This window comes from Microbacterium sp. LWH13-1.2, assembly GCF_038397735.1.
In the GTDB taxonomy this organism is placed as follows: Bacteria; Actinomycetota; Actinomycetes; order Actinomycetales; family Microbacteriaceae; genus Microbacterium.
Map to the genome: position 1 here is coordinate 2,197,795 of NZ_CP151635.1, position 55,252 is coordinate 2,253,046.

The following is a 55,252-nucleotide window of genomic DNA, read 5'->3' on the forward strand; positions in this document are numbered from 1 at the left end:
GTGCAGGAATCCTTCGCGTCGGCGGAGACCTGGCGCATCACCGAGCGCGTCGAGCGTCTCAACGCGCTCGGATTCGACATCGACGAGATGTCGATGTCGACGACTGCCGACGGCACGGTCGTCGAGATCCAGCCGAAGGTCGTGGATGCCGGGCACCACCAGCGCCGGCTCATCCGCCTGACCGGACTCGATGTCGAGGAGAACCAGGCGCGACGCCTGCTCAACGACCTCGATGAGTTCCGCGCCCGATCGACCAAGCAGTGGGCCGACGAGGAGATGTACGCGCACGAGTGGCTGACCCGCGTGTTCGAGCCCGTCGTGCGCGCGATCCCGTGGGAGTTGCGCGCCAAGCTCGAACCCGCCGAGGTGTTCCACCAGGTGCTCGAGCACCGCTGGTACCTGTCGCAGGCGCAGGGACGCTCCGTGCCTCTTGCGGAAGTGCTGACGAGCTACATCAACGAGGTGCTACGGCACCGCCGCGACGAGGCGACCATCATGGGTCCTCCCACCGAGACCATGAGCCTGCCGGTGATCACCGGATCGAATCCCGTCACCGATGACGACGACGAGATCGACTGGCGCGACCTGGTCTGAGCGTGCTCTGCGCGGTTCAGTACCCGACGGTGAAACGCCCGCGACGGTGTGCGCCGCGCTCGACCTCATCGACCACCGCGATCGCGAAGTCGGCGCCCGAGATGAACGACTTGCCGTCGGCATCCCGCACGAGCACGTCGCCGCCGTCGCGGTAGTGACCGGTGCGCTCCCCCTCGGCCCAGGGTCCGAAGACCTCGGCAGGGTGGATGAAGAACCAGTCGAGCGACTCGTCGGTCGACTCGAGCAGCGCGAGAGAGTCGATGCCGACCTGCGCCTCGTGCTTGTACTCCTCGGGGAAGTCGAGGTCGAAGAGCCGAGGGCCGCCGGGGGCGACGAGGCTGCCGCCGGCTCCGCCGACCACGCCGATGCGGGTCTTCGTGCCGCTCAACTTCTCGACGAGGCCGCCGAGCGCGTCGAGCACCGAGTCCTCCATGTCGCCACGGGGAGACAGCGCCGACACGACAGCGTCCGCACCGTCGAAGACGTCGCCCAGGCTCGCGAGGTCGAGCACGGAACCCTGCACGTTCCGTGCGCCCTCCACGGGGTTCGACGGCTCCGAGCGCGAGACCGAGACGACCTCGTGGCCGCGGCTCACCGCCTCCGAGACGATGTGGCGTCCGGCGTAGCCGGTTCCTCCGAGGACGACGATGCGAGCCATGTGCTTCTCCCCTACTTCTTCGCGTTGCGGATCGACGAGACCTGGTAGAGCGCGACGGACGTCGCGATGCCGGCGTTGAGCGACTCGGTCACGGCCGAGATCGGGATCGAGACGATCTGGTCGCACGTCTCGGCGACCAGACGCGACAGGCCCTTGCCCTCGGAGCCCGTGACGATCACGACGGGGCGATCGGCGAGCTGGAGTTCGGGCAGCAGCACGTCGCCGTCGCCGTCGAGGCCGAGCACGAAGACGCCCTGTTTCTTGAACTCCTTGAGCTGCGTGGTCAGGTTCGTCGCGAGAGCGACGGGCACGCGCGCGGCGGCACCGGCGCTGGTCTTCCACGCCGCCGAGTTCACACCCGCCGAACGGCGCTGCGGCAGGATGATGCCGTGGCCGCCGAACGCGCCGGTCGAACGGATGATCGCGCCGAGGTTGCGGGGATCCGTGATGCCGTCGAGGGCGACGAACAGCGGAACCTCGCCCTTGTCGATGACGGCTTCGAGCAGGTCCTGCGGGTGCGCGTACTCGTACGGCGGCACCTTGACGGCGACGCCCTGGTGCACGCCGTCGAAGCCGGCCATGCGGTCGAGCTCCTGACGTGTCACCTCGAGAACCGGGATGCCGCGGTTCGTGGCGATCGACAGCATCTCCTTGACGCGGTCGTCCATCTCGACGCGCTGCGCGATGTAGAACGCCGACGCAGGGATCTTCGCGCGCAGGGCCTCGAGCACCGAGTTGCGGCCGGTGACGACCTCGACCTCGGTGGTGTTGTCCTTCGAGCGTGCCGAGCGGTTCGGGTTGCCGCCGGACGTCTGACGCTGCCCCGGCTTGCCCTTTCCGCCCGATGCCGCGTAGCGCTCGGCCGCGGCCTTGCGCTTGCCGGCGGGGTGCCAGGCGCGATCTTCCGCCTTCGGCGTCGGTCCGCGGCCTTCGAGCGAGCTGCGGCCCTTGCCGCCGGAGCCCTTGGTGGGACCCTTCTTGCCCTTGCCTGCCGAGGGATTGCCCTGCTTAGCCATCGATACTCCAATGAGTTCCGGCCGGAGAGTCCTCCAGCGTGATTCCTGCCGCGGCGATCGCATCACGGATGCGATCGGCCGCCGCCCAGTCCTTGTCAGCGCGCGCCTGCGCACGCTGGGTGATCATCGTCTGCACGAGCGCGTCGAGGGCGGATGCCGTGGCATCTCCGCCCTGCACGCCGCCGACGAGGTCGAATCCGAGCACGTCGAGCATCGCGAGCACCTCGTGCCTCGCCGTCGCCGCTGCGTCGGTGTCGCCGGCATCGAGCGCCGCATTCCCTGCGCGCACGGTGTCGTGCACGACGCCGAGGGCCTGCGGGATGCCGAGGTCGTCATCCATCGCCGCGCCGAAGGCATCGGGCAGCGGGGTCGGCTCCGCCCACCCGAACGTCTTCGGGAGAGTGCGCTCCGCGCGCTCCACGAAAGTCCGGATGCGGCCGAGCGCGGCCTCCGCCTCGGCCCACGACGACTCCGTCAGGTCGAGGCTCGAGCGGTAGTGCGCGGCGGCCAGTGCATAGCGGACCACGAGCGGATCGTGCTCTTCCAGCACATCGCTCGCGAGCGTGAAGTTGCCGAGGGACTTCGACATCTTCTGCCCGCCCACGGTCACGAGGCCGTTGTGCACCCAGTACCGCGCGAAGCCGTCGCCGGCCGCAGTCGACTGGGCGAGCTCGTTCTCGTGATGCGGGAAGCGCAGGTCGAGGCCGCCGCCGTGGATGTCGAACTCCGCGCCGAGGTACCGCTTCGACATCGCCGAGCACTCGATGTGCCAGCCGGGGCGCCCTGAACCCCACGGCGACTGCCATGTGGCATCCGCCTGCTCGTCGCGCTTCGCGCCCTTCCACAGCGCGAAGTCCTGGGGGTTGCGCTTGCCTCGGGGGTCGGCATCCTCCGCCGCCTCCATGGCATCGACCGACTGGTTCGTGAGCGACCCGTACTCCGCCCAGGAGCGCACGTCGAAGTAGACGTCGCCAGAGCCATCGGGTGCCGGGTACGCGTGACCGCGTTCGATGAGGGTCGCGATGATCTCCTGCATCTGCGGAACGGAGGCGGTCGCGCGGGGCTCGTAGGTCGGCGGAAGGATGCCGACTCCGGCGTATGCCGCTGTGAACTCCTGCTCCATGCGGTACGCCAGCGCCCACCAGGGCTCGACGTCGGTCGCGTTCGCGAGCACCTTGTCGTCGATGTCGGTGACGTTGCGCACGAAGGTGACGCGCCCGTATCGGTGCGTCAGCCAGCGGCGCAGGAGGTCGAAGCTCAGAGCCGCGCGGACGTGCCCGATGTGGGGGCCCGACTGCACCGTGGGTCCGCAGACGTACATCGTGATGTTCTCGGAGTCGAGAGGCACGAAGTCGCGCAGCTGCTGTGCGCGGGTGTCGTAGAGGCGGAGAGTCACCGCACAAGCTTACCGGGCCGCCGATTCCGAAGACTGGGTGCGGTTTCGGGCGCGCTCCGAGTCGGACTCGCGTGGTTCAGTCGACGGGGAAGACCTGCCCGGTCTGCACCCCGAGCACGCTCTTCGCGTATGCCTGTCCGACTCGATGCGACGACACGGGCACGAAACCGGGGAAGGACGAGTGATACGAGGGCGCGTCCGCCAGCACGGAGGGGCTCACGGCGTTGATGCGGATGCCGCGAGGCAGCTCGGTGGCGGCGGCGAGCACGAACGACTCGACGGCGCCGTTGACGAGCGACGCGGCGGCACCGGTGGCGATGGGCTCGCGCGCGAGGATGCCGGAGGTGAGGGTGATCGAGCCGCCGTCGCGCACGTACGGCGTGCCGATGCGCACGACGTCGAGCTGTGACAGCACCTTGCCGCGGAACGCCGACTCGTAGTCTCCGCGGCCGAGCTCGCCGAGCGGGCGGAACGGCACCTCGCCGACCGCGACGATCACGGCGTCGACCTGCCCGACGGAGGCGAAGAGGCGCTCGACGGACGCTGAGTCGGTGACGTCGACCGACGGTTCGCTGCTGCGCGACGCCGCGACGACCTCGTGTCCCGTCAGGGCGTCGACGGCCGTGCGACCCACCTGTCCGGTGGCTCCGATGATCAGGACCTTCATGATGCCTCCTCCTCTTCGTCGCGCGAAGACCGCACGACGCTCTCCGACAACGAGCGTGGATGCCGGCGCATTCCCGTGCTCGCGATGCACCGCGTCAGCGCGGGTACACCATCGCGACCGCGGTGACGGCGATCCCCTCACCGCGTCCGGGGAACCCGAGTCCGTCCGTGGTCGTCGCAGTGACCGTCACGGGCGCCCCGCCCAGCGCCGCCGACAGCGCACGCTCGGCCTCCGCTCGGCGGGCGCTGAACCGAGGACGATTGCCCTGGAACTGCGCAGAGACGTTCCCGATCGCGAATCCCGCCTCCTCCAGCAGCTCTCTGGTGCGCGCGAGGAAGACCGCGGCGTGCGCGCCGGCGTACTCAGCGTGGGCTGTTCCGAAGTGCTCGCCGATATCGCCGAGGCCCGCGGCACCCAGCAGGGCATCCACGATCGCGTGCGCTACGGCGTCGCCGTCGGAGTGCCCGGACAGCGCCGGCTCCCCCGGCCACTCGAGGCCCGCCAGCCACAGATCGCCGTCGCCGCCGAAGGCGTGCACGTCCGTCCCGAGCCCGACTCGAGGTCCGCTCCACGAGACCGGGGCAGCGGCGGGAGCCTCTGCCGGAGCCGCGGCGGCTGCGGTGAGCAGGTGACGCGCCCGCTCGAGGTCGGCTGCGGTGGTGATCTTGAATCCGCGCGCAGACCCTGGGATCTGACGGACATCGTGTCCCGCGGCCGCGTAGAGTGCGGCATCGTCGGTGTACTCGACACCGGACGAGAGCGCGGCCTCGTATGCGGCCTCGAGCAGCGCGCGCGGGAAGCCCTGCGGCGTCTGCGCCGCGGCGAGCTCCGAGCGGTCGATCGGTCCGACGACAGCGTCGCCGTCGACGCGCTTCAACGTATCGACGACAGGAAGCGTCGGGAGGATGCCGATCTCACCGTCGATGGCCGTGGCGACCGCGTCGATCACCTCGGGAGGAGTCAGCGCGCGCGCCGCGTCGTGCACCAGCACGCGCGTGACATCTCCCCAGAGCGCATCGAGGCCGGCCGCCACCGATCGCTGGCGGGTGTCACCACCGGTGACGACTCGGGCCAGATCGATCCGGTCACCCGCTGCGGCGCGCAGCTCCGTCTCGGCGTCGCCCTCGAATCCCGAGGGTGCGACGACGATCACCTGGGCGGGGGCTGCGGCGAAGACGGCGTCGAGTGCGTGGCGGAGGATCGAATGGCTGTCGATGCCAACGAACGCCTTGGGCGCGCCGGCATCCAGTCGCGTACCGGAGCCGGCGGCGACGACGATGATCGCGGTGTCAGGAACGGGAAGCATGCTCACCCGGTTCACGTTACCGGCGCGCACGAAAAAAGGCGGATGCCGAAGCATCCGCCTTGTCTCGATCAGCTCAGGACGCGAGGACTTCGTCGAGCAGCGCGCTCGCCTTGTCTTCGTCGGTCTTCTCTGCGAGAGCCAGCTCGGAGATGAGGATCTGACGTGCCTTCGCCAGCATCCGCTTCTCACCGGCCGACAGACCGCGGTCCTGATCACGACGCCACAGGTCGCGCACGACCTCGCTCACCTTGATCACGTCGCCGGAGGCGAGCTTCTCGAGGTTCGCCTTGTAACGGCGCGACCAGTTCGTGGGCTCTTCGGTGAACGGAGCGCGGAGCACCTCGAACACATGGTCGAGCCCCTCACGGCCGATCACGTCGCGGACCCCGACAAGATCGACGTTCTCCGCGGGCACCTCGATGATGAGGTCTCCCTGCGTGACGTTGAGCTTCAGGTATTTCTTCGCCTCACCCTTGATGACGCGCTCCTTGACCTCGATGATGGTCGCAGCGCCATGGTGCGGATAGACGACAGTTTCGCCAACCTCAAAAAGCATAAAAACTTGTCCTTTCGGCAACCTCAAGGATACCACAGCAGACATGCGCTAAGGTTCGCGCCCCCACGTCCTCGGGCGCACCCTCGCTTGCGCATAGAATGGGATGCGGATATCCCGTCGGACCTCAGGAGGACCCGTGAAATCGCGCCTTGTCGCGTCTGCCGCCATCAGCGCCCTCGTTCTTCTCGGCGCGACGGGCTGCACGTTCATCACGCCACAGTCGACCAAGATCGAGTACTCGGGCTCGGACGGCGTCAACGTCTCCGACTCCGACGGACCGATCGACGTGCGCAACGCCTTCGTCGTCGCGAACGAAGACGGCTCGGTGGGCAACTTCATCGGCGCGGTCGTCAACCCGACCACCGAGAAGGCCACGCTCACGATGACCGTCGCGGGCCTCGACCCGTTCACCGTCACGGTTCCCGCGGGCAAGACCGTCAGCTTCGGCGCCGATGAGGAGCCGCTGCGCATCGACGGCCTCGACACGAAGCCCGGCGCCACGATCGAGATCCACTTCCAGTCCGGAGACGGCGCAGGCACCAAGACCGAGGTCCCCGTGCTCGACGGCTCTCTGCCGTACTACGCCGATCTCGTGCCCGCCGCGGAAGAGCCCACGCCGACGCCGGTCCCGACCGATACGGCGGCACCGGCTCCGCAGGAGTGATCCGCACCACGATGTGACAGAAGAGGCCGGCACCCCGAGGGGTTCCGGCCTCTTCTGCAGTCCGGGCGACGCGTGCGGGCTCAGCCCTCGAAGCGGTAGCCCAGTCCGCGAACGGTGACGAGCATGACGGGCTCCCCCGGGTTCTCCTCGATGCGGGAGCGGATGCGCTTGATGTGCACGTCGAGCGTCTTGGTGTCGCCGAAGTAGTCGCTGCCCCAGACGCGGTCGATGAGCTGCCCACGGGTGAGCACGCGACCGGAGTTGCGCATCAGCACCTCGAGGAGCTCGAATTCCTTCAGCGGCATGTTGATCTGCTGGCCGGCGACCGACACGGTGTGCCGGTCGATGTCGAGCGAGACGCGTCCGCCGTCGAGCACCCGCTCGTCGAGCTCGTTCTCGGCCTGCACCACGCGGCGCAGCACCGCCCGCATGCGGGCGAGCAGCTCACGCGACGAATAGGGCTTGGTGACGTAGTCGTCGGCGCCGAGCTCGAGCCCGACGACGATGTCCACCTCCGAGTCCTTGGCCGTGACCATGATGATCGGCACGGCTGAGGTGGAGCGGATCTGCCGGCACACCTCGGTGCCCGGCATCCCCGGCAGCATGAGATCGAGGAGCACGACGTCGGCGCCGCGCTCACGGAATGCGGTCAGAGCGCCGGGGCCGTCCTCGGCGATCTCGACCTCGTACCCCTCGCGTCGCAGCAGATACGCAAGAGGGTCGGCGAGATCGGGCTCGTCTTCGACGAGAAGGATGCGGGTCATGCGTTCTCTCCGTTTCGGACGCGAGTCGCGGCCTTCGCCGCCTTGCGCTCGCGCTTCTTCTTGTTCTTCTTGTCCGTGTCGATCCTCGGGGGAGCATCGATCCTCGGGAGCCTGATGGTGAAAGTCGATCCGCGTCCGGGGCGCGACCAGAGCCGCACCTCGCCGCCGTGCCTCTGCGTCGCGTGCTTGACGATCGAGAGACCGAGGCCCGTGCCGCCCGTGCGACGCGATCGAGCCTCATCTGCGCGGTAGAAGCGCTCGAAGATGCGCTCGCGGTCGCCCTCCGCTATCCCGATGCCCTGATCGGAGACGGCGATCTCGACGACGCCTTCGTCTGCCTTCACACCGATGCCGACCCGGGAGCCCTTCGGCGAATACGCGATCGCGTTGGCGATGAGGTTGCCGAACGCCTCGATCAGGATCTGCGAGTCGCCACGCACCCACACTCCCCTGTCGCCGCCGCGCGCGATCTCGACTCCCGCCGAGTCCGCCTGCACGACGTGCGCCTCGAGCGCTGTGGCGAGCACTTCGTCGATCGCGACGGGTCGCACATCAGACAGCGCGTCCTCGGCCTGCAGCCTCGACAGGCTCATGATGCGACCGGTGAGCTGACCGAGACGCGCGGCCTCCGCCGAGATCCTGGTGGCGAAGTGACGCACCTGCGCGGGGTCGTCCGCCGCCGACTCGATGGCCTCGGCGAGCAGCGTGACCGCACCGACCGGCGTCTTCAGCTCATGGCTGGTGTTCGCCACGAAGTCGCGGCGCATCTGGTCCAGGCGCTCCTGCTCGGTCACGTCGCGGATGATCAGCAGTGTCATCCGCGGGCTGATCACGCTCGCGCGGGCCGAGACCAGACGCGGGTCGAGGCTGAGGCCACCGCGCGTCAGTCGCATGGACTCGGAGGCCGAGCCGCCCTCGTTCCGACCGCCGCGCACCAGCTGACGCAGCTCGGGGTTCTCGAGCGGAGCGCCGACCTCGATTCCGAAGCGCGTCGCCGCTTTCGACACCGCGAGCACGAGTCCGGACGAATCGACCACACAGGCCGCGTCGTCCATGCTGCCGAGCACCGCGGTGACCCCCTCCGGCACCGAGAGCGATGTCTCCTCGGCGACCCTCGCCCGTGCGCGGTACGCCCATGCCACGAGGAGGGAGAGGCCGACGCCGATCACGAGGCCGACGGCCAACGCGAGCAGCGCGATCTGCGGCAAGGTCATACCCCCAGCGTAGAGTGCGTTCACCCGCGTATCGGCGGGTTCACCCGCGCCGGCGGCAAGGCGAGAAGTACTATTCACGTGCTGGGCACCGTTCGTTAACCTTCGGAGCAGACAATCGCTTTCGGGCCTGTGCGGGAGCGCTGAGCTCTCCTCTCGCGCGAACGGCCCGGCCGTCTCGCGTTGACACCACAGCCGAGACCCGAACGAAAGGTTGCGCCGACATGCGCGAAGTCTTCCATCAGTCCCTCGAGGACCTGCAGTCCCAGCTCGTGGAGATCGCCGACCTCGTCACGGTCTCCATCGACAAGGCGACCCGCTCGTTCGCGACCAGCGATGTCGAGCTCGCCGAAGAGGTCATCGCCGACGACGCCAAGATCGACGCGCTGGCCGTGGCCCTCGATGAGCAGGCCATCGAGATCCTCGCCCGTCAGCAGCCGGTCGCGCGCGACCTGCGTGTCGTCGTCACGGCTCTGCGCGTCAGCGCCTCGCTCGAGCGCATGGGCGACATGTCCGAGCACATCGCCCAGCTCGCGCGCCTGCGCTTCCCCGAGCGCGCGATCCCGAAGGGCCTCAAGGGCACCTTCACGAAGATGGGCGAGCTGGACGTCGAGATCTCGCGCACGCTGTCCGAGCTGCTGCGGACGCAGGACCTGAAGCTGGCGGACACCATCCGCAACACCGATGACGACATCGACGAGCTGCACGCCAGCGTCTTCGAGAAAGTCCTCAGCGACAACTGGAAGGGTGAGGCCACCGCAACCGTCGATGCCACGCTCGCCAGTCGCTACCACGAGCGCTTCGCCGACCACGCGGTCGCCGTCGCGAAGAAGGTCATCTACCTGGCGACCGGCGACTGGCGCATCGAAGAAGAGGACATCGCGCTCGCGATCGAGCAGCAGCAGGAGCTCGGCCACGCCTGAGGCACACGAGACCCACGAAAGGGGGCGGATGCTGACAGCATCCGCCCCCTTTCGTCTGCGGTGTTACTTCTTTCCCTGCGCGGCGACCGCTGCGGCACCGGCGGCGGCGGCCTCGGGGTCGAGGTAGCGGCCGGGGCCCGTGGGGACGTTGTTCTCATCGAGCTCGTACACCAGCGGGATGCCGGTGGGGATGTTCAGCTCGGCGATGTCGTCGTCGCTGATGCCCTCGAGGTGCTTCACGAGACCGCGGAGCGAGTTGCCGTGGGCGGTGACGAGGACGGTCTTGCCGGCTTCGAGGTCGGGGACGATCGCGTCGTTCCAGTACGGCAGCAGGCGGTCGATCACGAGCTTCAGCGACTCGGTGCGCGGCACCTCTCCGTCGATGTCGGCGTAGCGGACGTCGCCCACCTGGCTGAACTCGCTCTCGTCGTCGAGCAGGGGCGGCGGCACGTCGAACGAGCGACGCCACAGCTGGAACTGCTCGGGGCCGAACTCCTCGAGGGTCTGCGCCTTGTCCTTACCCTGCAGGGCGCCGTAGTGACGCTCGTTCAGACGCCACGAACGCGTCACAGGGATCCACAGGCGGTCTGCGGCATCGAGGGCGATGTTGGCGGTCTGGATGGCGCGGCTCAGCAACGAGGTGTGCAGCACGTCCGGCAGGATGCCGGCCTCGGCCAGCAGCTCGCCGCCTCGGCGGGCCTCGTTCTTACCCTGCTCGTTCAGGCGGACGTCCACCCAGCCGGTGAAGAGGTTCAGTTCGTTCCACTCGCTCCGGCCGTGACGGAGAAGGATCAGGGTGCGGTTCGCAGTCATGCGCCCCAGTTTATCGGCGCAGGGCGACGCGTCCACGCCCCGGCCCTGCGAGGATTGACGCATGGCGTCATCTCCTCTCGGTCGGCCGACCCGCGGCACCACCGGGACGAACAGGTTGCGACGCAACGACAGATGGATCGCGGCGAGTGCGGCCTTCCGGCGCGCCGCTGATCCGCTGGTCATCGACCTCGGCTACGGGGCGAGCGGGGTGACCGCGTTCGAGCTGGCGACCCGTCTGCAGCGCGTGCGGGCGGATGCCGAGGTGCATGGCCTCGAGATCGACCCTGTCAGGGTCGCGACGGCGACTCGGCAGCTCGGTGAGGTGCAGGCGGGGAACACCTCCTTCTCCCCCGACCTGCGGGTGTCCTTCGCTCGCGGCGGGTTCGAGGTGCCGCTGCCTGCCGGACGTCGCCCCGCGGTGATCCGCGCGATGAACGTGCTCCGCCAGTACGACGAGGCCGATGTGCCGGGAGCCTGGCGCACGATGGCCGGGCGCCTCGACGCGGACGGTCTGCTCGTCGAAGGCACCTGCGACGAGATCGGTCGGGTGTCGAGCTGGATCGACGTCGACCCGGCAGGCGCACCGCAGCGATTGACGATCTCGCTGCGACTGGCCGATCTCGAGCATCCGAGCATCGTCGCCGAACGGCTGCCGAAGGCGCTGATCCATCGCAACGTCCCCGGCGAACGGGTGCACGCGCTGCTCGTCGACCTCGACCGAGAATGGGACAGAGCCGCACCACTGTCGACGTTCGGGGCGACCCAGCGATTCCTCGCGGCCGTCGGAGCATTGCGCGAGCAGGGCTGGCCGGTGCTCGGGGGCAGAAGCCGATGGCGCCTGGGCGAGCTCACCCTCCCGTGGGAGGCTGTCGCACCGCGTGCGTGATTCGCGCGCTCAGCTCGCCTGGCGGGGATCCGGTGCGCTCGGGCGTCGTGACAATCGCGTGAGGCGCGGGATGTCGGCCGTGGCACCGGCATCCGCCGGCACGATGACCTGCTGGGTCGCGGCGATGTCGGCACCCTCTGCGCGGACGACGAGATCGCCGACCGGAGTGCGGCGAGACAGGATCGCGAGCGCGATGGGTCCGTCCTCATGGTGGCGGGCGACCGACGTGATGTGACCGACCTCGTCGTCGCCGGCGAGCACCGCATCACCGACGGCGGGCAGCACGGCCTCGCTCCCGTCGAGGTGGAGTGCCGCGAGGCGACGGGGCGGATGCCCGAGGTTGTGGACCTTCGCGACCGTCTCCTGCCCGCGGTAGCAGCCCTTGTTCAGATGCACGGCGGTGCGGATCCAATCGGACTCATGCGGCAGCGAGCGCTCGTCGGCCTCGGCCGACCACCGCGGCCGCCAGGCTGCGACACGCAGCGCCTCGGCGGCGAGCAGGCCGGCGACTTCGTCGGCCGCGAGGGTCGCGGCGAGCGCATCTGCGGCCTCTTCCGTGGCGATCGCCACACGCCAGTCGAGCTCGGCACCGGGGTGCTCGGCAGTCTCGGCATACTGGTGACCTCCCGCGCTCACGCGCTGCCACGGGTCGACCCAGACGAGAGGAGCGCCGGCAGGAGCGGATGCCGCGGCGAGTGCGCGATCGGCGGCCGTGCCTCCGTCGACGAAGCCGAGGAGCACGAGGTCGGGGCGCACGTCGACCGTGGCCTGCGTGCGGAACTTCATCCGCGTCAGCCATGTCGCGAGCGCCTCGGCGTCGCCCGCGTCCGCGATCAACCACGTGGACGATCCGTCGTCCAGCACGCCGGCCGCGTGCTCGACGCGGCCCTGCGGGTCGAGCACGAGCAGCTCGGTGCTCTCCCCCGGAGCGAGTCGACCCACGGACTGCGAGGTGATCGAATCCAGCCAGCTCAGCCGTTCGGGCCCTGCGACCTCGATGACCGTACGGTCGTCGAGGGGCACGATCGCCCCGCCTGCGGCGAGGCGGCGCTGCTCGCGGAATGCATCGCCGAAGTGGGCGATTCCGTCGTCACCGAGCACAGCGCCGGGGATGTCGGCGAAAGCGGTCATGTCAGACCTTGGCCAATCGCGCAGATGCGTGCGCCCGCATGGAAGTGCCGAGGGCCGCGATGTCCCAGGCCCAGAGCAGGTGGTTGTCGACGAGTCCGTACATGCGCGTCGCCGCGCCGTACTCCTTGGCCCCCGCACCGCGGACGATCGCGTCGGAGGCGATGTCGATACGCGGACCGCTGATCTCGCCGAGGTAGAGCTCGAGTGTGCCGTCGGCGTGGGCGATGGAGACCTCGATGGGGAATCCGCCCGATGCCGCACGCAGTTCTTCGACGTCGTCGACTCCGCGCGTCACGGGCTCGGCGAGAGGCGGCAGCAGGCCGGGGCCGGGATCGGCGTCGGTCGCCGGACGACTGAGCCGCCAGAAGCCGGTCTCGGCGACGAGCGGGATCGAGACGGCCTGGTCGTCGCCGGTGAACGTCGCGGTGGCCGAGTAGTTCAGGAACGGACCGCCGTCGTGGCTGAAGCTCACGCGATGCGTGAACTCACCCTGGAGGCGTTCGTCGCCGACCGGATAGTCGATGACGCCGGTTCCCTCCCAGACTCCGACGAGCCACGAGAGCGGCGCGAGGTCGGCGGGAAGGTCTGTGGGCAGCTCGAGCACGGTGCGCTCAGCGCTGGCCGCGGAAGAGGTTGCGCAGCACGACGACCGAGACGAACACGATCGCGAGGCTCGCAAGGCCCAGGAGGCCGATGAAGAAGAGTTCGAGCGCCAGGAGGTCCATACCGTCCACATTACCCTCCGTGCGCGCGGGTGTCGCCTCTCGAGATCAGGTGACGAGGGCCGCCAGGCCGAATCCGACCGAGATCACACCCATCAGCAGCAGAGCGCCGATCGTGCTTCCGCTCACGCGGAAGATGAATCCCTGGGTGCGTCCGTACCAGAGCTGCACGGCGAAAGAGAGCAGCACGATCGCCCCGAAGGCCACGAGCAGCCAGGGCACGCGCCACTCCTCGGGCACGAAGATCCCCACCGCGATGGAGGCGACGAAGGCGACGGCCCAGACGACGAGCACACCGACGAAAGCGTTACGCGGTGCGAGGGCAGGTTCCGACATGAGTCCATTGTGACTCACCGACGACGATTGTCACCCATCAGCGCCCGGTATCATTGCCGCACGGCGTACCCCGCCGTCCGGAAGGAGTGCGTGTGGCCCAGGTCCTGGTGTTGACCAATGCTCCGGTCTCGGAGCAGGTCCTGCCCGCGCTCGAGCTTCTCAGCCATCGTGTGCGTCAGATCCCGGCCGAGCCCGCCCAACTCGTGAGCGCCCCCGACTACGACATCGTGATCGTCGACGGCCGTCTCGACCTCGTCGGAGCGAAGTCGCTGTGCCGCCTGCTGCGCGCTACAGGACAGGATGCTCCGCTCCTCCTCGTCGTCACCGAGGGCGGCATGAGCGCGCTCTCCGGCGAGTGGGGGATCGACGACGTTCTTCTCTCCACCGCGGGGCCGGCCGAGACCGATGCCCGTGTGCGCCTCGCGCTCGCCCGCCGTGACGAGGTCGCAGAGCCCTCGCGTGTGCAGGCCTCCGGGGTCACGATCGACGAGCAGTCGTATTCGGCGAAGCTGCGCGGCCGTCCGCTGGATCTCACGTACAAGGAGTTCCAGCTGCTGCACTTCCTCGCCACCCACCCCTCCCGGGTGTTCACCCGCGAGCAGCTGCTCAGCGAGGTGTGGGGATACGACTACTTCGGAGGCACGCGGACGGTCGACGTGCATGTCCGTCGCCTGCGCGCGAAGCTCGGCGACCAGGAGCAGATCATCGGCACCGTGCGCAACGTCGGCTACCGATTCAACGTGTACGACGACGAGACGGTGGCGGCGACGCGCTGACGGATGCGACGCCCGTTCACGCGCGCGTCACCTCACGGTGCTTAGATGTACCCCATGATCGATCCCGCTCTCGCCGACGCTGGTCTCGGTGACGCTGAAGATGACGACTTCGATGCCATCGAGTCCCCGGATGCGCTCCTCCCCGACCATCGCTACCTCGACCGCGAGCTGAGCTGGCTCGCGTTCAACCAGCGCGTGCTCGAGCTCGCCGAGGACCCGTCGCTGCCGGAGCTCGAAAGGGCGAACTTCCTCGCGATCTTCGCGAGCAACCTCGACGAGTTCTTCATGGTGCGCGTCGCCGGCCTGAAGCGGCGCATCGTGACGGGGCTCGCGGTCCCCACGAACATCGGCCGCTCCCCCGCCGACGCCCTCGCGGACATCGCTCGCGAGGCGCACGCGCTGCAGCTGCGCCACGCCGAGGCCTGGACATCGCTCGTGCGTCCGGCGCTCGCGGAGTCGGGCATCGAGATCACCGAGTGGTCCGCGCTCACGGATGACGAGCGCGCCAAGCTCTCCGAGTACTTCGGCGCCCAGGTGTTCCCGGTGCTGATGCCGCTCGCGGTCGACCCCGCGCATCCGTTCCCGTACATCTCCGGCCTGTCGCTCAATCTGGCCATCCGCATCCGCAACGCGCGCACCGGCCGCCAGGAGTTCGCCCGCCTCAAGGTGCCGCCCATGCTGCCGCGATTCGTCGAGGTGCCCGGTACCGGCGAGATCAAGCGGTTCCTCACGCTCGAGGAGCTCATCGCGAACCACCTCGGAGATCTCTTCCCCGGCATGGAGGTGCTCGACCACCACGCGTTCCGCCTCACCCGCAACGAGGACGTCGAGATCGAGGAGGACGAGAGCGAGAATCTCATCCAGGCCCTCGAGGCCGAGCTGCTGCGCCGCCGCTTCGGTCCACCCATCCGACTCGAGATCACCGACGACATGGACGAGGTCACGATGGACCTCCTCGTGCGCGAGCTCGAGATCACCGACCAGGAGATCTACCGGCTCCCCGGGCCGCTCGATCTGCGCGGCCTGTTCGACCTGTCGCGCATCGACCGCCCCGATCTGCGCTACCCCCCGCATCTTCCGACCACGGCAGTCGCCTTCCAGCCGACAGGGAGCAACACGCGGGCCGACATCTTCAAGGCGATCCGCAAGTCGGACGTGCTCGTCCATCACCCGTACGAATCGTTCACCACCAGCGTCGTCTCCTTCCTCGAGCAGGCCGCGCGCGATCCGCACGTGCTCGCCATCAAGCAGACCCTCTATCGCACCTCGGGTGACAGCCCGATCGTCGAGGCGCTGATCAACGCCGCCGAGTCCGGCAAGCAGGTGCTGGCGCTGGTCGAGGTCAAGGCCCGATTCGACGAGGCGAACAACATCGTCTGGGCACGCAAGCTCGAGAAGGCCGGCGTGCACGTCGTCTACGGCCTCGTCGGGCTCAAGACGCACTGCAAGCTCGCACTCGTCATCCGAGAGGAAGACGGGGTGCTCCGCCACTACTCTCACATCGGCACGGGCAACTACAACCCGAAGACCAGTCGCATCTACGAGGACTTCGGACTGTTCACGACCGACGCGCAGGTCGGGAAGGACCTCACCCGTCTGTTCAACGAGCTCAGCGGATACGCGATCGAGAAGAAGTTCAAGCGGCTCCTCGTCGCGCCACTGCACCTGCGCAAGGGCCTGGTGCGCCAGATCGACCACGAGCGTCGCAATGCCGAAGACGGCAAGCCCGCGAGCATCCGCATCAAGGTGAACTCGATGGTCGATGAAGAGATCATCGACGCGCTGTACCGCGCGAGCGCGGCCGGTGTGAAGGTCGATGTATGGGTGCGAGGCATCTGCAGCCTCCGTACCGACCTCGAGGGGATCAGCGACAACATCACCGTCCGCAGCATCCTCGGCCGGTACCTGGAGCACTCCCGCATCTTCGCATTCCACAACGACGGCGACGCACAGGTGTACATCGGCAGCGCCGACATGATGCACCGCAACCTGGATCGCCGCGTCGAGGCGCTCGTGCGCGTGACGGACCCCGGCCATATGAAGGACCTGCTCGACTTCTTCGATCTCGCCATGGACCCCGGAACCACCTCGTGGCACCTGGGCGTGGACGGCGTCTGGACGCGGCATTCCGAGAACGCCGACGGCAAGCCGCTCGTCGATCTGCAGGACAAGACGATGGGGCTGATCCAGCGACGCCGTCGAGCACGGGCGGTCCGATGAGCTCCCAGTCGAGCGCCCAGGCGACGGGTTCGAAGTGGACGGACAAAGCCGTCTACGCGGCGGGCGCCGTCGTCTGGCGACTCATCGACGGCAAACTGCGGATCCTGCTGATCCACCGCACCAAGTACAAGGACATCACGCTCCCGAAGGGCAAGGTCGACCCCGGCGAGATGCTCGCAGAGACCGCGGTACGCGAGGTCCACGAGGAGACCGGCATCCGCGTCACGCTCGGCGTGCCGGTCGGCGTGAGTCGCTACCACTTGCCTTCGAGCAAGCAGAAGGTCGTGCACTACTGGGCGGCAGAGGCGACCGTCGACGCGATCCGCGCCTCGACCTTCGTTCCGAACAAGGAGATCGCGGCCCTGGAGTGGGTCAGTGTCAAGAAGGCGCGCTCCCGGTTGAGCTACCCGGTCGACCTCGAGATCCTCGACTTCTTCGCGAACCTCGTCGATGACGGCGTGCTGCGGACATTCCCGATCATCGCGCTGCGTCACGCCAAAGCGCTCTCCCGCTCGGACTGGGACGGCGCGGATGCCGCACGTCCGCTCACCGATCGCGGGCGCGAGCAGGCGAAGTCGATCGTCGGTCCTCTGCGCGCCTTCGGTGTACGCAAGATCATCACGAGCGACGCTGTGCGCTGCGTGCAGACGGTCAAGCCGCTCGCGAAGGCTCTGGGTCGCAAGGTCGTCACGACCGAGAAGATCAGTCAGGATGCCTGGGAGGACGGCCACGACGACCTGCGTTCGGTGATCGGTCGCCGAGTGCGGGCGGTCAAGCCGGCCGTCATCTGCAGCCACGGCCCTGTGCTGCCGGGCCTCCTCACCGAGATCGCACTCGCGACCGGCACGATCCGCGGCTCGTACGTCAACAGCGCGGCCGATCTCGAGCCGGCCGCCTTCTCGGTCGTGCACGTCTCGGCATCCAATCCCGGGTCCGGGATCATCGCGATCGAGACGCACATCCCCAAGATCTGAGTGCTCGTCGAGCGGCCTCGGGACACGAGTGCGCGCCTGGGACGCACCCCAGAGAGACGCGCGCCGTTCACCTTCCGTTCACCTGCGCGGGAGAGTCTCGTTAACCGCCGCACATAGCGTCACTGTGTGCCCTGCACCGGGCCCCACCCATCCAAGATCGAAGGATCCACAGTGAAGATCTCCCGAATCGCACGTATCGGCGCCATCGGCGCCGTGGCCGCTCTCGCACTCGCCGGCTGTGCCGCGAACGAAGGCGGCAACGGCGGCTCCACCGACGCGCCGAGCGAGTCCACCCTCTCCGGCACCATCGAGGCCACCGGCGCCTCCTCGCAGGAGGCCGCGCAGCAGTCCTGGGTCGCCGCGTTCCAGACGGCCAACCCCGACACCACGGTGAACTACACCGCGACGGGTTCGGGAACCGGCCGCGAGAACTTCATCGCCGGTTCGTCCAACTTCATCGGATCCGACCGCGCGTTCAACGCCGACGAGATCGCCGCGGGCGGCTTCGGCTCCTGCACCTCCGACGAGATCGTCGAGATCCCCGTCTACATCTCGCCCGTGGCCGTCGCCTTCAACCTCGAGGGCATCGACACGCTGAACCTCGACGGCGAGACCATCGCCAAGATCTTCGCCGGCACCATCACCAACTGGAACGACGCCGCCATCGCGTCGCAGAACGAGGGCGTCGAGCTCCCCGACCAGGCGATCGTCCCCGTGCACCGCGCAGACGCGTCGGGCACGCAGGAGACCTTCACCAAGTACCTCAGCGCCGTCGCCCCCGACGTCTGGACCTACGAGGCCAGCGACGAGTGGCCGCTGTCGACCGGCGAGGCCGGAGACGGCACCTCGGGCGTCGTGGACGCCATCACGAACGGCGTCGGCTACATCGGCTTCGCCGACGCGTCGCGCACCGCGGACCTCGGTCAGGTCGCTGTCGAGGTCGAGGGCGAGTACGTCGCGTACTCCGCCGAGGCCGCCGCAGCGCTCGTCGAGGCGTCGCCGCTCGAGGAGGGTCGCTCCGACCACGACCTCGCGTTCGCCGTCGACCCGGCCGCAGCACCCGCCGGCTCCTACCCGATCGCGCTCGTCTCGTACCTCATCGGCTGCGTCGACTACGACGACGCCGAGACCGCGGGCCTCGTGAAGGCGTACTTCGAGTACGTCGCATCGGCCGAGGGTCAGGATGCCGCAGCCGAGGCCGCCGGCAGCGCGCCGATCTCGGACAGCCTGCGCGACCAGATCAACACGGCGATCGACGCGATCGTCACGGAGTGACCGACGGCTCAGCCCACAGCTGAGCCCCGGTCCGACGCCCCCGGGTGTCGGTCGTAGGACAAGACCGACACCCGGGGGCACACCCATGAAAACCCCGAAAGTCCCTCAGAGCCTGGAGTCGCTCCGATGACCACAACCTCAACGGGTCCCGATACCGCCCGTTCCACCGGGACGCGCCCGAAGCTGCGCCGACGGGGTGACCTCGTCTTCTCGGGCACCGCTCTGGCGGCGGGAATCATCATCCTCGTCACGCTCGCAGCGGTCGCCGTCTTCCTCATCGTGCAGGCGATCCCCGCTCTGTCGGCAGACACCTCGAACAACCACATCCTCGAAGGTCAGTCGTTCCTCTCCTGGGTCTGGCCCTTCGTCTTCGGCACGCTGTGGTCGAGCCTCATCGCGCTCGTCATCGCCGCACCGATCGCGATCGGGATCGCGCTCTTCATCTCGCACTACGCCCCGCGCCGCCTGGCCGGATTCCTCGGCTACATCATCGATCTGCTGGCGGCTGTGCCGTCGGTCGTCTTCGGCCTCTGGGGCGCCCTCACCTTCGCCCCGATGCTCGTGCCGTTCTACAAGTGGCTCAACACGAACCTCGGCTGGATCCCGATCTTCAGCGGAACGCCCTCGGGCACCGGAAAGACGATCCTCACGGCATCCCTCGTCCTCGCGGTGATGATCCTCCCGATCATGACCGCGATCTGCCGCGAGGTCTTCCTCCAGACTCCGAAGCTGCACGAGGAGGCCGCGCTCGCGCTCGGCGCGACGCGCTGGGAGATGGTGCGCATGGCCGTGCTCCCCTTCGCACGCAGCGGAATGGTCTCAGGCGCCATGCTCGGTCTCGGCCGTGCGCTCGGCGAGACCATGGCCGTGACGCTCGTGCTCTCGCCTCTCGGCATCATCACGTTCAACCTGATCAACCCGGAGAACCCCACGACGATCCCCGCGATCATCGCACTGCGGTTCCCCGAGGCCCACGACGAGGGTGTCAACACGCTCATCGCGGCAGGCCTGATCCTCTTCATCGTCACCTTCGCGGTCAACTTCGTGGCCCGCTGGATCGTCTCGCGCCGCGCCGAGTTCTCGGGAGCCAACTGACATGACCGCCACACTCACGCCCTCGCCGTCACCCTCGTCCGTCGTCGCTCCGGTGCACACCACCTCAGCAGGCCACCTGCCCAAGTGGGCCCCGTGGGCGCTGCTGCTCGTCGCATTCGTCATCTCCGCGACGATCTTCGCCTTCATGAACGCCGGCGGCGACCCGGCCGACTTCAACATCGCGCTCACGCTCGTCGTCGGACTCGTGTTCTACATGGCGCTCATCTTCGTCATCTCCACTGTCGTCGAGAGCCGCCGTCACGCGATCGATCGGCTCATGACCGCGCTCGTGTCCGGCGCATTCGTGGTGGCCCTCCTCCCCCTGATCTCGCTGCTCTACACGGTGGTGGTCAACGGCCTCATGCGGTTCGACGGCGAGTTCTTCAGCTTCTCGATGCGCAACATCGTGGGCGAGGGCGGCGGCGCGGTCCATGCGATCTGGGGCACCCTCCTGATCACCCTCGGGGCCACGATCATCTCGGTGCCGATCGGCCTGATGACCTCGATCTACCTCGTCGAGTACGGCGAGGGCCGCAAGCTCGCGCGGGGCATCACGTTCCTCGTCGACGTCATGACCGGCATCCCCTCGATCGTCGCCGGTCTGTTCATCTACTCCGTGTTCGCGCTGATCGTCGGACCCGGAACCCGCATGGGCATCATGGGCTCCCTGGCGCTCTCGGTGCTGATGATCCCGGTCGTCGTGCGCGGATCCGAGGAACTGCTGCGCATCGTCCCGAATGAGCTCCGCGAAGCGGCCTACGCACTCGGCGTGCCGAAGTGGCTCACGATCCTCAAGGTCGTGCTGCCCACCGCTATCGCCGGCATCCTGACCAGCATCATGCTGGCCATCTCGCGCGTCATCGGTGAGACCGCGCCTCTGCTGCTCACCGTCGGAGTCGTCCAGGGCATGAACCTGAACATGTTCAGCGGGCAGATGGCGACCCTGCCCGTGTTCTCGTACATGCAGGCGAAGTACCCCGGCATCCCGGTCGATGCCTACCTCGACAGGGCCTGGGCGGCCGCCCTCACCCTGATCGTCATCGTGATGGTGCTGAACCTGGTGGCACGCATCATCGCCAAGGTCTTCGCCCCCAAGATCAACGGCCGCTGAGCCGTCATACCCGACTGAACCAAAGGATCCCTCTCGTGTCCAAGAGCATCGAAGTCAACGACCTCAACGTCTACTACAGCGACTTCCTCGCCGTCGAAGGCGTCAGCATCGACATCAAGCCCAACACCGTCACCGCGTTCATCGGCCCGTCCGGCTGCGGCAAGTCCACGTTCCTTCGCACCCTCAACCGCATGCACGAGGTCATCCCCGGCGCGCGCGTCGAGGGCGAGGTGCTCATCGACGGCAAGAACCTCTACGGCGCCGGCGTCGACCCCGTGCTCGTGCGCCGCCAGGTCGGCATGGTGTTCCAGCGTCCGAACCCGTTCCCCACGATGTCGATCAAGGAGAACGTGCTCGCGGGCGTCAAGCTCAACAACACGCGCATGGCGAAGAGCGATCAGGACGCCCTGGTCGAGAAGTCGCTGCGCGGCGCCAACCTCTGGAACGAGGTCAAGGACCGCCTCGACCGCCCCGGCTCCGGCCTCTCGGGCGGACAGCAGCAGCGTCTGTGCATCGCCCGCGCGATCGCCGTCTCGCCCGACGTGATCCTGATGGACGAGCCCTGCTCGGCCCTCGACCCGATCTCTACCTTCGCGATCGAGGAGCTCATCGCCGAGATCAAGACCCAGTACACGGTCGTCATCGTGACGCACAACATGCAGCAGGCCAGCCGCGTCTCCGACAAGACGGCGTTCTTCAACATCGCCGGCACCGGCAAGCCGGGCAAGCTCATCGAGTACGACGACACCCGCACGATGTTCACCACCCCGTCCGTGCAGGCCACCGAGGACTACGTCTCGGGTCGCTTCGGATAAGCATCCGCTCATCGTCTCCTGAGGGCCCGCTGCTTCGGCATCGGGCCCTCCGTCGTCCGGCCGGTGGAGCAGCTCGGCGACGCTCAGTCGCGAGGAGAGAGCAGGTATCGGTTCAGCTCGGCCGTGAGAGCGTGATCGACCGGCAGCTCGACGGCGTCGACAGCGGTGATCGGAGCGGCGAGCCTGACGCTCGAGACCAGCCAGGCGGCATCCGCACGAGGAAGATCGGATGCCGGGATCTGCCCGTACTCGACCTCGAGACCGCGGCCGGCGAGGTATTCGTAGACACTGAGCTGGGTCGTGCCGTGCAGGATGCCACCGTTCGGCGCCGGCGTGACGAATCGGTCGCCGAGGCGCAGGATCAGCGAGGCGGTCGGCGCCTCGAGCACGAAGCCGTCGCGGGAGAGGAAGATCGCGTCGTCGGCGCCTCGCCGGTGTGCTTCGCGCAGCGCGGCCATGTTCACCGCGTATGAAAGGGTCTTGGCTCCCAGCAGCAGCCACGGCGCGTTCTCGGCGACATCGAGATCGTATCCCCGGTCGAGCGTGACGACGCGGATCCCCCGTTCCCGCACCTCCGAGAAGTCGGATGCCGGTGCAGCGGTGACCCACGCGGTCGGGGTGGGCCCGTGCTCGACGCCTCTGCTGAGGATGAGCTTGATGACGTACTCGCCCTGCTCGCAGTGGCCGGCCGCCTGCTCGATGGCCCGTCGCCACTGGGCCTGGTTCGGCAGCGGCAGGTCGCAGAGCTGCGCAGAATGCGCGAGCCGCTCGAGATGAGGGAGGACCTCCTGCGCGTGCCCGTCGACGACGCCGATCGATTCGAAGACGCCGTCACCGCGCTGGGTGCTCAGCTCCCCCACGCTCAGGGCGGGTGCTGCCGCATCGACCAGCGTGAAGGTGTCGGCGAAGTCGGAGCGGTCCGCATCCGCAGCAGCCGGGTCGATCATTAGAGCAAAGCGCCGGGTCATGCTTCGAGCCTAGACTCCCGGGAATAGCCGCAGCGCGATCTTGTTACAATGGAATGGCCGGGCCGCATAACCCCGGGCTCCAAAATTTGCCGCTATGAGCGGCCTTCCGCCGAGAGGCGTTCTTGCGGCCCGGTCTTTTCATGTCTGCGAACGGATCCGCACGGCCGGTCCGGCTCAGGCGAGCGCATCCGTTCGCCACAGCACCGCCGACGCAGACAGGTCCTGTGCGTAGCTGCTGAGCCGCAGTGCCCTGGTCGTGAGTTCGCTGGCACGCGAAGGCTCGGTCGGCTCGTAGTCGTCGGCGGTGTGCGTGGCACCCGATGCCTGTACACGGCAGAAGGCCGCGGCCCGGTCGAGGGCGACCGCGAAGTCGCCACGGAACGCGCCACGGAGAATCGTGTCGATGAGGGCGACGAGCTCGTCGGGATTGGCCGGTACCGGGGCGCCGGCGACCACCGAGTCGACGGAGCTCAACTCGACCCGACCGCGCTCGTAGAGCAGAGCCGCCGTCTGCGGATCGCTGTGGATGGCGAGCTGCAGCAGATAGAGGCGCCACAGCGCGCCCGGCAGTGTCCGCGCGGGCGCCTTGGACCACAACTCGGCGATCTCGTCGATGCCGTGCTCCGCGGTGAAGGCGACGAGACGGTCCGCGCTCACACCGCTCTCATCCGCGCGCACCCGTGCGAGCAGGGCGGATGCGGTCGCGTGTGCGACTCGCGTCTCTTCCGCAGGGTCGTGAGTGCCGACGATGTTGTCGAAAGCACTGGTGGGTCGGCGTACAGGACGCGAGAACTGCTCGGGCATCAGTCCAGGGTACGCGTGATCGACGACGTCAGGCGGTGGGGATGACGACCACCGGGTCGGTCGTCGGCAGCCCGGACGGCGAACCCCCGGCCTGCTCCACGGTGACGGCGATCACGTCGCCGGCATGCATCTCGCCGTCGAGCACCGCGGTCGCCGCTCCGTCATCGACAGCGAACACGCCGGCCGGGATCGGAGTCTCGCCTCGGACGTACCAGAGCTCGTACGTCTCACCCGCGGACAGCGCGGGTACGCCGTCCGTGACGAGCACGGACTTTCCGAGCGACGCCGACCAGTGCGCGGTGGCTGTGCCCCCGCTCTCGAGCTGAACACTGGCCTGCTGGGCGTCGCCGGAAGCCTGGATGTCCTGCAGCGCGATCACGCTCGCGGGACGATTCAGGTATTCGTTGACGGCCACAGCACCGACGCCGACACCGACGAGCAGTGCGAGGCACGCGGCGAGTGCGAAGAGGATTCGCAGGCGGTGCGCCGGAGCCTTCGGGCTCGCCTCGCCGCCGATCGAGGAGGGCTGCGTGGAAACGACAGGAGCGACATCCGGTGCTGACTTCGCATCCGGCGCCGACTCGGGCAGAACATCCGGCGCCGACTCGGGTAGAGCGTCCGGCGCCGAGCCCGTCACGATCACATCGCCGCTCTGCGGCGTCACCGCTATGCGTGCGAGGAGCGCTGCGCGGATGTCGGGTGAGGGAACGGTCGGAGCGACACCGGTGGAGAGGAGCGCCGCACTGTCGGCATCCTCATCGGCGATGCGCTGCCACTCAGGGTGCAGGGCGAGCGCCGCGTGATACCGCTGCTGATCATCGGGCGACAGCGCATCGAGTGCTGCTCCCGCCGCGAGTTCCGCGAATTCCTGCTCGTTCATGCTGTCACCCCCATGGCTGTCCTGAGACGCGAGAGCCCATCTCGCATCCGTGTCTTGATCGTCCCCAGCGGTGCCCCCACGAGCACCGCGACTTCATTTTGACTGTATCCGCCGTAGTAGGCCAGGACGAGAGCTTCGCGCTGTGCCTCGGGAAGACCCGAGAGAGCATTCACGACCTTCTCGCCCTCGATGCCCAGCTCGACCGTTTCCGCGACGCTGTCGTGCGCGACCCCGATATCCCTGAACCCGGCCCGTACGTCTCTGTCCGCGCTGGACTGGGACGCCCGTACCCGGTCGACCGCACGACGGTGCGCGATCGTCATCACCCAGGTTCTTCCCTGCCCCTTGTTCGGAGCGAACTTGGAAGCGGATTGCCAGATCTCCAGAAAAACTTCCTGAAGCACCTCTTCGCTCTGCGAGCGGTTGACGAGCACGCGGAGGATGAGACCGAACACTCTCGAGGAGAGCGAGTCGTAGAGCTCCGCGAATGCGCGCTGATCGCCGTCGCCGATGCGAACGAGCAGGTCAGCGACAGCATCCTTTGCCGTACCGTCCTCGGGTACGTCCATCCCATCGATGACCATCTCTACCAGCATGCCGCATCCACATTGCTTTCTCGTGCAGCCGCCGCCCGAAAGTGACGGAATCGAGTCCTCTTAAGTGCTGTTCGTCGAAAGCTGTTCGCAGCAGCCCTCGAAACGGATTGGATCGGAGGGATCCGGAAAATCTTTTGAACTTTCTCCCATCCGATCTCCGGGGGGCTCCGAACAGCTGTCAACGCCACGGAGAGGCCGTGGCTCAGTTCTGAAGGAGCTCGAGATGTTCAGCACCAAGAAGAAGGTCACCGCAGCCATCACCCTCGGCCTTGCGAGCGCATTCCTGCTCTCCGCATGTTCCATGGGTGGAACCACCGACGAGCCGTCGGAGTCGATGGCACCGGAGTCGTCCGAGACGACCGCTCCCGAGACGATGGATCCCGCCGCGGACCTCGTCGGTCCCGGTTGCGCCGCATACGCAGAGGCAGTGCCGGATGGCGCAGGTTCGGTCGAGGGCATGGCTCTTGACCCGGTCGCCACCGCAGCATCCAACAACCCGCTGCTCAAGACCCTGGTCGCCGCAGTCAGCGGCCAGCTCAACCCCGACGTCAACCTCGTCGACACGCTGAACGGTGACGAGTTCACCGTCTTCGCTCCGGTCGATGACGCCTTCGCGAAGATCGACCCCGCCACCATCGAGGCTCTCAAGACCGACAGCGCCACGCTGAGCTCGATCCTGACGTACCACGTGGTCCCCGGCCAGATCGCCCCCTCTGACATCGACGGCACCCACGCCACCGTTCAGGGCGCTGACCTCGAGGTCACCGGCAGCGGAGACTCGCTGATGGTCAACGACGCGAACGTCATCTGCGGTGGCGTCAAGACCGCCAACGCCACCGTGTACCTGATCGACTCGGTGCTGATGCCCCCGGCTGAGTAAGCCATGGGATGCCGAGGCAGGACTCGGCACACACCATCTCGCCACTCAGGGGGAGGACGGTGAGATGGAGAAGGAGCCGCTGGCGACACGTCGTCAGCGGCTCCTTCTTTGCGCCCTAGACTGGAGGGGCGGGCCTCTAGCTCAGTTGGCAGAGCATCGGACTTTTAATCCGCGGGTCGTGGGTTCGAGCCCCACGGGGCCCACCGTTATCATCGTCGCGTCCATCCGGCCACCCCCTTCACGGGATCCGCCGGGTGCGAGAGTGTCGAGTCATCCCCACCGGGACCTCCACCTCCACGAAAGGACGCATCATGGCGACTCTCACCGACAGCCGAGTGGCATTCCTGGCCACGGACGGATTCGAGGACAGCGAGCTGACCAGTCCGTGGGAAGCAGTGCAGAGCGAGGGCGCGAGCGCCACGCTGATCGCACCTGAAGGACTGCAGATCACCGGGAAGAACGGTCACGTCCAGCATGTCGATCTCACCTCGGATGCCGCGAAGGCCGACGAGTTCGACGCGCTCGTGCTTCCGGGCGGCGTGGTGAACGCCGACCACCTGCGTCTCGACAAGGCATCGATCGACCTCGCCCGCTCGTTCTTCGAGCAGCACAAGCCGGTTGCGGTCATCTGCCACGGCGCGTGGATTCTGATCGAGGCCGGCGTCGTCGACGGACGCACCCTGACGAGCTACCCGAGTCTCGCGACAGATCTCCGCAACGCCGGAGCGACCTGGGTCGACGAAGAGGTCGTGGTCGACGAAGGCCTGGTCTCGAGCCGCACCCCCGACGACCTGCCCGCGTTCAACGCAAAGCTGATCGAAGAGGTCGCCGAAGGGCGTCACGCCGAGCAGACCGCGTGATCTGAACCGAGAACCCGGCGGTCCGGTGTCAGGCGCCCGCGCGCGCCCTGTGACGCCGGACCGCCGCTCTGTTCGCACAGCGCACCGAGCAGAAGCGCTGCCTCCCGTTGCGCGTCACGTCGACGACGACATTGGTGCAGGGCGAGGCCTCGCAACGTCCGAGGCGATCCATGCCTCGCGTGACGAGGTGCAGCGACGTGCCCACCGCGAAGATCGCCCGCAGCACGTACGGCAGTGACTGCACGTCGTCTCTGTAGTGCAGGTGCCACCCCTCGCCGTCGTGGTTCGTCAGGCGCGGATAGGCCGCGGCCTTCGCCATCTGCGCGTTGAGCACCTCGGCCCTGGCCGCGGGGTCCCGCTCGTCGACGATCTGCAGCCAGTCATCGACGACCTCACGGACGCGTTCGTGATCATCGGGCGCAGGCGGGAACGTCATCGTCATGCCCATCTCGAGCGTCCTCTCCTCGATTCCGGCGCGATCGGCGGGAAAGTCGTCGGCGAGCGAAGCGGCCAGCAGCACCGCATACTCGCCGTAAGGGTTGAGATGCATAAGGCCATTACATCACGCTGGATGCATGACCCCATTGCACACCCTCCCGATCCCCCGTCAGACCGCCCCCGCGCACGAGCACTCCTGGCTCGTCGACTCACGGCACCCGACCAGCGAGGGCATCGTCCTCTACGTTCGCTGCAGCGGATGCGGGACGCGCCGGGTGGATCTGCAGGCTCACGCACAGGTGCCGCCGGCTGCCCTCAGTCGAGAGACCTCGGGCTGAGCGCTCATGCGGTCAGCTCGGCGAGCTTCATGACGGTTCGGAGGTTGCGGGCCGTGCCCGCGACGCCGAGCGCACGGTCCAGCACCGCCTTGGTGAGCTTCGTGCTGTGAACTCCGCCCTCGGCGTAGTCGATCCACAGGTCATCGCCGACGAGCGCGATCCGCTCCCCCGGCACGAGACGCTGCTGCAGCGCCTCGACGGCCCCGGGGGCTGCCGGACCCTCGAGGAACATCGCGTGCAGCAGCTTCTCGGTCGCACCGCTGAAGGGATGCGACTCCAGGGCCCGCACGAGCGCCTCGTGTGTCCGCAGGATCACCGGAGTGTCGACGCCGAACTCGCGGGCGATGAGCGCGCGGACCTCCCCACAGGCGGATGCCGGATCGTGCGGATGCTCGCACAGGATGTTCCCGCTCGCGATGTAGGTCGACACCTCGCCCAGCACCGGGACCAACGCCTCACGCAGCTCTGTCATCGGCACTCGATTGCGCCCGGAGACGTTGACCGCACGCAGCAGGAGCGCGCTACGCGTCACGCAGCGCCGCTCTCGACGAGCATGGCGCCCGCGTGGGCGAGCTCGGCGAGCGCCGCCTCGCTCGGGCCGGGAGCGACACCTGCGATCAGATCCGTGAGGATCCGCACCCGCACGCCGTGCGCGATCGCGTCGAGAGCGGATGCTCGGACGCAGTGATCGGTGGCGATCCCGACCACATCCGCAGTGAGCACGCCCGCGCCCGTCAGGATCGCTCCGACGGTGTCGCCCGTCTCGGTCGTCCCCTCGAACATCGAATAGGCCGGCACCCCCTGCCCCTTCTGCACGTGGTGCGTGACGGCATCCGTGACCAGCAGCGGGTCGTACTCCGCCCCTGGCGTCCCGGCGACGCAGTGCGCGGGCCAGGTGTCGACGAAGTCAGGGGTGTCGGCGAAGTGCCCCCCGTTGTCACCCGAGGCATCGTGCCAGTCCCGCGACGCGACGATCACGTCGTACTCGCCGGCATGCGCGGCGAGGAAGGAGGACACGGCGGATGCGACGGCATCGCCGCCGACCACGGCCAGCGCACCGCCTTCGGTGAAGTCGTTCTGCACATCGACGATCAGAAGCGCTCTGCTCATGTCTCGAGGGTACGCCGAGAGGGACGCACTGTGGCTCCGTGCATGCCGCGTCCGGCGACTGCGGCAGGCCTGGAGCGCGTTTCACACAGGGAACCAAAAGGCCCTGTGATGTTGTTCACATCACAGGGCCTGCTGGAGCCGCTTGTCAGAATCGAACTGACGACCTTTTCATTACGAGTGAAATGCTCTGCCGACTGAGCTAAAGCGGCGCGATCATCGATATTACCCGTTCCGGGGCCGCACCGCGAATCGAGCCCGAATCACTCGCAGCGGAGGCCGTCTTCGGGCACGACGTCGTCGAGGAGGAAGGCCTCCACAGCGCTGTCGACGCACGTGTTGCCCTTGTTGTACCCGGTGTGGCCTTCGCCGACGCGGGTGATCAGAACGCCCTGTTCGAGCTGGTCTGCGAGCGACTCGGACCACTCATACGGCGTCGCCGGGTCGTTGGTGGTGCCGACGACGAGGATGGGCCCTGCACCCTCTGCCGTGATCTCGCCTCGGGTGCCGGTGGGCGGGTACGGCCACACCGAGCAGGAGTCGGGACCGTTCCAGTAGGGGGCGATGGTCGGTGCGCCCGCGGCGATCTTCGCCGTGGTGGCGGCCTCGGCCGCCGGGTCGTCCTCGACCGGATAGTCCATGCAGTTGTACGCGCGGAACGCCTCGCTCGAGTTGTCGAGGTAGCTGCCGTTCTCCCGACCGTTGTAGAAGTCGGCGAGGAAGAACGCTGTCGTCGGGTCGCCCTGGAGGGCCTCATCGAATGCCTGCGTCAGGTAGGTCCAGCTGTCGGCCGAGTACAGCGCAGCGATGATGCCGGTCATCAGCGCGTCGGCGCCCAGCATGCGTCCGTCGCCGTTCTCGAGGGGCGACGAGTCGACGCTCGCGAGCAGTGCACCGAGGTCGGCCATCGCCTCATCGACCGACCCGTTGAACGGGCACTCACCCGAATCCAGGCAGTCCTGCATGTAGGCGCGGAGCGCGGACTCGAAGCCGATCGCCTGGGTCGCTCCGACGTCGAGACCTGATACCGCCGGATCGATGGCACCGTCGAGCACGAGGCGCCCCGCCTTCTCGGGATACAGATCGGCGTAGGTCGCACCGAGGAAGGTGCCGTACGAGTAGCCGAGATAGTTCAGCTGCTTGTCGCCGAGTACCGCACGGATCAAGTCCATGTCTCGCGCCGCATTGATCGTCGTGACGTAGGGCAGGATGCCGCCGCTGTTCGCCTCGCACGCGTCGGCGAACTCCTTGTGCGCCTGCAGCAGCTCAGCCTCCCACTCGGCACTCCCCCGCGGAGCGGCGGGGATCGTGTAGAGATAGTCGTCCATGCCCGCCGCATCGAAGCAGGTGACGGCGCTCGACTGTCCGACGCCGCGCGGGTCGAACCCGATCACGTCGTAGTTCTGGATCAGGTCGGCACCGACGGCGAAGTCCAGACTGTCGCGGACCAGCTCGACGCCGCTGGCACCGGGACCTCCCGGGTTGGTCAGCAACGACCCCTGCGACGTGCCCTCTGCCTGGTGACGCACGACCGACAGGGTGATCTCGCCCTCTCCGGGGTTCTCCCAGTCGAGTGGGGCGGTCACGTCGGTGCAGTCGAAGCCCGTGCCGCACTCGGTCCAGCTGAGCGTCTGCCCGTAGAAGGGCAGCAGGTCTTCTGCGACACCTTCTGTGTCCGGCGCGTTGGTCACAGAAGGCTTCGGCTCAGCCCCCTCGGGGATCATCGCGTACAGGCAGCCGGAAAGCGCCACGGATGCGGCAGCGAGACCGGCGATCACGGCCACGGCGCGTCGGATGCGGGAAGTCGGTCGAGTATTCACGGTGTCCTCCCGCTCGTGACAGTCACGAGCAAGCTCTCGAGTGCGAGAAGCGGGGCGACGTTGCGCTCCAGCGACTGGCGAGTGTCGGCAAGGTGGTCGAGTACGACAAGCGTACGGGTCTCGGGCCAGGCGGCAGCCAGAGCCGCCAGTTCTTCGCGGAGCTCGCGATTGATCAGTTCGCCATCGCGGCCGAACTGCAGCATGACCACGTCGCGGAAGAGCGACTGCAGGTCGGTCAGCACCCTGTCGATCCCGTCGCGCAGGCTGCGGGTCGCACGCTTCTTCTGATCGTCTTCGAGCGCGGAGATCTGGGAACGCAGAGCAGGGGGCACGGCCTGGCCCTCGGCGATGCCGACCGTGCGCAGCAGACTCGCACGCTCGGCCGAATCGCGTTCGGCGGTGAGCGCCTTGGCATCGTCGGTGGCTGCCTGGATGATGCGCCCGGCGACCTCGACCGCGTCGCTGACGCCGCGGACTCCCAGTACCGATCGCAGGGTCTCGTCACGACGCCTGCGGGCCGCGTCGTCGGTGGCCAGACGCTGAGCCATGCCGATGTGACGTTGCGCGTGACGAGCGGCCTGTTCGGCCACCGCCTCGTCGACGCCGGTGCGGAGCGTGATCAGCCGCGCCACGTCTGCGACGTCGGGCTCGCGCAGTCGCAGCGAGCGCACGCGAGAGCGGATCGTCGGCAGCAGATCGGCCTCGCTGGGCGCACAGAGGATCCAGACGGTCTGCTCGGGCGGCTCCTCGAGTGCCTTCAGGAGGACGTTGGAGGTGCGCTCGACCATGCGATCGGCATCTTCGACCACGATCACTCGGTAACGGCCGGCAGACGGTGCGAAATAAGAACGCTCGACCAGGGCGCGGGCCTCGGCGATCGTGATGATGACCTTGTCGGTGCGCAGGGCAGTCACGTCGGGATGAGTACCCGCGAGCACCTGACGCATCGCCGCCTCGTCGTCGGGGTGATCGGCGACCAGAGCGGCCGCGAAGGCGTGGGCGAGGGTGGAGCGCCCCGAGCCGGGAGGCCCGGTGATCAGCCACGCATGCGAGAGCGCAGTCGGATCGGATGCCGCGTTGCGCAGCGTCTCGACGGCGGCGTCCTGCCCCCACACGTCGGCCCACGGGAAGGGGGCGGCGACAGTCTGGGGCATGGACTCAGCCTAATCGGGAGCACGGACGTGCGCGTCACTCCCGGGTGATGCGAAGAGCCTGAGAGTGCTCAGCCGAGGAGGGCCGCGACGCGCTCGCGGATCTGCGCGGCGATCGCCTCCGGAGTCGCCGACGCGTCGACGACGAGGAATCGATCGGGCTCGGCCGCCGCCAGTGCGAGGAAGGATTCACGGACACGCGCATGGAACTCGGTCTTCTCTGCCTCGAGCCTGTCGAAGGGCTTGTCCGCAGAGTCGAGACGCACGCGAGCGGACTCGGGATCGAGGTCGAGCAGAACCGTGAGGTCGGGCAAAGCCCCCTCGGCGGCCCACAGCGAGAGGTTGCGGACCTCATCGCCGTCGAGCACGCGGCCAGCACCCTGATAGGCCACGGACGAGTCGAGGTAGCGGTCCTGCAGCACGACCTCGCCTCGGGCCAGCGCGGGTCGGACGACCGTGGCCACATGGTGCGCGCGGTCTGCCGCATACAGCAGAGCCTCCGCACGCGGAGCGATGTCGCCTCGATGGTGCAGCACGATGTCGCGGATCAGCTGACCGACCTCCGACCCTCCGGGCTCGCGAGTGCGCACGACGGTTCGGCCTGCGCCGCTCAGCCACTCTCCGAGAAGCTCGGCCTGTGTGGTCTTGCCTGAGCCGTCTCCGCCTTCGAGCGTGATCCAGACACCGGAGTCCGACGTCACGAACCGGCCTTCTTCGCGGCGTTCGCGGCGCGGGTCGCCGCCGCCTTCTTGGCTGCCGCGGAGCGCGCGGCCGCCTTCTCGGCATCCGTCGCGGGCTTCTTGGCTGCAGGCTTCTTGGCGGGGGCCTTCTTCGCTGCGGGCTTCGCAGGAGCCTTCTTCGCCGCAGGCTTCTTCGCCGCGCCCCGCTTGGGAGCAGGACCCTTCGCCCGCTTGTCCGCCAGCATCTGTACAGCGGTCTCGAACGCGATGTCCTCGACCTTCTGGCCTCGCGGGATCGTCACGTTGGTCTCGCCATCGGTGACGTATGCACCGAAACGGCCGTCGCGGATGCGGATCGGCTTTCCGCTGACGGGGTCGGCCTCGAACTCGGCGAGCGCACTCGACGCACGGCGGGAACCTGCCCCGTATTTGGGCTGAGCGTAGATCTCGAGGGCCTTCTCGAGGGTCACGTCGAAGATCTGGGATTCGCTCTCGAGCGACCGGGAGTCGGTGCCCTTCTTGAGGTACGGACCGAAGCGACCGTTCTGCGCGGTGATCTCGTCGCCGGTCTCGGGGTCGTTGCCGACGACGCGAGGCAGGCTGAGCAGCTGCAGTGCGGTATCGAGCTCGATCGTGTCCACCGACATCGAACGGAACAGCGAGGCGGTGCGCGGCTTGGGTGCTGCGGCCTTCTTCGCTCCGCGCTTCGGCTTGGGCGCTTCGACGACCTCGCCGGTCGCCTCGTCGACGGCGGCGTCTTCGGACACCGGGTCGTTCTCCTGCACGTAGGGACCGAACCGGCCGTCCTTGACGACGACGATCTTGCCGTTGTCGGGGTTGGTGCCGAGCACACGATCGCCGGCGACCGGAGCGTCGATGAGCTCCTGCGCCTTGGCCGCCGTGAGCTCGTCGGGCGCGAGGTCTTCGGGCACGTTGACGATGCGCGGCTTCTCGTCCGGGGCCTCGGGGTTCGCGACCTCGAGGTAGGGGCCGTACTTGCCGAACCGCAGAGTCGCGTTATCGGTGATCGGCGTCGAGTTCAGAGCACGGGCGTCGATCTCGCCGAGGTTGTCGACGACCTGACGGAGTCCGACGTGCGAGTCGGACCCGTAGTAGAAGGAACGCAGCCATTCGACGCGCTTCTGCTCGCCACGGGCGATCGCATCGAGGTCGTCTTCGAGTGCGGCGGTGAAGTCATAGTCGATCAGGTCGGCGAAGTGCTCCTCGAGCAGACGGACGACGCTGAACGCGAGCCAGGTCGGCACGAGTGCCTGGCCGCGCTTGGTCGCGTACCCACGGTCGATCACGGTGCCGATGATGCTGGCGAACGTCGAGGGACGCCCGATACCGTGCTCTTCGAGCGCCTTCACCAGCGATGCCTCGGTGTAGCGCGGCTTCGGCGTCGTGCGGTGGCCCTTGGCCTCGGCCTCCGACATGCGCAGCTCGTCGCCGACGGCGACGATCGGGAGCGACTGGTTCTCGTCGGCGTCCTTGTCGTTGCGCTTCTCGTCGCGGCCTTCTTCGTACGCCTCGAGGAAGCCCTTGAAGGTGTACACGGTTCCGGATGCCGTGAATTCCGCCTTCTGCCCTGCGGCATCGACGGCGATCGTGACCGTCGTCGTCTCGTACTTGGCATCGGCCATCTGGCTCGCGACGGTGCGCTTCCAGATGAGGTCGTAGAGCCGGAACTCCTCGCGGTCGAGCTCGGACGACACGGACTTCGGCGTGCGGAAGGTCTCTCCCGACGGGCGGATCGCCTCGTGCGCCTCCTGCGCGTTCTTGCTCTTCGACTTGTAGACGCGCGGCTTGAGCGGCACTGCGGTGTCGCCGTAGAGCGCGACGGCCTGGCTGCGGGCCGCCTGCACCGCCTGGGTGCTCAGCGCCACGGAGTCGGTACGCATATAGGTGATGTAACCCTTTTCGTACAGACGCTGGGCGACGCTCATCGCCTGCTTGGCGCTCATCGAGAGCTTGCGCCCGGCCTCCTGCTGCATGGTGGAGGTCGTGAAGGGCGCGTAGGGACTGCGGGTTCCGGGCTTCGCCTCGACCTTGGTCACCGAACCGGCGCCTGCCGCATCGACCGCGTGGGCGAGCGCCGTGGCCTTCTTCTCATCGAGGACGACGACGGCCTTCTTGAGCTTTCCGTCGTCGTCGAAGTCCGTGCCACGGGCGAGCTGGCCGCCGTCGACGCGAACCAGGCGCACCGTGAATCCGGAGGACGAGGAGGCGAGCGCCTCGACGTCCCAGTACTCGGCGGAGACGAACGCCATGCGCTCGCGCTCACGCTCGACGATCATGCGGGTGGCGGCGGACTGCACGCGTCCGGCCGAGAGTCCGGTCTTGACCTTGTACCAGAGCACGGGCGAGACATCCCAGCCGTAGAGCCGGTCGAGGATGCGGCGGGTCTCCTGCGCGTCGACGAGGTCGATGTCGAGTTCGCGGGTGTTGCCGATGGCGGCCTGGATCGCGTCCTTGGTGATCTCGTGGAAGACCATGCGCTTGACGGGGACCTTGGGCTTGAGAGTCTCGAGCAGGTGCCACGCGATGGCCTCGCCCTCGCGGTCCTCATCGGTTGCGAGCAGGAGCTCGTCGGCGGTCTTGAGCGCACGCTTGAGCTCGGCGACGGTCTTCGTCTTGCGATCGGACACCACGTAATAAGGGTCGAAGTCGTTGTCGACGTCGATCGAGTACTTCCCGTATGCCTGCTTGTCGGCGGCAGGGATGTCCTTCTTGTCTGCGAGGTCGCGGATGTGGCCGACAGAGCTGAGCACCTCGTAGCCATCGCCGAGGTACCCCTGAATCGACCGCATCTTCGTCGGAGACTCGACGATGACGAGCTTCTTGCCTTCAGCCAAGGGAGCGTCCTTTCTTCGAAGCACACCATACACACCGCCGTGATGGGTTGGTCACAGTGGTCGCCTGCATTTTCGCCGGAAAGTGCTTCGTGCCGCCGTCAGGATCCCTCGGGTGGCCCAGCACGGGCTCGGGAGACGGCAGCGAGTCCAGCGTACGCCGCGTTCACCTGCACGGTCGCCACAAAGCCGTCGACCGCGCACTCGGTGAGCGTCGCGCCGGAGGCGGCGGCGACCCGAGCGGCGAGCGCACACGGATCCTCGCCGGTCGGAATCGCGCCGCTCGTGGCGTCCGCCGCGGCGAGCGCCGCCGCATCGGCCGCCCCGGCCGCGCGCTGCGCCGTCACCGCCGCTCCCCCGACGGCGGCGAGGCCCAGCGAGAGCGCGGCGGCGACCGACAGGAGGCCGGCGGCGAGTGCTGAGCCCGCCATCAGCCCTCCCCTCCCACGGCGCCGCCCATCACAGCCCTCCGGCGAGCGCGCAGCTGGACGCCTGCAGCCCGATCCTGATAAGCCCGCCCACCTCGAAGTCCGTCTGCGCGGACACGCACACGAGATCTCCGGACGAACTCGTCGACATCCCCGCTCCCGGGACGGCCGTGCTCACGGCCCGCGCCGCGGCCCCCTCGTCCTCGCCTCGGCCGAGCAGGCGTGCGGCATCCGCCGTCGCGTCCTGAAGCGCGACCTGACGGGACGCAGCTCCCAACGCTCCCGCCCCGAGAAGCAGTGCGAGCACGACCGCGGGGAGTGCGAGCGCGAGTTCGGCCGCGACGGAGCCGCGTTCCCCGTCGCGGACGGCGCCCATCACGACACCGTGAGTGCCCGGCGGACGAGGTCGGTGAGTATGCCGCGCACCTCGTCCGATCTCATGATGACGACGAGGAGGCCGGCGAAGGCCACCGCTGCCATGGTCGTGATCGCGTACTCGGCGGTGGCAGCGCCGCTGTCGTCGCCGAAGAGCGACGCTGCACGGCTGCGGGTGAGTTGCGGGACGGTGTTCATGGATTCCTTCTTTCTTTGGGCGGATGCTCGGAGCATCCGGTGGCGCGGCCGTCACAGCGGCAACGGTGTCGATCGGAGGACGCTCAGCAGGAGAGGGGCGACCCCGAGCAGGAGGAAGGCCGGCAGCGTGCAGACCCCGAGCGGAATGAGGAGCTTCGTCGAGAGGTTCGCCGCGCGCATTCGGCCCTCTACGCGGGACGCGTGGCGTTCCTGTCCCGCGGAGGCACGGAGAAGCTCGGCGGCGGGCACGCCGGCGGAGCGCGACAGCTCGAGCACCGAGCTGATTCGAGCGTCGTCCCCCCTGTGCGATGCGGGGCTCTCGTCGACGAGGCGCAGGGCGCGTGAGATGGAGGCACCGCCGGACAGGGCGACGGCCATGAGCTCTGCCCGCATGCCGGGAGTGCCCGGTTCGGGACGAGCGCGCCTGAGCAGACGGGCGGTCCACCCGCGCGCCGCGAGGACGAGCAGCAGGCCGGCGACGACGCAGCCCGCGCCGGCCGGAGTTCCCACGATCACGCCGACCGTGTCGAATCCGAGAGCGAACCCGAGCAGAAGTCCGGCGAACGGCATCCAGAGGAGCAATCGGGCGGTGCCGGCCGGCTCGGCCAGGGCGATGCGCACATCATCGGCGGCGGATGCCGCGTCGCGAATCGTCTCGGCGATCATCCTCAGCACCTCTGCGAGCGGAGCTCCGACGATCGTTGCCACTTCCCACGCAGCGGCGAGATCCCGCCACGAGCCGCCCTCGGCGTCGATCGCGGCGATCAGCGACGCACCCGCGTCGACTCGAGCGACGATCGACTCGGCGTGGACGTCGCCGATCGAGGCGAGATGACGCCACGCGACCACGGGCACCGCGCCCGCCTGCAGCAGCACCGCGAGGGTCTGCACCGACGTCGCCGTGTCTGCGCCGGTGTCGAGCACACCCCGCCGTCGCACGCTCACCACGGTCGGACCTCGTCGATGCCGAGGCGATCGCCGGTGAGCGTGAACTCCCCCGCCTGTGCGATGCGTCGCTGCCCGCCCGGCGCTCGCTCGAGATGCAGGACCACGGTGAACGCACTCACCGCCTGGCGCGCGAGCGCCGTGGCGTCCATCGAGGCGAGGGCACCGAGCGCCTCCAAGCGCGCGGGCACATCGCTCAGTCCGCTGGCGTGCAGGGTGCCTGCGCCGCCGTCATGTCCGGTGTTCAGCGCGGTGAGGAGCTCTCTGACCTCTTCACCCCGACATTCGCCGACGACGAGCCGGTCGGGTCTCATGCGCAGCGATTCACGCACGAGTCTCGCCAGGCTGATGCCGCCCGCACCCTCGAGATTCGGCTGCCTGGCCTCGAGTGCGACATGGTGAGGGTGCCGCGGCCTCAGCTCGGCCACGTCTTCGATCGTGACGATGCGCTCAGCGGTCGGTACCTCCGACAGCAGTGCTGACAGCAGCGTCGTCTTGCCCGTGCCCGTGCCCCCGGTGATGAGGATGTTCGCGCGCTCCGCCACGAGCCCCCGAAGCCAACTGTGCTGACGAGCGTCGAAGGAGCCGAGCGCAGCCAGCGCATCGAGGTCGGCTGCGCGCACCCGCGGCACGCGGATCGAGAGCGCCGTGCCCTTCGTGGAGATCGGTGCCAGCACCGCGTGCACCCGGATGCCGGACTCCAGCCTCACGTCGACGCACGGCGCCTGATCGTCGAGGTGTCTGCCGCCGAGGCCGACGAGTGCGACGGCGAGGTCGCGCGCCTCGCGTTCGGATGCACTCCACTCGGAGACGGGTTCGGCGCCGTGACCGCGATCGACGAAGAGTCCGGAGGCGCCGTTGACGAAGATGTCGGTGACCGCCTCATCGGCGCAGTGCTCCGCGAGCGGGCCGAACACCGGGTCGACCGTCAGGGGTGTGTGCGCGCCGGAGCGGAGTTCTGCGCTCCACGAGGAGACACCGCGTGGTTGGAGGATGAACGGATCGGGCATCCCCCGAAAGTAGGCGAGGGGTCAGCCCTGCATCCACCGTCGCGAGGCATGTGGTCACGCCCTGTGAGCAACCCCGGACGGCCGTCGTCCGTGCAGAGGGAATGCGGTTCACGACAGCGCAGAGACGCGCTATCCGTGAGAGCGCTCCCGGACAGAGAGGGCGGCATCTCACGGGGGGAATGAGATGCCGCCCACGGCGTCCCTCATGGGGGAATCGGGCACGCCAAGGCCAGAATGAGAATTCGGCTGACGTCGAGTGTACGCAAGGCAAGCGTCCTGACAAAACCGGTCGCACTACCTACTTTCGACAGTATGCGACGTCGGTGGCCGGGACTAGATTCGCCCTGACCTGATCGTGCCCCCGCACGGTCACGCCCGCAGTACCTGCCATGCCGCAAAGGAGCGTCTGCCGATGAGCAGTCAGATCGATCATCTTCTCGATGAGACCCGCCAGTTCCCGCCGTCCGAGGAGTTCGTCGCCCGGTCGGTCTCGTCACCGGCCCTGTACGAGAGCGCTGCAGCCGACCGCGAGGCGTTCTGGGCCGCGCAGTCCCGCGAGCTCCTGGAGTGGCACAAGCCGTTCACGCAGGTGCTCGACTGGTCGACTCCCCCGTTCGCGAAGTGGTTCGACGACGGCGAGCTCAACGTCGCCTACAACTGCCTCGACCGGCACGTCGAGGCGGGCAACGGCGACCGCGTCGCGCTGCACTGGGAGGGTGAGCCTGGGGACTCCCGGTCGATCACCTACGCCGAGCTGACCGAGGAGGTCAAGCGCGTCGCCAATGTGCTCGAGGGGCTCGGGATCGGCCACGGCGACCGTGTCGCGATCTATCTGCCGATGATCCCCGAAGCAGTCGCGTCGATGCTCGCGGTGGCCCGCGTCGGGGCCATCCACTCCGTCGTGTTCGGCGGATTCAGCGCAGACAGCCTGCGTTCGCGCATCGACGACGCCGGTGCGAAGCTCGTGATCACCGCCGACGGCGGATACCGCAAGGGCCGAGTGTCCGCTCTCAAGCCCGCAGTCGACCAGGCGCTGGCCGACCGGGGCGACGGTGAACAGCAGACGGTCGAGCACGTGCTCGTCGTCAAGCGCGGCGAGAACGAGGTCGAGTGGGAAGAGGGCCGCGACCTGTGGTGGCACGAGGTCGTCCCCGCGGCATCCTCCGAGCACACCGCCGAGGCGTTCCCCGCCGAGAATCCTCTGTTCATCCTCTACACCTCGGGCACCACCGGAAAGCCCAAGGGCATCCTGCACACGTCCGGCGGCTACCTCACCCAGGCCGCCTACTCGCACAAATACGTGTTCGACCTGCACCCCGAGACCGACGTCTACTGGTGCACGGCCGACATCGGCTGGATCACCGGCCACAGCTACGTCGCCTACGGCCCCCTCGCGAACGGCGCGACCCAGGTCATCTACGAAGGCACACCGGATGCTCCGCACCCCGGCCGCTGGTGGGAGATCATCGAGAAGTACAAGGTCTCGATCTTCTACACCGCTCCGACCGCGATCCGCTCGTTCATGAAGATCGGTCGCAGCGTCCCCGCGAAGTTCGACCTGTCGTCGCTGCGCCTGCTCGGCTCGGTGGGCGAGCCCATCAACCCCGAGGCATGGATCTGGTACCGCGATGTGATCGGCGCAGGCAAGACCCCGATCGTCGACACGTGGTGGCAGACCGAGACGGGCGCGATCATGGTCTCGGCGCTTCCGGGCGTCACGGCGACCAAGCCCGGTTCGGCGCAGGTACCGCTTCCCGGAATCTCGATCGATGTGGTCGACGAGTCAGGGTCCGAGGTGGGCAACGGCAACGGCGGCCTGTTGGTCGTCACCGAGCCGTGGCCGAGCATGCTCCGCGGCATCTGGGGCGATCCCGAGCGCTTCACGGAGACGTACTGGGAGAAGTTCGAGAAACAGGGCTACTACTTCGCGGGCGACGGCGCGCGTCTTGATGCCGACGGCGACCTGTGGCTGCTCGGTCGCGTCGACGACGTCATGAACGTCTCGGGCCACCGCCTCTCGACGGCCGAGATCGAGTCGTCGCTGGTCGCGCACGAGGCCACCGCCGAGGCCGCGGTCGTCGGCGCCGCGGACGAGACCACCGGTCAGGCCGTCGTCGCGTTCGTCATCATCAAGGAGAGCTACCTCTCCGCTCACGACCCCGCCGGCCTCGCACAGCAGCTGCGTCTGTGGGTGGGCGAGCAGATCGGTGCGATCGCACGACCGCGCGATGTGTACATCGTCGGCGAGCTGCCGAAGACCCGCTCGGGCAAGATCATGCGACGCCTCCTGCGCGATGTCGCAGAGGGCCGCGAGGTCGGCGACACCACGACACTGGCCGACACTGCCGTGATGAGCATCATCTCGGCCCAGGTCAAGTAGCCCATATGCAGAACGCCCTCTCCCGGATTCGGGAGGGGGCGTTCTGCATATGAAGACTCAGGCGAGGATGAAGACGACGTCGACCTCGACCGGGCTGTCGAGCGGCAGCACGGGCACCCCGACTGCGGCGCGCACATGTCGGCCGGCATCGCCGAAGATCTCGCCGAGCACGAGGCTCGCGCCGTTGATGACGCCGGGCTGGCCGGTGAAGTCGGGAGTGGATGCCACGAAGCCGCCGACGCGGAGAACTCCGGCGATCCGGTCGACACCGCCTGCGGCATCCGCAGCCGCCGCGAGGGCGTTGAGAGCGCAGGTGCGGGCGTAGGCGTTCGCGTCTTCGGCGGAGACCTCGGCGCCGACCTTGCCCGTGGCGGGCAGCGCTCCACCCGAGAAGGGCAGCTGGCCGGAGGTGTAGACGAGACCGGCGTGCACGACCGCGGGGACGTAGGCCGCGACGGGGGCGGCGACCGCGGGCAGCTCGATGCCGAGTTCGCTCAGTCGCTCGGAGACGCTCATGCCGCGCCCTCGTCGAACTGGCGGGACGCCTCGGCGGCCGCTGCGAGACCGGCGTTGCCTGCGGCATCTGCGGTCACCGGACGCTTGAAGTAGGCGACGAGTCCCCCCTCCGGTCCCTGGATGACCTGCACGAGCTCCCAGCCCTGCTTGCCCCAGTTGTTGAGGATCGCAGCGGTGTTGTGGATCAGCAGCGGGGTGGTCAGGTACTCCCACGTGGTCATGGCACTCCTGTCTGGCCGCATCCGCGTGCGCGGATGCGTCAAAGGCGGTATTCAGGGAACTCCCCTACGATCAAGCGTATGCCTCAAAAGAATCGCACGGTGAAAGGTGCGCTCGGCGGAGTCCTCGGACTCGTCGGGCTCAGCGCCGTAGCCGGCCTCCTCGTCGCGGCCAGCGTCACCCCTGTTCTCGCAATGACGGGTATCGCCGGATCCCAGGCCCTCACGATCTTCGAAGACCTCCCCGCGAACCTGCAGGTGAACCGGCCGATGGAGCAGTCGACGATTTACGCGACCGCATCCGACGGGACCCCGGTCGAGCTGGCATCGTTCTACGAGCAGAACCGCGTGCCTGTGACGTACGAGCAGATCAACCCCGTCGTGTTCGACGCGGTCCTCTCGAGTGAGGACAAGGACTACTTCAGCCACGGCGGCATCAACGTCGGCGCGACGACGAAGGCCCTGGTCGACAACCTGCGCGGCACCGACGACCGAGGCGCGTCGACCATCACGCAGCAGTACGTCAAGAACGTGCTGATCCAGGAGTGCGAGCAGGAGGCCGACCCCGCGTCGGGCACCTACGCCGACGACCTTCAGCAGTGCTGGGCCGATGCGACCAACGCGGTCGGCGCCAAGGGCATCGAGCGCAAGCTGCAGGAGATGCGCTATGCCCTGCAGATCGAGAAGGAGTACTCGAAGAACGACATCCTGCTCGGGTACCTCAACATCGCGAACTTCGGCGGCACGGTGTACGGCATCGAGTCGGCGGCCAACTACTACTTCTCGACCACGGCTGCGAACCTGACGGTCGCGCAGGCCGCCACGATCGCCGGCATGGTGCAGAACCCGAACCAGTACCGGATCGACCGGCCCGCCGGCACGTGGACGGACGAGGACGGCGTCGGACACAACAGCGAGGCGGACGGCTATGCCCAGACGCTGGATCGCCGTCACTATGTGCTCGACCGCATGCTCGCACTCGGCAAGATCACGCAGGCCCAGTTCGACGAGGCGGACGCCTCCCCGATCACTCCCGCGATCACGCAGCCCACGCAGGGCTGCGTGTCGGCCGGGAACGTGGCTCGCAGCGCCTACTTCTGCGAGTACGTGAAGTCCGTCGTCCTCAACGACCCCGCCTTCGGCGAGACCGAGCAGGAGCGCCGCGACCTGCTTCGTCAGGGTGGACTCAAGATCTACTCGACGATGAACATCGACATCCAGAGCGCGGGCGCCGAGGTCATGGCGAACACCGTTCCGGCGAACTACGACAACCAGTACTTCGGCGCGGCGGGCATCTCGCTCGAGACCAGCACGGGTCGCGTGCTCGCGATCACGCAGAACACCACCTTCAGCGAGACGATCCAGGGCGACCAGGCGTACACCGCGCTGGTGTTCGGCACCGACAAGGCGCACGGTGGATCCAACGGATTCTCGGTCGGCTCGACGTACAAGCTCTTCACCCTCATCGACTGGCTTGAAGAGGGCCACTCGGTGCGAGAGACCCTGAACGGCACCAACCGCGTCTTCTCGAAGTTCAAGTGCGGCGATGACGGGATCCGCAACACGACCAAGATCCAGAACTTCAACAACGCCGGCGGATACACCGGCACGGTCATGAAGTTCACCGCCGACTCGCTCAACAGCGGTTACCTCGCGATGGCCGAGAAGCTCGACCTCTGCAAGATCAACGCCGTCGCCGACCGCATGGGCGTCACTCTCGCCAACGGCGGCAAGACCACCGACGGCAGCCCGGCCCCCTACGACATCCTGGGCTCGAAGTACATCTCCCCGCTCGCCATGGCCGGCGCCTACGCCACCGTCGCGAACGGCGGCATCTACTGCACCCCGAAGGCGATCGACCGCGTGGTCGACGCCGACGGCAAGGACCTGCCGATCCCGGAGTCGAAGTGCTCGCAGGTGATCTCGCCCGAAGTCGCCGCGACTGCGGCCTTCGCACTGCAGGGCGTCATCAACGGCGGAACCGGTCGACAGGCGAACACGAACGACGGAACCCCGCTGATCGGCAAGACCGGTACCCACGAGTCATGGGGAACCATGATGATCGAGTCGAGCACCAAGGTCACCACCGCGATCTGGGTCGGTCGCTCGGAGGGTCAGGCCAGCATCCTCAAGCAGAGCTGGGGCGGCACTGCCCTGAACGCTATGCGCTACGAGCTCGCCAAGACCATGCAGCGCGCGGCGAACAACATCTACGGCGGCGATGCGTTCCCGCAGCCCGATGCGAACCTGAGCAAGCAGGTTCTGACGGATGTCCCGTCCGTGATCGGGATGGACACCGCGACGGCGACCGCCACCCTCGAGAACGCCGGCTTCCAGGTCGTGGTCGGCGCGCCCGCCGACGGCCCCGCCGGTGACGTGATCGTCGCGCAGGACCCCTCTGGTCAGGCCCCGAGCGGCGCCACGGTCACGATCTCGCCGAGCAACGGCCAGGGAACGACCGTGCCGGACATCACCGGGCAGCCGAAGGCCGCCGCACAGAACGCGCTGTTCGGCGCAGGGTTCTCGTCGATCTCCTTCGACAACTCGTGCAACCCGCCGAACGCGGTCGTGGCGAGCACGAACCCGCCCGCGAACACCGCGACCAACAAGTCGACGGCGATCTCGGTCACCTGCCAGTGACCTCAGGACGAACGGCACACCCGGCCCTCATCGCGCTCGGCGCGGTGGGGGCCGCTGGTGCTGCGGCAGCTGTGTGGGGCATCGGCATCGAGCGCTACCTCTTCACCGTGCGCGAGGCGACGGCATCCGCTCTCGCTCCCGGATCCGCACCGCTGCGCGTGCTGCACATCTCGGATGCGCACATGGCGCCGTGGCAGCATCGCAAGCAGGACTGGCTCGCCTCGCTCGCGCAGCTGAAGCCCGACCTCATCATCAACACCGGCGACAACCTCGGGCACCGCGACGGCCTCGAGGGGATCCGTCGGGCGTTCGAGCCTTTCGCCGGCATCCCCGGCGTGTTCGTGCACGGTTCGAACGACGTCAACGGTCCATCGCCCCGCAATCCGATCCGCTACTTCGCCGGCCCTTCGCAGCGGCACCACGAGCCCACGTTCCTCGACACCGATGCGATGGACGCATTCTTCACCGACGAGCTCGGCTGGACGGACCTGAACAACACGGCCGCTCGGCTCACCGTCGCCGGCGACACGCTCGACTTCTTCGGCGTGAGCGATGCGCACCGGCAGTGGGATCGCCTCGAAGATCTGCCGACGGCCATCGACGCGCTCGGTCCGCGGGAACCGGGCACCTCGGTGCTCGGAGTGACGCATGCGCCGTACCAGCGCGTGATGAACCGCTACATCGAGCTCGGTGCGGATGCGATCTTCGGCGGGCACACGCACGGCGGGCAGGTGTGCCTCCCCGGCTTCGGCGCTCTCGTCGCGAACTGCGACATCCCGCTCAAGCAGGCCAAGGGTCTGAGCACGTGGACGCAGGGCGGGCGCACCGTGCCCCTCAATGTCAGCGCCGGCTGCGGGCACTCGATCTATGCGCCCGTGCGCTTCGCGTGCCGCCCCGAGGCGACGCTGCTCACGCTGACGGCGCGCGGTTGACCCCTCGATTCGGCGCTGAGGGCATTTCGCTGTAGACTCGGAGGGTTGCAAAACGGGGTGTGGCGCAGCTTGGTAGCGCGCTTCGTTCGGGACGAAGAGGTCGCAGGTTCAAATCCTGTCACCCCGACCAGTAACACCGGAAGGCCGCCCTCACGGGCGGCCTTCTCTGTACCAGGACCGAAGCGAAAGGGACGGCGTGAGCACCCTGTTCCCTCCCCCGCGTCGCCTCACTCGCGGCATCGCGATCGTCCTCGGCATCCCTTTCCTCGCGGGGCTCGCGCTGCTCACCCTCACCCCCGCGCGGGTCGAGGAGACGATGCCGAATCTGCTCGACCTCGTGCTCTCGGCGGCTCACCGGCTGGGCTGGGAGTCGCTCGACTTCACGCGCCTCGAGATCATCGCGAACGTGCTCGTGTTCGTACCCGTCGGCATCCTCGCGTTCGTGCTCGTGCCTCGGCGCCTCTGGCCGCTCGCGGTGATCCTGGGGCCCGCGCTGTCGCTCTCGATCGAGATCGCGCAGCGTGTGGCACTGCCGCATCGTGCCGCCACCGTGACCGACGTCATCGCGAACTCGGGCGGCGCCCTGATCGGGGTCTTCATCGCGATCGCCGCCACTCTGCTGTTCGCGCCTCAGAGCTCTCTCCATCCACCCCGTAATCTGGAAGCATCATGACCTCGCCTGATCTCGTAGCCTTCGATCTCGACGACACCCTCGCCCCTTCCAAGGGCGCCATCGACCCCCGCATCGCCTCGCTGCTGCTCGCGCTGATGCAGAGGGTCGACGTCGCGATCATCTCGGGCGGGAACGAGGCCCAGTTCCGCTCACAGGTCATCGCCCAGCTCGGCGATATCGATGCCACCACGGCCGCACGACTGCATCTGCTTCCGACGTGCGGAACCCGGTATCTGCGTCATGACGGCGCGGACTTCGCTCCCGTGTACGCGCAGGATCTCACTGCCGAGCAGAAGACCGGTGCGCTGACCGCGCTGCGCGAGGAGGCCGAGCGCCTGGGGCTGTGGGAGGCGGAACCGTGGGGCGACATCCTCGAGGACCGCGGCTCGCAGATCACCTTCTCGGCCCTCGGGCAGAAGGCTCCGCATGATGCGAAGCGCGACTGGGATCCGTCCGGAGCGAAGCGCGAGGCGCTGCGGGATGCCGTGGCCGCCCGCCTTCCCGACCTCGAGGTGCGCTCGGGCGGCTCGACGTCGATCGACATCACCCTCGCCGGGATCGACAAGGCCTACGGGATGCGGCAGCTTGCCGAGCACACCGGCATCCCCCTGACCTCCATGCTGTTCTACGGTGACCGTCTCGACGAGGGCGGCAACGATTACCCCGTGCTCGCGATCGGTGTGCCCTCCGTGGCAGTGGAGGGCTGGGAGGACACCGCCGACAAGCTCGAGGCGCTCCTCCCCACGCTCTGACGCTCGGCCCCTGCCTCCGGCCCGCACGGACGACGGAGTTCTAGCATGTCGGTATGGAACCGCTGCTGATCGTCATCCTGACCGCGGCCGTCGCGAGCGCGGCGTGCTGGATCCTGTCGCTCGTCACTCGCGACACCTCGTGGGTCGACCGCGCCTGGTCGATCGTGCCGGTCGTCTACGTGTGGATCTTCGCGGGCACGGCCCTCGCCGGCGGTCAGGACGCGAGCCGTCTGGTGCTCATGGCCGTGCTCGTGACCCTGTGGGGCCTGCGTCTGACCTACAACTTCGCCCGCAAGGGCGGGTACACCGGCATGGAGGACTACCGGTGGGCGATCCTTCGCAGACGCATGAAGCCGTGGCAGTTCCAGCTCTTCAACCTGCTGTTCATCATCGGGTACCAGATGACACTGCTCGTGCTGATCACGCTGCCGGCAGAGATCGCCCTGCAGCATCCTGCTCCTCTGAACGCGTGGGACCTCGTGTTCGCCGCGATCTTCCTGGCGCTGCTCGTCGGCGAGACCGTCGCAGACCAGCAGCAGTGGGAGTTTCATCGACGCAAGAAGCAGGCGGGCGGCACGCTGGCCCCCGGCTTCGCCACCGAGGGGCTGTTCCGCGTCAGCCGTCACCCCAACTTCTTCTTCGAGCAGAGCCAATGGTGGGCGCTCTACGCGATCGGGGCGACGGCTGCGGTCGCCTCGGGTGCCGCTTTCCTCGGCGGCGCGCTGAACTGGACGGTGATCGGGCCGTTCCTGCTCAGCATCCTGTTCATCGGATCCACGATCTTCACCGAGTCGATCACCGCGAGCAAGTATCCCGCGTACGCCGAGTACCGCCGGACCACGTCGATGCTCGTCCCCTGGCCGCCGCGGACCCGACGCGTCGCCGAGCCCGCGGCCTGATCGAGGACCGCGTCAGCGCACCACCGCGTCGGATGCAGCGCGCGTCACGGGCACGAGGCGCGTGAGCTGCGTGACATGCGCGGGCTCGAGCTCGGCGAGCGAGGCCACCCCGAGCAGGCGCATCGTGCGCTCGATCTCGGTGCGGAGGATGCTGATCGTGCGGTCGACGCCCGCTCGGCCACCGGCCATCAGGCCGTACAGGTAGGCGCGGCCGATGAGCGTGAAGTCGGCACCCAGCGCGACCGCGGCGACGATGTCGGCGCCGTTCATGATGCCGGTGTCGATCATGACGGTGAAGTCGTCGCCGACCGCCTTGCGCACCTCCGGCAGCAGGTGGAACGGGATGGGCGCACGGTCGAGCTGGCGCCCTCCGTGATTCGAGAGCACGATGCCGTCGACGCCCGCGTCGCGCAGTCGCACCGAGTCCTCGACGTTCTGCACGCCCTTGATCACGATCTTGCCGGGCCAGATGTCACGGATCACCGCGAGGTCGTCGTAGCTGATGGTCGGGTCCATCGCGGCGTCGAGCAGCTCGCCGACGGTGCCGCCGGTGGTGCTCAACGACGCGAACTCGAGCTTGGGCGTCGTGAGGAAGTCGTACCACCACCACGGACGAGGGATGGCGTTGATGATCGTCCCGAGCGTCAGCTGGGGCGGGATGCTGAAGCCGTTGCGCTTGTCCCGCAGGCGCGCGCCCGCGACGGGGGTGTCGACCGTGAACTGCAGGGTGTCGAAACCGGCGGCGGCCGCCCGACGAGTCAGCTCATACGAGATCTCGCGGTCGCGCATGACATACAGCTGGAACCAGTTGCGGCCGTGGGGGTTCGCCGCCTTGACGCCCTCGATCGACGTCGTACCCAGGGTCGACAGGGTGAACGGGATGCCTGCGGCGGCGGCGGCGCCGGCTCCCGCGACCTCGCCCTCGGTCTGCATGAGGCGCGTGAACCCCGTGGGCGCGATGCCGAAGGGAAGCGCGGACGGGCCGCCGAGGATGTCGACGGACGTGTCGACCGAGGGAGCCGGGCGCAGGATGCCGGGGTGGAACTCGACGTCCTGGAAGGCCTGGCGCGCACGCGTGAGCGAGAGCTCTCCCTCAGCAGCGCCGTCGGTGTAGTCGAACGCCGCCTTCGGCGTGCGGCGCTTGGCGATGGTGCGCAGGTCGTCGATCGTCAGCGCAGAGTCGAGGCGGCGCTTCTTGCCATCGAACTCGGGCTTCTTGAACTTCATCAGCTCGAGCAGCTCTACGGGATTGGGAAGCTGGCGCTGGACCATGTCGTGTCCTCTCAGTCGGTGGGTCGGGTGCTGCGGGTGAGTCCCGCCGCCGTGTAGTAGCCGGTGATGTGCGCTCGCACGAGGGCCTGCGCTGTCGTCGCGTCACCCGCGGCGATGGCCGTGATGATCGCGCGATGCTCGGCGCGCAGGAGGTCGGCCATGGCGTCCCAGTCGGCGACGGATGCCGCCCCCTCCTGCACGTATGACTCGATGGCGGTGCGAAGCCCGGCCATGATCGCCGCGACGACCGTGTTGCCGCTCGACTCAGCCAGCGCGAGGTGCAGCTGCGCGTCGAGAGCGAGGAACTCGGCGGAGGTCAGACCCTCGGCATCCATCGCATCGAGGACCCTGTGCGCCGCAGAGAGATCCGGGTCCTGCTGGCCGGCCAGGGCCGCGGCGACGGCATCCTCGAGCAGCAGACGCGTCTGTACGACATCGGTCAGGGGGAAGCCCTGAGCGGCGACCTGGAGACGCAGCAGCGTCGACATGCCTCCGGTCGGGGTCGCGATGACGATGGCGCCCGATTGGGGCCCGGAACCCGTCGCCGTGCGGATGAGGCCCATGACCTCGAGCACCCTCAACGCCTCGCGGACGCTCGATCGTCCTACGCCGAGGTCGGCGGCGAGGTCGCGCTCCGAGGCGAGTCGGTCGCCGGGACCGAGACGACCGTCGAGCAGGTCTCGCTCGACGTGTTCGAGAACGAGTCGCCAGGCGCGGGCGGGCTGCTCGGGCATCCGCTCTCCTCGTCGTTCGCGTCGGCGTCGTCGACCTTCGACGCACGCTATGTGGTCTGACCACAGTAGCGTGTGTGGTCAGACCACGCAATCCGGGCATGGCAGGACACCGCCCGCAGGCGGGGGCGGTCGCAGGCTGTCAGCCCAGGCGTCCGCCGGACTCTTCGAGGTAGCACGCCCCGCAGAGCGACTCGTAGGTCGTGACCTCGGGCGCGACAGAACCGTCCGCGCCCTCGTCGATGGCGACCTGGTCTCCGTCGAACACGAAGCGTCCGCCGATCACACGACCGTTGAAGACCGCCTTGCGTCCGCAGCGGCAGATCGTCTTCAGCTCCTCGAGGGAGTGCGCGATGGCGAGGAGGCGAGCCGAACCGGGGAAGGCATGGGTGAGGAAGTCGTTGCGGATGCCGTAGGCGATCACGGGGATGCCGTCTTCGATCGCGATGCGGAAGAGATCGTCGACCTGCTCGGCGGTGAGGAACTGCGCCTCGTCGATCAGAAGGCAGGCGACGTCGACCGATCCACCGCGGACCGGTTCACCGGCGACGGCGCGGCGCACTCGCTCACGATGCTCGCCGAAGAGCGCCCGGACGTCGGCGTCCGGCGCGATGAGGTAGTCGACCTCACGCGTGACGCCGAGGCGACTCGCGATCTCTGACGCGCCCTTGGTGTCGATCTCGGGCTTGGCGAGCAGCACATGCTGCCCGCGCTCCTCGTAGTTGTACGCGGCCTGCAGCAGCGAAGTGGACTTGCCCGAGTTCATCGCCCCGTAGCGGAAGTAGAGCTTCGCCACAGGCCGCTTATTCGTTGATGCCGAGCGTGGCGGCAGTCGCCGCGGTGGACTTCGCGGCCAGCGCGGCATCTGTGTTCAGCTTCTCGCCGAACGTGGGGATCAGCTCGCGCAGCTCGGACTCCCATCCCGGGTACTCGGCGGGGAAGCACTTCTTGAGCAGATCGAGCATGATCGGCACGGCGGTGGATGCGCCGGGCGATGCGCCGAGCAGACCCGCGATCGATCCGTCGGCCGCCGCGACGACCTCGGTGCCGAACTGCAGGATGCCGCCCTTCTTGGCATCCTTCTTCATCACCTGTGCACGCTGACCGGCATCGATCAGTGTCCAGTCCTCGTCCTTGGCCGTGGGCATGAACGTGCGGAGGCTGTCGACCTTCTTGGCGTGGTTCTTCATCAGCTCGCCGACGAGGTAGGTGATGAGGTCGGGGTTCGCGAAAGCGACCCGCAGCATCGGCCACAGGTTGTGTGTGCGCACCTGCGACACGATGTCGAGCATCGAGCCGTTCTTGAGGAACTTGGGGCTGAAGGTCGCGAACGGACCGAACATCAGCGATGCCTCGCCATCGACCACGCGTGTGTCGAGGTGCGGCACGGACATGGGCGGAGCGCCCACGGAAGCCTGCGAATAGACCTTGGCCTTGTGCTGCGCGACGATCTTCGGGTTGGAGGTCTTGAGGAACTGACCGCCGATCGGGAAGACGCCGTAGCCCTTGATCTCGGGGATGCCCGAGCGCTGCAGAAGCTTGAGCGCCCAGCCGCCGGCGCCGACGAACACGAACCGCGCCTTGATCTGGTTCGGGGTACGCCCGATGGTCGTGCGGTAGTTGACCAGCCAGGTGCCGTCCTTCTGCTTCTTCAGGCTCTTGACCTCGTGGTTGGTGCGCAGCGTCACGCCCGAGTCGGTGAGGTGGTCGAAGAGCTGGTGCGTCAGGGCGCCGAAGTCGACATCGGTGCCGGCCGGCACTCGGGTCGCGGCGAACGGCTCGCCCTTGCGGCGCTGCTGCATGAGGAGCGGCGCCCACTTGTTGATGACGCGGGAGTCCTCGCTGTACTCGATGCCGTCGAACAGCGGCTGCTTCTTGAGCACCTCGTAGCGATCCTTGAGGTACTTGACGTCCTTCTCACCGCGCACGAACGTCATGTGCGGTGTGGCGTTGATGAAGGTCGAGGGAGCGTCGAGCACTCCCCGATCGACCAGCGACGACCAGAACTGACGGCTCTGCTGGAACTGCTCGTTGATCGAGACGGCCTTCGCCGGGTCGAGGGGTGCGCCCTTCTGCTGCGGCATGTAGTTCAGCTCGCAGAGCGCCGCATGGCCCGTGCCCGCGTTGTTCCAGGGGTTCGACGACTCCTGAGCCACATCGGAGAGTCGCTCGAACGCGACGATCTTCCAATCCGGCTGCAGCTCGTGCAGAAGGGTACCCAGGGTGGCGCTCATGATGCCACCACCGATCAAGACGACATCGACGGTTTCGGTCACCACGACAGTCTAGTTCGAGGTCACGGCACACCTGACCACGGGGACCCGCCTCGTGAGACCGGATCCGCATGGCGGCGATGCGATCAGGCTATGGCGACCAGGCGCTCGGCGAGGATCTCGGCGATCTGCACGGCGTTGAGCGCCGCGCCCTTGCGCAGGTTGTCGTTGCTGATGAACAGCACGAGGCCCTTGTTCTCGGGAGCGGACTGGTCGGCACGGATGCGTCCGACGAAGCTCGGGTCCTTGCCCGCGGCCTGCAGAGGGGTGGGCACCTCGTCGAGGACGACACCGGGAGCGGCCGAGAGCACTTCGGCCGCGCGCTGCGGCGTGATGTCGTTCGCGAACTCGACGTTGATCGAGAGCGAGTGACCGGTGAAGACGGGGACGCGCACGCAGGTGCCGGCGACGCGGAGGTCGGGCAGCTCGAGGATCTTGCGGCTCTCGTTGCGGAGCTTCTTCTCCTCATCGGTCTCGTTCTGCCCGTCATCGACCAGGTTGCCCGCGAACGGGATGACGTCGAACGCGATCGGGGCGACGTACTTCTCGGGCTCGGGGAAATCGATCGACGACCCGTCGTGCACGAGGCGCAGGGTGTCGCCCTGAGCGAGAACACCCTCGACCTGACCGAGGAGCTCCTGGGCACCGGCGAGACCCGAACCGGAGACGGCCTGATAGGTCGAGACGATGAGTCGCTCGAGACCGGCCTCGGCGTGCAGCGCCTTCAACACGGGCATCGCGGCCATCGTGGTGCAGTTCGGGTTCGCGATGATGCCGCGGGGGCGGTCGTCGATCGCGTGCGGGTTGACCTCGCTGACGACGAGCGGCACCTCGGGGTCGTTGCGCCAGGCGCTGGAGTTGTCGACGACGACGGCTCCGGCCTCGGTGAACCGGGGAGCGTAGGCACGGCTGGCGGTCGCGCCGGCCGAGAACAGGGCGATGTCGATGCCCCCGGCATCCGCGGTCTCGACATCTTCGACGATGACCGTCGCACCACCGAACTCGATGGCGGTGCCCGCGGAGCGCGACGACGAGAACAGACGCAGCTCACGGATCGGGAAGGACCTCTCGGCGAGAATCTCGCGCATCACGGTGCCCACCTGGCCGGTGGCGCCCACGATGGCGACGGAGAGTCCTGAGTCGGAGATGCGGGTCATGATGTTCCTTGGCGTCGTGCAGTACAGCAGTCGAGGCTTCGGGCGCGACGTCGGGGTGCGGATGCCGCGCCTGGCGCCGATGTCAGGGTTTCGGTGAGTCTACCGTGCCGCCCGGTGGTCGAGGACCGTCGCGCGGTGTGCGGGCGTGGGTCAGCGACCGGTGCCGGCGTGGACCGTGGCCTCGGCGTCGCCGTCGAGACCGTAGGCGGTGTGCACGGTGCGGGCGGCCTCGGCGAGGTCGGTGTCGCGAAGGACGACAGAGATGCGGATCTCGGACGTCGAGATCATCTCGATGTTGATGCCACCGGCGGACAGCGCCTCGAACAGCACCGCCGAGACTCCGGAGTGCGTGCGCATTCCGGCACCCACCACCGAGAGCTTGCCGATCTGGTCGTCGTGCACGAGGTTCTGGAAGCCGACCTCGGTCTGCTCACCGGCCAGCGCCTTGAGTGCTGCCGCCGCATCGGCCTTGGGAACCGTGAACGAGATGTCGGTGCGTCCCGTGGCCGAGACGTTCTGCACGATCATGTCGACGTTCGCGCCCGACTTGGCGACGATCTTGAAGATCTCCGCTGCCTTGCCCGGCACGTCGGGCACGCCTGCGACGGTGATCTTGGCCTGGCCGAAATCGGTGGCGACACCGGCGACGATCGGTTCTTCCATGGCTGCTGCTCCCTCGGCTTCGCGAGGGTTCTTCATGCCCTCGCCCAGAACGTATGTGCCCTCGGACGACGAGAAGGTCGACCGGGCGTGGATCAGGACGCCGTGACGGCGTGCGTACTCGACGGCGCGGATGTAGAGCACCTTGGCGCCGTTGGCGGCGAGTTCGAGCATCTCCTCGCTGCCGATGTGGTCGAGCTTCTGCGCCTTCGGGATGACCCGGGGGTCTGCCGTGAAGATGCCGTCTACATCGCTGTAGATCTCGCAGACATCGGCGTCGAGAGCCGCGGCGAGAGCGACGGCCGTCGTGTCGGAGCCGCCGCGCCCGAGCGTGGTGATGTCGCGGGTGTCGCGGTTGAACCCCTGGAAGCCGGCGACGATGACGATCGCGCCTTCGTCGAGTGCTTCGCGCAGACGGATCGGCGTGACATCGACGATGCGGGCGGCGCCGTGCTGGGAGTCGGTGATCATGCCGGCCTGGCTGCCGGTGAACGAGCGCGCCTCGAAGCCCATCGAGTGGATCGCCATGGCCAGAAGCGCCATCGAGATCCGCTCGCCGCTCGAGAGCAGCATGTCGAGCTCGCGCGGTGCCGGGATCGGCGCGACCTCGTTGGCGAGGTCGAGCAGTTCGTCGGTCGTGTCGCCCATCGCGCTCACGGCGACGACGACGTCGTGGCCGGCGCGACGCGTGTCGACGATGCGCTTGGCGACGCGCTTGATGCTCTCTGCGTCGGCGACTGAGGAGCCGCCGTACTTCTGCACGATGAGGGCCACGTTCACTCCCTGGGATGTCGGGCGGATCCGCCCACCGCTCATTCTACGATCGGCGCATATGCCCCGCTTCGCATGTGACGGGATCGACGGCCTGTCAGGGCGCGGGCGGGAGTGGAGCGGGTGTGAGATCGGGAGCGACGGATGCCGGTGGGCGCAGCCGCCCTCCGGTGGCGGCGAACCAGCATCCGATGATGATCAGCGGGAATCCGATGAGCAGACCGGGAGTCAGCGGCTCGGCGAGCACGATCGCTCCGAGGATGATCGCGACCACCGGGTTGACGTAGGTGAACAGCGGCGCCCGCACGGGGCCCACTTCGCGGATCAGCGCGAAGAACGCGAGGAACGCGACGGCCGTGCAGATGACGGCGAGAGCGAGCAGAGCGCCGATCGAGGGCAGCGTCGGCGTCTCATGCTGAGTCAGCAGTCCGATCGGAAGGTAGATCACCCCGATCATCAGCAGAGAGAGGGTGATCGTGCCGAGCGAGGGCACGTCGTTCAGCTTGCGGGCGACGATGAACGGCGCGATCGCATAGAGGATGGCGACCAGCAGCACCTCCCCCGCGGCGAGAAGACTGACCTCTCCGCCGAAGAGTCCTGGACCGGCGACGACGACCGCGACACCGACGAAGCCCACCAGCAGGCCGATGCCTCGTGCAGGGCGAAGGACGCCTCGGTCTCCCCCGCCCAGGGCGATGAGGGCTGCGAACAGCGGCACCGTCGCGACGAGGAGGCCCGTCATCCCCGAGGGCAGCGTCATCTCTGCATGACCCAAGAGCACGAAGGGGCCTGCCATCTCGACGACGCCGAACGCCAGAACCCACGGCCAGTGCTTCAGCGCCGCACGCAGCGCGCCCCCGCGAATCGCGAACGGCAGGAGAAGCAGCGCGGCGATGAGAGTACGTCCGGCCACGATGGCGGGTGGCGAGAGCGACTCGACCGCGATGCTGATGAACAGGTAGGGCACGCCCCACAGCAGGGCCATCGCCCCGAAGAGCAGCCACCCGCGGCGGGAGAACCCGCCCTGGGCGTTCATTGCACGCGCCCGGCGATCACAGCACGCGCCGACCCTCGAATGCTCGACCGAGGGTGACCTCGTCGGCGTACTCGAGGTCGCCGCCGACCGGGAGCCCGGAGGC

59 protein-coding genes and 3 tRNA genes (2 of these 62 running past the window's edge) are annotated in these 55,252 nt (G+C 68.0%); 22 read left to right on the top strand and 40 right to left on the bottom strand.

Translation table 11 applies throughout. The annotated features are described in order from the left end of the window. Positions 1–594: the 3' portion of a DUF4032 domain-containing protein gene (locus MRBLWH13_RS10515; RefSeq protein ID WP_341954968.1), read on the top strand. It extends 711 nt beyond the left edge of the window; the window shows 594 of its 1,305 coding nt (coding positions 712–1,305); its start codon lies beyond the left edge, outside the window; it ends in the stop codon at positions 592–594. A 16-nt stretch (positions 595–610) separates the two neighbouring features. Here the strand turns inward: MRBLWH13_RS10515 and MRBLWH13_RS10520 are convergent, their stop codons facing one another. The 6 genes from MRBLWH13_RS10520 to MRBLWH13_RS10545 form a co-directional block, all read right to left on the bottom strand. Beyond that, positions 611–1,252 (bottom strand): NAD(P)H-binding protein, encoded by a 642-nt coding sequence (locus tag MRBLWH13_RS10520; RefSeq protein WP_341954970.1) that lies wholly within the window; start codon positions 1,250–1,252, stop codon positions 611–613. A gap of 11 nt (positions 1,253–1,263) precedes the next feature. Then, a complete protein-coding gene (gene rlmB / locus MRBLWH13_RS10525) occupies positions 1,264–2,268 on the bottom strand; it encodes a 23S rRNA (guanosine(2251)-2'-O)-methyltransferase RlmB (RefSeq protein ID WP_210098596.1) in 1,005 nt (334 codons plus the stop codon). Beyond that, the gene (cysS, locus tag MRBLWH13_RS10530; protein WP_341954974.1) at positions 2,261–3,664 is read right to left on the bottom strand and encodes a cysteine--tRNA ligase; all 1,404 of its coding nucleotides are present in this window, start codon (positions 3,662–3,664) and stop codon (positions 2,261–2,263) included. Before cysS ends, rlmB begins: the two co-directional genes overlap by 8 nt. A 76-nt stretch (positions 3,665–3,740) precedes the next feature. Continuing rightward, the gene (locus MRBLWH13_RS10535) at positions 3,741–4,331 is read right to left on the bottom strand and encodes a short chain dehydrogenase (protein WP_341954976.1); all 591 of its coding nucleotides are present in this window, start codon (positions 4,329–4,331) and stop codon (positions 3,741–3,743) included. Positions 4,332–4,425: 94 nt separating this feature from the next. Then, a complete protein-coding gene (gene ispD, locus MRBLWH13_RS10540) occupies positions 4,426–5,643 on the bottom strand; it encodes a 2-C-methyl-D-erythritol 4-phosphate cytidylyltransferase (RefSeq protein ID WP_341954978.1) in 1,218 nt (405 codons plus the stop codon). A 67-nt stretch (positions 5,644–5,710) separates the two neighbouring features. Further along, the gene (locus MRBLWH13_RS10545) at positions 5,711–6,193 is read right to left on the bottom strand and encodes a CarD family transcriptional regulator (RefSeq protein ID WP_056513806.1); all 483 of its coding nucleotides are present in this window, start codon (positions 6,191–6,193) and stop codon (positions 5,711–5,713) included. A gap of 136 nt (positions 6,194–6,329) precedes the next feature. Here MRBLWH13_RS10545 and MRBLWH13_RS10550 point away from each other — a divergent pair, with 136 nt between their 5' ends. After that, positions 6,330–6,857 carry a DNA modification methylase gene (locus tag MRBLWH13_RS10550; RefSeq protein WP_341954982.1) on the top strand — a complete coding sequence of 176 codons (528 nt, stop codon included), beginning with the start codon at positions 6,330–6,332 and terminating at the stop codon, positions 6,855–6,857. 80 nt (positions 6,858–6,937) lie between these two features. Here the strand turns inward: MRBLWH13_RS10550 and MRBLWH13_RS10555 are convergent, their stop codons facing one another. Both MRBLWH13_RS10555 and MRBLWH13_RS10560 read right to left on the bottom strand, forming a co-directional pair. Next, entirely contained in the window at positions 6,938–7,621 is a 684-nt protein-coding gene (locus MRBLWH13_RS10555; RefSeq protein ID WP_056312600.1) for a response regulator transcription factor, read from the bottom strand. After that, positions 7,618–8,835 (bottom strand): ATP-binding protein, encoded by a 1,218-nt coding sequence (locus tag MRBLWH13_RS10560; RefSeq protein WP_341954986.1) that lies wholly within the window; start codon positions 8,833–8,835, stop codon positions 7,618–7,620. The genes MRBLWH13_RS10555 and MRBLWH13_RS10560 overlap by 4 nt, the downstream gene beginning before the upstream one ends. Before the next feature lie 221 nt (positions 8,836–9,056). On the opposite strand from MRBLWH13_RS10560, the gene phoU reads away from it, so the two are divergent. After that, positions 9,057–9,755 (top strand): phosphate signaling complex protein PhoU, encoded by a 699-nt coding sequence (gene phoU, locus MRBLWH13_RS10565; protein ID WP_056513816.1) that lies wholly within the window; start codon positions 9,057–9,059, stop codon positions 9,753–9,755. Positions 9,756–9,818: 63 nt separating this feature from the next. On the opposite strand, the gene MRBLWH13_RS10570 is transcribed toward phoU, so the two are convergent. Continuing rightward, positions 9,819–10,568 carry a phosphoglyceromutase gene (locus tag MRBLWH13_RS10570; protein ID WP_056513819.1) on the bottom strand — a complete coding sequence of 250 codons (750 nt, stop codon included), beginning with the start codon at positions 10,566–10,568 and terminating at the stop codon, positions 9,819–9,821. Positions 10,569–10,629: 61 nt separating this feature from the next. On the opposite strand from MRBLWH13_RS10570, the gene MRBLWH13_RS10575 reads away from it, so the two are divergent. Then, a complete protein-coding gene (locus MRBLWH13_RS10575; protein WP_341954991.1) occupies positions 10,630–11,454 on the top strand; it encodes a class I SAM-dependent methyltransferase in 825 nt (274 codons plus the stop codon). Between the two features lie 9 nt (positions 11,455–11,463). Here MRBLWH13_RS10575 and MRBLWH13_RS10580 read toward each other — a convergent pair whose 3' ends face one another. From MRBLWH13_RS10580 to MRBLWH13_RS10595, 4 genes are read right to left on the bottom strand one after another with little or no spacing between them, the layout of a single operon-like run. Beyond that, positions 11,464–12,585, bottom strand: coding sequence for a folate-binding protein (locus tag MRBLWH13_RS10580; RefSeq protein ID WP_341954993.1), 1,122 nt, complete (start codon positions 12,583–12,585; stop codon positions 11,464–11,466). A 1-nt stretch (position 12,586) separates the two neighbouring features. Beyond that, complete coding sequence (locus tag MRBLWH13_RS10585) at positions 12,587–13,189, bottom strand: FABP family protein (RefSeq protein ID WP_341954995.1); 603 nt, start codon at positions 13,187–13,189, stop codon at positions 12,587–12,589. Positions 13,190–13,196: 7 nt separating this feature from the next. Next, on the bottom strand, positions 13,197–13,319 hold the full coding sequence (locus MRBLWH13_RS10590) for a hypothetical protein (protein WP_311244736.1): 123 nt from the start codon (positions 13,317–13,319) through the stop codon (positions 13,197–13,199). Between the two features lie 36 nt (positions 13,320–13,355). Next, on the bottom strand, positions 13,356–13,643 hold the full coding sequence (locus MRBLWH13_RS10595) for a hypothetical protein (RefSeq protein WP_341954997.1): 288 nt from the start codon (positions 13,641–13,643) through the stop codon (positions 13,356–13,358). A gap of 92 nt (positions 13,644–13,735) precedes the next feature. On the opposite strand from MRBLWH13_RS10595, the gene MRBLWH13_RS10600 reads away from it, so the two are divergent. From MRBLWH13_RS10600 to pstB, 7 genes are all read left to right on the top strand, one after another. Next, positions 13,736–14,419 carry a response regulator transcription factor gene (locus MRBLWH13_RS10600; protein ID WP_056513834.1) on the top strand — a complete coding sequence of 228 codons (684 nt, stop codon included), beginning with the start codon at positions 13,736–13,738 and terminating at the stop codon, positions 14,417–14,419. Between the two features lie 54 nt (positions 14,420–14,473). Continuing rightward, positions 14,474–16,639, top strand: a complete 2,166-nt coding sequence (locus MRBLWH13_RS10605; protein WP_341955000.1) for an RNA degradosome polyphosphate kinase — start codon at positions 14,474–14,476, stop codon at positions 16,637–16,639. After that, positions 16,636–17,613, top strand: a complete 978-nt coding sequence (locus MRBLWH13_RS10610) for an NUDIX domain-containing protein (RefSeq protein WP_341955002.1) — start codon at positions 16,636–16,638, stop codon at positions 17,611–17,613. The genes MRBLWH13_RS10605 and MRBLWH13_RS10610 overlap by 4 nt, the downstream gene beginning before the upstream one ends. 171 nt (positions 17,614–17,784) lie before the next feature. Continuing rightward, positions 17,785–18,888 (top strand): phosphate ABC transporter substrate-binding protein PstS, encoded by a 1,104-nt coding sequence (pstS, locus tag MRBLWH13_RS10615; protein WP_341955004.1) that lies wholly within the window; start codon positions 17,785–17,787, stop codon positions 18,886–18,888. A gap of 126 nt (positions 18,889–19,014) precedes the next feature. Further along, a complete protein-coding gene (pstC, locus tag MRBLWH13_RS10620; RefSeq protein ID WP_341955008.1) occupies positions 19,015–19,983 on the top strand; it encodes a phosphate ABC transporter permease subunit PstC in 969 nt (322 codons plus the stop codon). Position 19,984: 1 nt separating this feature from the next. Further along, entirely contained in the window at positions 19,985–21,094 is a 1,110-nt protein-coding gene (pstA, locus tag MRBLWH13_RS10625) for a phosphate ABC transporter permease PstA (protein ID WP_341955010.1), read from the top strand. A 35-nt stretch (positions 21,095–21,129) separates the two neighbouring features. After that, complete coding sequence (pstB, locus tag MRBLWH13_RS10630) at positions 21,130–21,909, top strand: phosphate ABC transporter ATP-binding protein PstB (RefSeq protein WP_056312627.1); 780 nt, start codon at positions 21,130–21,132, stop codon at positions 21,907–21,909. 83 nt (positions 21,910–21,992) lie between these two features. Here the strand turns inward: pstB and MRBLWH13_RS10635 are convergent, their stop codons facing one another. The 4 genes from MRBLWH13_RS10635 to sigK form a co-directional block, all read right to left on the bottom strand. Further along, complete coding sequence (locus MRBLWH13_RS10635; RefSeq protein ID WP_341955015.1) at positions 21,993–22,877, bottom strand: aminodeoxychorismate lyase; 885 nt, start codon at positions 22,875–22,877, stop codon at positions 21,993–21,995. Between the two features lie 174 nt (positions 22,878–23,051). Further along, entirely contained in the window at positions 23,052–23,681 is a 630-nt protein-coding gene (locus tag MRBLWH13_RS10640; protein WP_341955017.1) for a DNA-directed RNA polymerase subunit beta, read from the bottom strand. A 28-nt stretch (positions 23,682–23,709) separates the two neighbouring features. Beyond that, entirely contained in the window at positions 23,710–24,561 is an 852-nt protein-coding gene (locus MRBLWH13_RS10645) for an anti-sigma factor (RefSeq protein WP_341955019.1), read from the bottom strand. Then, the gene (gene sigK, locus MRBLWH13_RS10650) at positions 24,558–25,157 is read right to left on the bottom strand and encodes an ECF RNA polymerase sigma factor SigK (protein WP_200934014.1); all 600 of its coding nucleotides are present in this window, start codon (positions 25,155–25,157) and stop codon (positions 24,558–24,560) included. The genes MRBLWH13_RS10645 and sigK overlap by 4 nt, the downstream gene beginning before the upstream one ends. Before the next feature lie 223 nt (positions 25,158–25,380). On the opposite strand from sigK, the gene MRBLWH13_RS10655 reads away from it, so the two are divergent. The 3 genes from MRBLWH13_RS10655 to MRBLWH13_RS10665 all read left to right on the top strand — a co-directional run bounded on the left by MRBLWH13_RS10655 (position 25,381) and on the right by MRBLWH13_RS10665 (position 26,897). Continuing rightward, positions 25,381–26,037, top strand: coding sequence for a fasciclin domain-containing protein (locus tag MRBLWH13_RS10655; RefSeq protein WP_056513869.1), 657 nt, complete (start codon positions 25,381–25,383; stop codon positions 26,035–26,037). A 130-nt stretch (positions 26,038–26,167) separates the two neighbouring features. Continuing rightward, positions 26,168–26,240: transfer RNA gene (locus MRBLWH13_RS10660), tRNA-Lys, on the top strand. A gap of 108 nt (positions 26,241–26,348) precedes the next feature. Then, positions 26,349–26,897, top strand: a complete 549-nt coding sequence (locus MRBLWH13_RS10665) for a type 1 glutamine amidotransferase domain-containing protein (protein WP_341955025.1) — start codon at positions 26,349–26,351, stop codon at positions 26,895–26,897. A gap of 28 nt (positions 26,898–26,925) precedes the next feature. Here MRBLWH13_RS10665 and MRBLWH13_RS10670 read toward each other — a convergent pair whose 3' ends face one another. Next, the gene (locus tag MRBLWH13_RS10670) at positions 26,926–27,447 is read right to left on the bottom strand and encodes a CGNR zinc finger domain-containing protein (RefSeq protein WP_341955027.1); all 522 of its coding nucleotides are present in this window, start codon (positions 27,445–27,447) and stop codon (positions 26,926–26,928) included. A gap of 25 nt (positions 27,448–27,472) precedes the next feature. Here MRBLWH13_RS10670 and MRBLWH13_RS10675 point away from each other — a divergent pair, with 25 nt between their 5' ends. After that, positions 27,473–27,673 (top strand): hypothetical protein, encoded by a 201-nt coding sequence (locus MRBLWH13_RS10675; protein WP_341955030.1) that lies wholly within the window; start codon positions 27,473–27,475, stop codon positions 27,671–27,673. Between the two features lie 4 nt (positions 27,674–27,677). Here the strand turns inward: MRBLWH13_RS10675 and MRBLWH13_RS10680 are convergent, their stop codons facing one another. From MRBLWH13_RS10680 to MRBLWH13_RS10735, 12 genes are all read right to left on the bottom strand, one after another. Beyond that, entirely contained in the window at positions 27,678–28,205 is a 528-nt protein-coding gene (locus MRBLWH13_RS10680) for a DUF1697 domain-containing protein (RefSeq protein ID WP_341955032.1), read from the bottom strand. Beyond that, positions 28,202–28,783, bottom strand: a complete 582-nt coding sequence (locus MRBLWH13_RS10685) for an isochorismatase family protein (RefSeq protein ID WP_341955034.1) — start codon at positions 28,781–28,783, stop codon at positions 28,202–28,204. Before MRBLWH13_RS10685 ends, MRBLWH13_RS10680 begins: the two co-directional genes overlap by 4 nt. Before the next feature lie 133 nt (positions 28,784–28,916). Further along, a tRNA-Thr gene (locus MRBLWH13_RS10690) sits at positions 28,917–28,992 on the bottom strand. 51 nt (positions 28,993–29,043) lie between these two features. Next, the gene (locus MRBLWH13_RS10695; protein ID WP_341955036.1) at positions 29,044–30,600 is read right to left on the bottom strand and encodes an alpha/beta hydrolase; all 1,557 of its coding nucleotides are present in this window, start codon (positions 30,598–30,600) and stop codon (positions 29,044–29,046) included. After that, positions 30,597–31,754, bottom strand: coding sequence for a DNA polymerase III subunit delta' (locus MRBLWH13_RS10700; protein ID WP_341955037.1), 1,158 nt, complete (start codon positions 31,752–31,754; stop codon positions 30,597–30,599). Before MRBLWH13_RS10700 ends, MRBLWH13_RS10695 begins: the two co-directional genes overlap by 4 nt. A 68-nt stretch (positions 31,755–31,822) precedes the next feature. Continuing rightward, the gene (gene tmk, locus MRBLWH13_RS10705) at positions 31,823–32,452 is read right to left on the bottom strand and encodes a dTMP kinase (protein WP_341955038.1); all 630 of its coding nucleotides are present in this window, start codon (positions 32,450–32,452) and stop codon (positions 31,823–31,825) included. Then, positions 32,449–35,286: a type I DNA topoisomerase gene (gene topA / locus MRBLWH13_RS10710; protein WP_341955039.1), complete on the bottom strand. Its 2,838-nt coding sequence runs from the start codon at positions 35,284–35,286 to the stop codon at positions 32,449–32,451. Before topA ends, tmk begins: the two co-directional genes overlap by 4 nt. A gap of 98 nt (positions 35,287–35,384) precedes the next feature. After that, positions 35,385–35,714 carry an Rv3654c family TadE-like protein gene (locus MRBLWH13_RS10715; protein ID WP_341955040.1) on the bottom strand — a complete coding sequence of 110 codons (330 nt, stop codon included), beginning with the start codon at positions 35,712–35,714 and terminating at the stop codon, positions 35,385–35,387. A gap of 28 nt (positions 35,715–35,742) precedes the next feature. Next, positions 35,743–36,087 (bottom strand): TadE family type IV pilus minor pilin, encoded by a 345-nt coding sequence (locus MRBLWH13_RS10720; protein WP_341955041.1) that lies wholly within the window; start codon positions 36,085–36,087, stop codon positions 35,743–35,745. After that, on the bottom strand, positions 36,087–36,284 hold the full coding sequence (locus MRBLWH13_RS10725) for a DUF4244 domain-containing protein (RefSeq protein ID WP_341955042.1): 198 nt from the start codon (positions 36,282–36,284) through the stop codon (positions 36,087–36,089). The genes MRBLWH13_RS10720 and MRBLWH13_RS10725 overlap by 1 nt, the downstream gene beginning before the upstream one ends. A gap of 51 nt (positions 36,285–36,335) precedes the next feature. Continuing rightward, positions 36,336–37,232, bottom strand: a complete 897-nt coding sequence (locus tag MRBLWH13_RS10730) for a type II secretion system F family protein (protein ID WP_341955043.1) — start codon at positions 37,230–37,232, stop codon at positions 36,336–36,338. Continuing rightward, complete coding sequence (locus MRBLWH13_RS10735; RefSeq protein ID WP_341955044.1) at positions 37,226–38,239, bottom strand: TadA family conjugal transfer-associated ATPase; 1,014 nt, start codon at positions 38,237–38,239, stop codon at positions 37,226–37,228. Before MRBLWH13_RS10735 ends, MRBLWH13_RS10730 begins: the two co-directional genes overlap by 7 nt. A 412-nt stretch (positions 38,240–38,651) precedes the next feature. On the opposite strand from MRBLWH13_RS10735, the gene acs reads away from it, so the two are divergent. Then, complete coding sequence (gene acs, locus MRBLWH13_RS10740; RefSeq protein WP_341955045.1) at positions 38,652–40,619, top strand: acetate--CoA ligase; 1,968 nt, start codon at positions 38,652–38,654, stop codon at positions 40,617–40,619. Between the two features lie 57 nt (positions 40,620–40,676). Here acs and MRBLWH13_RS10745 read toward each other — a convergent pair whose 3' ends face one another. Beyond that, entirely contained in the window at positions 40,677–41,135 is a 459-nt protein-coding gene (locus MRBLWH13_RS10745) for a RidA family protein (RefSeq protein WP_341955046.1), read from the bottom strand. Further along, entirely contained in the window at positions 41,132–41,356 is a 225-nt protein-coding gene (locus MRBLWH13_RS10750) for a hypothetical protein (RefSeq protein WP_341955047.1), read from the bottom strand. The genes MRBLWH13_RS10745 and MRBLWH13_RS10750 overlap by 4 nt, the downstream gene beginning before the upstream one ends. Before the next feature lie 78 nt (positions 41,357–41,434). Between MRBLWH13_RS10750 and MRBLWH13_RS10755 the strand changes: the two genes are divergently transcribed. The 6 genes from MRBLWH13_RS10755 to MRBLWH13_RS10780 all read left to right on the top strand — a co-directional run bounded on the left by MRBLWH13_RS10755 (position 41,435) and on the right by MRBLWH13_RS10780 (position 47,249). Continuing rightward, positions 41,435–43,993 carry a penicillin-binding protein gene (locus MRBLWH13_RS10755; protein WP_341955048.1) on the top strand — a complete coding sequence of 853 codons (2,559 nt, stop codon included), beginning with the start codon at positions 41,435–41,437 and terminating at the stop codon, positions 43,991–43,993. Further along, the gene (locus MRBLWH13_RS10760; RefSeq protein WP_341955049.1) at positions 43,990–44,925 is read left to right on the top strand and encodes a metallophosphoesterase; all 936 of its coding nucleotides are present in this window, start codon (positions 43,990–43,992) and stop codon (positions 44,923–44,925) included. Before MRBLWH13_RS10755 ends, MRBLWH13_RS10760 begins: the two co-directional genes overlap by 4 nt. Positions 44,926–44,978: 53 nt before the next feature. Further along, positions 44,979–45,055, top strand: a tRNA-Pro gene (locus tag MRBLWH13_RS10765). 66 nt (positions 45,056–45,121) lie between these two features. After that, entirely contained in the window at positions 45,122–45,598 is a 477-nt protein-coding gene (locus MRBLWH13_RS10770; protein WP_341955050.1) for a VanZ family protein, read from the top strand. Beyond that, the gene (locus MRBLWH13_RS10775) at positions 45,595–46,350 is read left to right on the top strand and encodes an HAD-IIB family hydrolase (protein WP_341955051.1); all 756 of its coding nucleotides are present in this window, start codon (positions 45,595–45,597) and stop codon (positions 46,348–46,350) included. The genes MRBLWH13_RS10770 and MRBLWH13_RS10775 overlap by 4 nt, the downstream gene beginning before the upstream one ends. A 53-nt stretch (positions 46,351–46,403) precedes the next feature. Then, positions 46,404–47,249, top strand: a complete 846-nt coding sequence (locus MRBLWH13_RS10780) for a DUF1295 domain-containing protein (protein ID WP_341955052.1) — start codon at positions 46,404–46,406, stop codon at positions 47,247–47,249. Positions 47,250–47,261: 12 nt separating this feature from the next. On the opposite strand, the gene MRBLWH13_RS10785 is transcribed toward MRBLWH13_RS10780, so the two are convergent. The 8 genes from MRBLWH13_RS10785 to recR form a co-directional block, all read right to left on the bottom strand. Next, entirely contained in the window at positions 47,262–48,521 is a 1,260-nt protein-coding gene (locus MRBLWH13_RS10785; protein ID WP_341955053.1) for an alpha-hydroxy acid oxidase, read from the bottom strand. Between the two features lie 11 nt (positions 48,522–48,532). Continuing rightward, entirely contained in the window at positions 48,533–49,255 is a 723-nt protein-coding gene (locus MRBLWH13_RS10790) for an FCD domain-containing protein (protein ID WP_341955054.1), read from the bottom strand. Between the two features lie 139 nt (positions 49,256–49,394). Continuing rightward, positions 49,395–50,048, bottom strand: a complete 654-nt coding sequence (locus MRBLWH13_RS10795) for a thymidine kinase (RefSeq protein WP_341955055.1) — start codon at positions 50,046–50,048, stop codon at positions 49,395–49,397. Between the two features lie 7 nt (positions 50,049–50,055). After that, the gene (gene mqo, locus MRBLWH13_RS10800; protein ID WP_341958289.1) at positions 50,056–51,486 is read right to left on the bottom strand and encodes a malate dehydrogenase (quinone); all 1,431 of its coding nucleotides are present in this window, start codon (positions 51,484–51,486) and stop codon (positions 50,056–50,058) included. A gap of 125 nt (positions 51,487–51,611) precedes the next feature. Continuing rightward, positions 51,612–52,682 carry an aspartate-semialdehyde dehydrogenase gene (locus MRBLWH13_RS10805; protein WP_341955056.1) on the bottom strand — a complete coding sequence of 357 codons (1,071 nt, stop codon included), beginning with the start codon at positions 52,680–52,682 and terminating at the stop codon, positions 51,612–51,614. A 150-nt stretch (positions 52,683–52,832) separates the two neighbouring features. Continuing rightward, a complete protein-coding gene (locus tag MRBLWH13_RS10810; RefSeq protein ID WP_341955057.1) occupies positions 52,833–54,116 on the bottom strand; it encodes an aspartate kinase in 1,284 nt (427 codons plus the stop codon). Between the two features lie 94 nt (positions 54,117–54,210). After that, on the bottom strand, positions 54,211–55,149 hold the full coding sequence (locus tag MRBLWH13_RS10815; RefSeq protein ID WP_341955058.1) for a DMT family transporter: 939 nt from the start codon (positions 55,147–55,149) through the stop codon (positions 54,211–54,213). 16 nt (positions 55,150–55,165) lie between these two features. Then, positions 55,166–55,252, bottom strand: partial view of a recombination mediator RecR gene (gene recR, locus MRBLWH13_RS10820; protein WP_056312693.1) — the final stretch only. It continues 507 nt past the right edge of the window; only the last 87 of its 594 coding nucleotides appear in the window; its start codon lies beyond the right edge, outside the window — the gene reads right to left on this strand; its stop codon occupies positions 55,166–55,168.

Excerpts from the sequence above, each read along its gene's own strand:
- MRBLWH13_RS10520 (WP_341954970.1), bottom strand. The coding sequence starts at position 1,252 with ATGGCTCGCATCGTCGTCCTCGGAGGAACCGGCTACGCCGGACGCCAC.
- rlmB (WP_210098596.1), bottom strand. The coding sequence starts at position 2,268 with ATGGCTAAGCAGGGCAATCCCTCGGCAGGCAAGGGCAAGAAGGGTCCC.
- MRBLWH13_RS10535 (WP_341954976.1), bottom strand. The coding sequence starts at position 4,331 with ATGAAGGTCCTGATCATCGGAGCCACCGGACAGGTGGGTCGCACGGCC.
- MRBLWH13_RS10545 (WP_056513806.1), bottom strand. The coding sequence starts at position 6,193 with ATGCTTTTTGAGGTTGGCGAAACTGTCGTCTATCCGCACCATGGCGCT.
- MRBLWH13_RS10555 (WP_056312600.1), bottom strand. The coding sequence starts at position 7,621 with ATGACCCGCATCCTTCTCGTCGAAGACGAGCCCGATCTCGCCGACCCT.
- MRBLWH13_RS10560 (WP_341954986.1), bottom strand. The coding sequence starts at position 8,835 with ATGACCTTGCCGCAGATCGCGCTGCTCGCGTTGGCCGTCGGCCTCGTG.
- phoU (WP_056513816.1), top strand. The coding sequence starts at position 9,057 with ATGCGCGAAGTCTTCCATCAGTCCCTCGAGGACCTGCAGTCCCAGCTC.
- MRBLWH13_RS10570 (WP_056513819.1), bottom strand. The coding sequence starts at position 10,568 with ATGACTGCGAACCGCACCCTGATCCTTCTCCGTCACGGCCGGAGCGAG.
- MRBLWH13_RS10575 (WP_341954991.1), top strand. The coding sequence starts at position 10,630 with ATGGCGTCATCTCCTCTCGGTCGGCCGACCCGCGGCACCACCGGGACG.
- MRBLWH13_RS10580 (WP_341954993.1), bottom strand. The coding sequence starts at position 12,585 with ATGACCGCTTTCGCCGACATCCCCGGCGCTGTGCTCGGTGACGACGGA.
- MRBLWH13_RS10595 (WP_341954997.1), bottom strand. The coding sequence starts at position 13,643 with ATGTCGGAACCTGCCCTCGCACCGCGTAACGCTTTCGTCGGTGTGCTC.
- MRBLWH13_RS10605 (WP_341955000.1), top strand. The coding sequence starts at position 14,474 with ATGATCGATCCCGCTCTCGCCGACGCTGGTCTCGGTGACGCTGAAGAT.
- MRBLWH13_RS10610 (WP_341955002.1), top strand. The coding sequence starts at position 16,636 with ATGAGCTCCCAGTCGAGCGCCCAGGCGACGGGTTCGAAGTGGACGGAC.
- pstC (WP_341955008.1), top strand. The coding sequence starts at position 19,015 with ATGACCACAACCTCAACGGGTCCCGATACCGCCCGTTCCACCGGGACG.
- pstA (WP_341955010.1), top strand. The coding sequence starts at position 19,985 with ATGACCGCCACACTCACGCCCTCGCCGTCACCCTCGTCCGTCGTCGCT.
- MRBLWH13_RS10635 (WP_341955015.1), bottom strand. The coding sequence starts at position 22,877 with ATGACCCGGCGCTTTGCTCTAATGATCGACCCGGCTGCTGCGGATGCG.
- MRBLWH13_RS10640 (WP_341955017.1), bottom strand. The coding sequence starts at position 23,681 with ATGCCCGAGCAGTTCTCGCGTCCTGTACGCCGACCCACCAGTGCTTTC.
- MRBLWH13_RS10645 (WP_341955019.1), bottom strand. The coding sequence starts at position 24,561 with ATGAACGAGCAGGAATTCGCGGAACTCGCGGCGGGAGCAGCACTCGAT.
- sigK (WP_200934014.1), bottom strand. The coding sequence starts at position 25,157 with ATGCTGGTAGAGATGGTCATCGATGGGATGGACGTACCCGAGGACGGT.
- MRBLWH13_RS10655 (WP_056513869.1), top strand. The coding sequence starts at position 25,381 with ATGTTCAGCACCAAGAAGAAGGTCACCGCAGCCATCACCCTCGGCCTT.
- MRBLWH13_RS10665 (WP_341955025.1), top strand. The coding sequence starts at position 26,349 with ATGGCGACTCTCACCGACAGCCGAGTGGCATTCCTGGCCACGGACGGA.
- MRBLWH13_RS10670 (WP_341955027.1), bottom strand. The coding sequence starts at position 27,447 with ATGCATCTCAACCCTTACGGCGAGTATGCGGTGCTGCTGGCCGCTTCG.
- MRBLWH13_RS10675 (WP_341955030.1), top strand. The coding sequence starts at position 27,473 with ATGACCCCATTGCACACCCTCCCGATCCCCCGTCAGACCGCCCCCGCG.
- MRBLWH13_RS10685 (WP_341955034.1), bottom strand. The coding sequence starts at position 28,783 with ATGAGCAGAGCGCTTCTGATCGTCGATGTGCAGAACGACTTCACCGAA.
- MRBLWH13_RS10700 (WP_341955037.1), bottom strand. The coding sequence starts at position 31,754 with ATGCCCCAGACTGTCGCCGCCCCCTTCCCGTGGGCCGACGTGTGGGGG.
- MRBLWH13_RS10715 (WP_341955040.1), bottom strand. The coding sequence starts at position 35,714 with ATGGCGGGCTCAGCACTCGCCGCCGGCCTCCTGTCGGTCGCCGCCGCG.
- MRBLWH13_RS10720 (WP_341955041.1), bottom strand. The coding sequence starts at position 36,087 with ATGGGCGCCGTCCGCGACGGGGAACGCGGCTCCGTCGCGGCCGAACTC.
- MRBLWH13_RS10725 (WP_341955042.1), bottom strand. The coding sequence starts at position 36,284 with ATGAACACCGTCCCGCAACTCACCCGCAGCCGTGCAGCGTCGCTCTTC.
- MRBLWH13_RS10735 (WP_341955044.1), bottom strand. The coding sequence starts at position 38,239 with ATGCCCGATCCGTTCATCCTCCAACCACGCGGTGTCTCCTCGTGGAGC.
- acs (WP_341955045.1), top strand. The coding sequence starts at position 38,652 with ATGAGCAGTCAGATCGATCATCTTCTCGATGAGACCCGCCAGTTCCCG.
- MRBLWH13_RS10745 (WP_341955046.1), bottom strand. The coding sequence starts at position 41,135 with ATGAGCGTCTCCGAGCGACTGAGCGAACTCGGCATCGAGCTGCCCGCG.
- MRBLWH13_RS10750 (WP_341955047.1), bottom strand. The coding sequence starts at position 41,356 with ATGACCACGTGGGAGTACCTGACCACCCCGCTGCTGATCCACAACACC.
- MRBLWH13_RS10755 (WP_341955048.1), top strand. The coding sequence starts at position 41,435 with ATGCCTCAAAAGAATCGCACGGTGAAAGGTGCGCTCGGCGGAGTCCTC.
- MRBLWH13_RS10775 (WP_341955051.1), top strand. The coding sequence starts at position 45,595 with ATGACCTCGCCTGATCTCGTAGCCTTCGATCTCGACGACACCCTCGCC.
- MRBLWH13_RS10780 (WP_341955052.1), top strand. The coding sequence starts at position 46,404 with ATGGAACCGCTGCTGATCGTCATCCTGACCGCGGCCGTCGCGAGCGCG.
- MRBLWH13_RS10785 (WP_341955053.1), bottom strand. The coding sequence starts at position 48,521 with ATGGTCCAGCGCCAGCTTCCCAATCCCGTAGAGCTGCTCGAGCTGATG.
- MRBLWH13_RS10790 (WP_341955054.1), bottom strand. The coding sequence starts at position 49,255 with ATGCCCGAGCAGCCCGCCCGCGCCTGGCGACTCGTTCTCGAACACGTC.
- mqo (WP_341958289.1), bottom strand. The coding sequence starts at position 51,486 with ATGAGCGCCACCCTGGGTACCCTTCTGCACGAGCTGCAGCCGGATTGG.
- MRBLWH13_RS10805 (WP_341955056.1), bottom strand. The coding sequence starts at position 52,682 with ATGACCCGCATCTCCGACTCAGGACTCTCCGTCGCCATCGTGGGCGCC.
- MRBLWH13_RS10815 (WP_341955058.1), bottom strand. The coding sequence starts at position 55,149 with ATGAACGCCCAGGGCGGGTTCTCCCGCCGCGGGTGGCTGCTCTTCGGG.